General features: G+C 60.5%; 53 protein-coding genes (2 of these 53 only partly in view). 35 read left to right on the top strand and 18 right to left on the bottom strand.

The window, feature by feature from the left end; genetic code table 11:
• On the top strand, nt 1-438 hold the 3' portion of the coding sequence (locus KY494_RS17765) for an Lrp/AsnC family transcriptional regulator (RefSeq protein ID WP_219887703.1). It extends 36 nt beyond the left edge of the window; 438 of the gene's 474 nt are visible here — the last part of the coding sequence; its start codon lies beyond the left edge, outside the window; its stop codon occupies nt 436-438.
• A 651-nt stretch (nt 439-1,089) separates the two neighbouring features.
• Here the strand turns inward: KY494_RS17765 and glmU are convergent.
• Nucleotides 1,090-2,466: a bifunctional UDP-N-acetylglucosamine diphosphorylase/glucosamine-1-phosphate N-acetyltransferase GlmU gene (gene glmU / locus KY494_RS17760; protein ID WP_219134130.1), complete on the bottom strand. Its 1,377-nt coding sequence runs from the start codon at nt 2,464-2,466 to the stop codon at nt 1,090-1,092.
• A 26-nt stretch (nt 2,467-2,492) separates the two neighbouring features.
• Between glmU and KY494_RS17755 the strand changes: the two genes are divergently transcribed.
• The 5 genes from KY494_RS17755 to KY494_RS17735 all read left to right on the top strand — a co-directional run bounded on the left by KY494_RS17755 (nt 2,493) and on the right by KY494_RS17735 (nt 5,716).
• On the top strand, nt 2,493-3,398 hold the full coding sequence (locus tag KY494_RS17755) for a DUF6279 family lipoprotein (protein ID WP_219887702.1): 906 nt from the start codon (nt 2,493-2,495) through the stop codon (nt 3,396-3,398).
• Between the two features lie 69 nt (nt 3,399-3,467).
• Complete coding sequence (gene rsmD, locus KY494_RS17750) at nt 3,468-4,127, top strand: 16S rRNA (guanine(966)-N(2))-methyltransferase RsmD (protein ID WP_219887701.1); 660 nt, start codon at nt 3,468-3,470, stop codon at nt 4,125-4,127.
• A gap of 112 nt (nt 4,128-4,239) precedes the next feature.
• A complete protein-coding gene (gene coaD, locus KY494_RS17745; RefSeq protein ID WP_034752633.1) occupies nt 4,240-4,737 on the top strand; it encodes a pantetheine-phosphate adenylyltransferase in 498 nt (165 codons plus the stop codon).
• Nucleotides 4,738-4,751: 14 nt separating this feature from the next.
• Nucleotides 4,752-5,018, top strand: a complete 267-nt coding sequence (locus KY494_RS17740) for a YfhL family 4Fe-4S dicluster ferredoxin (RefSeq protein ID WP_034752637.1) — start codon at nt 4,752-4,754, stop codon at nt 5,016-5,018.
• Between the two features lie 101 nt (nt 5,019-5,119).
• On the top strand, nt 5,120-5,716 hold the full coding sequence (locus KY494_RS17735; protein ID WP_219887700.1) for a chalcone isomerase family protein: 597 nt from the start codon (nt 5,120-5,122) through the stop codon (nt 5,714-5,716).
• 64 nt (nt 5,717-5,780) lie between these two features.
• Here KY494_RS17735 and KY494_RS17730 read toward each other — a convergent pair whose 3' ends face one another.
• Nucleotides 5,781-6,086: a hypothetical protein gene (locus tag KY494_RS17730; protein WP_070218913.1), complete on the bottom strand. Its 306-nt coding sequence runs from the start codon at nt 6,084-6,086 to the stop codon at nt 5,781-5,783.
• A 192-nt stretch (nt 6,087-6,278) separates the two neighbouring features.
• Between KY494_RS17730 and KY494_RS17725 the strand changes: the two genes are divergently transcribed.
• On the top strand, nt 6,279-7,259 hold the full coding sequence (locus KY494_RS17725) for a LysR family transcriptional regulator (protein WP_034752642.1): 981 nt from the start codon (nt 6,279-6,281) through the stop codon (nt 7,257-7,259).
• 51 nt (nt 7,260-7,310) lie between these two features.
• Here the strand turns inward: KY494_RS17725 and KY494_RS17720 are convergent, their stop codons facing one another.
• Nucleotides 7,311-8,870 carry a methyl-accepting chemotaxis protein gene (locus KY494_RS17720; RefSeq protein WP_219887699.1) on the bottom strand — a complete coding sequence of 520 codons (1,560 nt, stop codon included), beginning with the start codon at nt 8,868-8,870 and terminating at the stop codon, nt 7,311-7,313.
• A 204-nt stretch (nt 8,871-9,074) separates the two neighbouring features.
• Nucleotides 9,075-9,530, bottom strand: coding sequence for an Lrp/AsnC ligand binding domain-containing protein (locus KY494_RS17715; RefSeq protein ID WP_010393827.1), 456 nt, complete (start codon nt 9,528-9,530; stop codon nt 9,075-9,077).
• Nucleotides 9,531-9,736: 206 nt separating this feature from the next.
• Between KY494_RS17715 and putA the strand changes: the two genes are divergently transcribed.
• Nucleotides 9,737-13,390 carry a trifunctional transcriptional regulator/proline dehydrogenase/L-glutamate gamma-semialdehyde dehydrogenase gene (putA, locus tag KY494_RS17710; protein WP_219887698.1) on the top strand — a complete coding sequence of 1,218 codons (3,654 nt, stop codon included), beginning with the start codon at nt 9,737-9,739 and terminating at the stop codon, nt 13,388-13,390.
• A gap of 76 nt (nt 13,391-13,466) precedes the next feature.
• Here putA and KY494_RS17705 read toward each other — a convergent pair whose 3' ends face one another.
• The gene (locus tag KY494_RS17705; RefSeq protein ID WP_258194299.1) at nt 13,467-14,243 is read right to left on the bottom strand and encodes a 5'-methylthioadenosine/adenosylhomocysteine nucleosidase; all 777 of its coding nucleotides are present in this window, start codon (nt 14,241-14,243) and stop codon (nt 13,467-13,469) included.
• A 1,452-nt stretch (nt 14,244-15,695) separates the two neighbouring features.
• On the opposite strand from KY494_RS17705, the gene KY494_RS17700 reads away from it, so the two are divergent.
• The 7 genes from KY494_RS17700 (at nt 15,696) to KY494_RS17670 (ending at nt 24,426) form a co-directional block, all read left to right on the top strand.
• Nucleotides 15,696-17,321, top strand: coding sequence for a GMC family oxidoreductase (locus tag KY494_RS17700; RefSeq protein ID WP_219887697.1), 1,626 nt, complete (start codon nt 15,696-15,698; stop codon nt 17,319-17,321).
• Nucleotides 17,322-17,454: 133 nt separating this feature from the next.
• Nucleotides 17,455-18,225: an ABC transporter ATP-binding protein gene (locus KY494_RS17695; protein ID WP_100875064.1), complete on the top strand. Its 771-nt coding sequence runs from the start codon at nt 17,455-17,457 to the stop codon at nt 18,223-18,225.
• The gene (locus KY494_RS17690) at nt 18,225-18,947 is read left to right on the top strand and encodes an ABC transporter ATP-binding protein (RefSeq protein WP_219134121.1); all 723 of its coding nucleotides are present in this window, start codon (nt 18,225-18,227) and stop codon (nt 18,945-18,947) included. Before KY494_RS17695 ends, KY494_RS17690 begins: the two co-directional genes overlap by 1 nt.
• Before the next feature lie 70 nt (nt 18,948-19,017).
• Nucleotides 19,018-20,226, top strand: coding sequence for an ABC transporter substrate-binding protein (locus KY494_RS17685; RefSeq protein WP_219887696.1), 1,209 nt, complete (start codon nt 19,018-19,020; stop codon nt 20,224-20,226).
• Nucleotides 20,227-20,383: 157 nt separating this feature from the next.
• On the top strand, nt 20,384-21,268 hold the full coding sequence (locus tag KY494_RS17680) for a branched-chain amino acid ABC transporter permease (RefSeq protein ID WP_219134119.1): 885 nt from the start codon (nt 20,384-20,386) through the stop codon (nt 21,266-21,268).
• A gap of 31 nt (nt 21,269-21,299) precedes the next feature.
• A complete protein-coding gene (locus tag KY494_RS17675; protein WP_219887695.1) occupies nt 21,300-22,280 on the top strand; it encodes a branched-chain amino acid ABC transporter permease in 981 nt (326 codons plus the stop codon).
• Nucleotides 22,281-22,362: 82 nt separating this feature from the next.
• Nucleotides 22,363-24,426 carry a 3-hydroxybutyrate oligomer hydrolase family protein gene (locus tag KY494_RS17670; RefSeq protein WP_375143488.1) on the top strand — a complete coding sequence of 688 codons (2,064 nt, stop codon included), beginning with the start codon at nt 22,363-22,365 and terminating at the stop codon, nt 24,424-24,426.
• 3 nt (nt 24,427-24,429) lie between these two features.
• Here KY494_RS17670 and KY494_RS17665 read toward each other — a convergent pair whose 3' ends face one another.
• The 3 genes from KY494_RS17665 to sugE form a co-directional block, all read right to left on the bottom strand.
• A complete protein-coding gene (locus KY494_RS17665; protein WP_219887693.1) occupies nt 24,430-25,587 on the bottom strand; it encodes an iron-containing alcohol dehydrogenase in 1,158 nt (385 codons plus the stop codon).
• An 84-nt stretch (nt 25,588-25,671) separates the two neighbouring features.
• On the bottom strand, nt 25,672-26,031 hold the full coding sequence (locus KY494_RS17660) for an NADH-quinone oxidoreductase subunit A (RefSeq protein WP_219887692.1): 360 nt from the start codon (nt 26,029-26,031) through the stop codon (nt 25,672-25,674).
• Between the two features lie 11 nt (nt 26,032-26,042).
• Complete coding sequence (gene sugE, locus KY494_RS17655) at nt 26,043-26,363, bottom strand: quaternary ammonium compound efflux SMR transporter SugE (protein WP_219887691.1); 321 nt, start codon at nt 26,361-26,363, stop codon at nt 26,043-26,045.
• Between the two features lie 317 nt (nt 26,364-26,680).
• Between sugE and mnmG the strand changes: the two genes are divergently transcribed.
• The 13 genes from mnmG to KY494_RS17590 all read left to right on the top strand — a co-directional run bounded on the left by mnmG (nt 26,681) and on the right by KY494_RS17590 (nt 38,516).
• Nucleotides 26,681-28,618, top strand: a complete 1,938-nt coding sequence (gene mnmG, locus KY494_RS17650) for a tRNA uridine-5-carboxymethylaminomethyl(34) synthesis enzyme MnmG (RefSeq protein WP_219887690.1) — start codon at nt 26,681-26,683, stop codon at nt 28,616-28,618.
• Entirely contained in the window at nt 28,615-29,259 is a 645-nt protein-coding gene (rsmG, locus tag KY494_RS17645; RefSeq protein ID WP_219887689.1) for a 16S rRNA (guanine(527)-N(7))-methyltransferase RsmG, read from the top strand. The genes mnmG and rsmG overlap by 4 nt, the downstream gene beginning before the upstream one ends.
• A 168-nt stretch (nt 29,260-29,427) precedes the next feature.
• Nucleotides 29,428-30,198 (top strand): ParA family protein, encoded by a 771-nt coding sequence (locus tag KY494_RS17640; protein ID WP_034752687.1) that lies wholly within the window; start codon nt 29,428-29,430, stop codon nt 30,196-30,198.
• A gap of 64 nt (nt 30,199-30,262) precedes the next feature.
• Nucleotides 30,263-31,147, top strand: a complete 885-nt coding sequence (locus KY494_RS17635) for a ParB/RepB/Spo0J family partition protein (protein ID WP_219887688.1) — start codon at nt 30,263-30,265, stop codon at nt 31,145-31,147.
• A 269-nt stretch (nt 31,148-31,416) separates the two neighbouring features.
• Nucleotides 31,417-31,785: an ATP synthase subunit I gene (locus tag KY494_RS17630; RefSeq protein WP_219887687.1), complete on the top strand. Its 369-nt coding sequence runs from the start codon at nt 31,417-31,419 to the stop codon at nt 31,783-31,785.
• A gap of 51 nt (nt 31,786-31,836) precedes the next feature.
• Nucleotides 31,837-32,646, top strand: a complete 810-nt coding sequence (atpB, locus tag KY494_RS17625) for a F0F1 ATP synthase subunit A (RefSeq protein WP_219887686.1) — start codon at nt 31,837-31,839, stop codon at nt 32,644-32,646.
• A gap of 59 nt (nt 32,647-32,705) precedes the next feature.
• Nucleotides 32,706-32,984 (top strand): F0F1 ATP synthase subunit C, encoded by a 279-nt coding sequence (gene atpE / locus KY494_RS17620; protein ID WP_034752695.1) that lies wholly within the window; start codon nt 32,706-32,708, stop codon nt 32,982-32,984.
• A gap of 43 nt (nt 32,985-33,027) precedes the next feature.
• The gene (locus tag KY494_RS17615; protein WP_034752697.1) at nt 33,028-33,498 is read left to right on the top strand and encodes a F0F1 ATP synthase subunit B; all 471 of its coding nucleotides are present in this window, start codon (nt 33,028-33,030) and stop codon (nt 33,496-33,498) included.
• A gap of 2 nt (nt 33,499-33,500) precedes the next feature.
• The gene (locus KY494_RS17610) at nt 33,501-34,046 is read left to right on the top strand and encodes a F0F1 ATP synthase subunit delta (protein ID WP_010393786.1); all 546 of its coding nucleotides are present in this window, start codon (nt 33,501-33,503) and stop codon (nt 34,044-34,046) included.
• Nucleotides 34,047-34,124: 78 nt separating this feature from the next.
• Nucleotides 34,125-35,666 (top strand): F0F1 ATP synthase subunit alpha, encoded by a 1,542-nt coding sequence (gene atpA, locus KY494_RS17605; protein ID WP_096232956.1) that lies wholly within the window; start codon nt 34,125-34,127, stop codon nt 35,664-35,666.
• A 62-nt stretch (nt 35,667-35,728) separates the two neighbouring features.
• Nucleotides 35,729-36,604, top strand: a complete 876-nt coding sequence (atpG, locus tag KY494_RS17600) for a F0F1 ATP synthase subunit gamma (protein ID WP_219887685.1) — start codon at nt 35,729-35,731, stop codon at nt 36,602-36,604.
• Nucleotides 36,605-36,633: 29 nt separating this feature from the next.
• Nucleotides 36,634-38,034: a F0F1 ATP synthase subunit beta gene (atpD, locus tag KY494_RS17595; protein ID WP_071080005.1), complete on the top strand. Its 1,401-nt coding sequence runs from the start codon at nt 36,634-36,636 to the stop codon at nt 38,032-38,034.
• 62 nt (nt 38,035-38,096) lie between these two features.
• Nucleotides 38,097-38,516, top strand: a complete 420-nt coding sequence (locus KY494_RS17590; RefSeq protein WP_065307860.1) for a F0F1 ATP synthase subunit epsilon — start codon at nt 38,097-38,099, stop codon at nt 38,514-38,516.
• Nucleotides 38,517-38,606: 90 nt separating this feature from the next.
• Here the strand turns inward: KY494_RS17590 and rsgA are convergent, their stop codons facing one another.
• The 7 genes from rsgA to KY494_RS17555 form a co-directional block, all read right to left on the bottom strand.
• Nucleotides 38,607-39,671, bottom strand: coding sequence for a ribosome small subunit-dependent GTPase A (gene rsgA, locus KY494_RS17585; RefSeq protein WP_219887684.1), 1,065 nt, complete (start codon nt 39,669-39,671; stop codon nt 38,607-38,609).
• A 264-nt stretch (nt 39,672-39,935) separates the two neighbouring features.
• Complete coding sequence (locus KY494_RS17580; protein ID WP_219887683.1) at nt 39,936-40,490, bottom strand: hypothetical protein; 555 nt, start codon at nt 40,488-40,490, stop codon at nt 39,936-39,938.
• A gap of 69 nt (nt 40,491-40,559) precedes the next feature.
• Nucleotides 40,560-40,925: an adenosylmethionine decarboxylase gene (speD, locus tag KY494_RS17575; RefSeq protein WP_219887682.1), complete on the bottom strand. Its 366-nt coding sequence runs from the start codon at nt 40,923-40,925 to the stop codon at nt 40,560-40,562.
• 2 nt (nt 40,926-40,927) lie between these two features.
• Entirely contained in the window at nt 40,928-41,098 is a 171-nt protein-coding gene (locus KY494_RS17570) for a hypothetical protein (protein WP_219134107.1), read from the bottom strand.
• Nucleotides 41,095-42,558: a DUF4178 domain-containing protein gene (locus KY494_RS17565; protein ID WP_219887681.1), complete on the bottom strand. Its 1,464-nt coding sequence runs from the start codon at nt 42,556-42,558 to the stop codon at nt 41,095-41,097. The genes KY494_RS17570 and KY494_RS17565 overlap by 4 nt, the downstream gene beginning before the upstream one ends.
• Before the next feature lie 20 nt (nt 42,559-42,578).
• Entirely contained in the window at nt 42,579-43,619 is a 1,041-nt protein-coding gene (locus tag KY494_RS17560) for an SPFH domain-containing protein (RefSeq protein WP_219887680.1), read from the bottom strand.
• Between the two features lie 31 nt (nt 43,620-43,650).
• Entirely contained in the window at nt 43,651-44,037 is a 387-nt protein-coding gene (locus KY494_RS17555) for a DUF350 domain-containing protein (RefSeq protein ID WP_219887679.1), read from the bottom strand.
• Nucleotides 44,038-44,096: 59 nt separating this feature from the next.
• Here KY494_RS17555 and KY494_RS17550 point away from each other — a divergent pair, with 59 nt between their 5' ends.
• Nucleotides 44,097-45,608: a polyamine aminopropyltransferase gene (locus KY494_RS17550; RefSeq protein WP_219887678.1), complete on the top strand. Its 1,512-nt coding sequence runs from the start codon at nt 44,097-44,099 to the stop codon at nt 45,606-45,608.
• A complete protein-coding gene (locus KY494_RS17545) occupies nt 45,608-47,239 on the top strand; it encodes an FAD-dependent oxidoreductase (RefSeq protein ID WP_219887677.1) in 1,632 nt (543 codons plus the stop codon). Before KY494_RS17550 ends, KY494_RS17545 begins: the two co-directional genes overlap by 1 nt.
• A 68-nt stretch (nt 47,240-47,307) precedes the next feature.
• Here the strand turns inward: KY494_RS17545 and mmsB are convergent, their stop codons facing one another.
• The 3 genes from mmsB to chvE form a co-directional block, all read right to left on the bottom strand.
• The gene (mmsB, locus tag KY494_RS17540) at nt 47,308-48,522 is read right to left on the bottom strand and encodes a multiple monosaccharide ABC transporter permease (RefSeq protein WP_219887676.1); all 1,215 of its coding nucleotides are present in this window, start codon (nt 48,520-48,522) and stop codon (nt 47,308-47,310) included.
• Nucleotides 48,512-50,053, bottom strand: coding sequence for a multiple monosaccharide ABC transporter ATP-binding protein (gene mmsA, locus KY494_RS17535; protein WP_219887675.1), 1,542 nt, complete (start codon nt 50,051-50,053; stop codon nt 48,512-48,514). Before mmsA ends, mmsB begins: the two co-directional genes overlap by 11 nt.
• Nucleotides 50,054-50,166: 113 nt before the next feature.
• On the bottom strand, nt 50,167-51,189 hold the full coding sequence (gene chvE / locus KY494_RS17530; RefSeq protein ID WP_223278970.1) for a multiple monosaccharide ABC transporter substrate-binding protein: 1,023 nt from the start codon (nt 51,187-51,189) through the stop codon (nt 50,167-50,169).
• A gap of 430 nt (nt 51,190-51,619) precedes the next feature.
• Here chvE and KY494_RS17525 point away from each other — a divergent pair, with 430 nt between their 5' ends.
• The 5 genes from KY494_RS17525 to xylG form a co-directional block, all read left to right on the top strand.
• Nucleotides 51,620-52,780 (top strand): fumarylacetoacetate hydrolase family protein, encoded by a 1,161-nt coding sequence (locus KY494_RS17525; RefSeq protein ID WP_219887674.1) that lies wholly within the window; start codon nt 51,620-51,622, stop codon nt 52,778-52,780.
• 26 nt (nt 52,781-52,806) lie between these two features.
• Entirely contained in the window at nt 52,807-53,574 is a 768-nt protein-coding gene (locus KY494_RS17520; protein WP_219887673.1) for an SDR family NAD(P)-dependent oxidoreductase, read from the top strand.
• Nucleotides 53,571-55,358 carry an IlvD/Edd family dehydratase gene (locus KY494_RS17515; RefSeq protein ID WP_219887672.1) on the top strand — a complete coding sequence of 596 codons (1,788 nt, stop codon included), beginning with the start codon at nt 53,571-53,573 and terminating at the stop codon, nt 55,356-55,358. The genes KY494_RS17520 and KY494_RS17515 overlap by 4 nt, the downstream gene beginning before the upstream one ends.
• Before the next feature lie 152 nt (nt 55,359-55,510).
• The gene (xylF, locus tag KY494_RS17510) at nt 55,511-56,485 is read left to right on the top strand and encodes a D-xylose ABC transporter substrate-binding protein (RefSeq protein WP_375143487.1); all 975 of its coding nucleotides are present in this window, start codon (nt 55,511-55,513) and stop codon (nt 56,483-56,485) included.
• Between the two features lie 120 nt (nt 56,486-56,605).
• Nucleotides 56,606-56,787: the 5' portion of a D-xylose ABC transporter ATP-binding protein gene (gene xylG, locus KY494_RS17505; RefSeq protein ID WP_219887670.1), read on the top strand. 1,396 nt of this gene lie beyond the right edge of the window; the window shows 182 of its 1,578 coding nt (coding positions 1-182); it begins with the start codon at nt 56,606-56,608; its stop codon lies beyond the right edge, outside the window.

The raw sequence follows: 56,787 nt of genomic DNA, 5'->3' as shown, positions 1-56,787 counted from the left end.
CGTCGCATCCTGAATGCCTTGCAAATTGATGCGTCGCAAACCAACAGCGAGCTGGCGCAAGCGGTGCACGTCTCGGCGCCCACATGTTTGCGCAGGGTCAAGCATTTACGGGAAAGCGGCGTCATCGAGCGGCAAGTGGCCATCGTCGCGCCGCAGCTGGTGGGCGCGCGCCTGACGGCCATCGTGGAAATCACGCTCGACGTGCAGGCGTTTGAACGCATGGCGGAATTCGAGCAGCTCGTGGCGGACGAGCCCGCCGTACTGCAATGCTACCGCGTCTCGCCCGGGCCCGACTTCGTGCTGATGGTGCAGGTGGCCGACATGCCCGCGTATCACGCGCTGGCGCATCGCCTGTTTGCCGTGCATGCGAATGTACGCAACGTGAAAAGCTATTTTTCCACGTTTCGCAGCAAGTTCGAGACGCGCATCGCTGTGTAAACCCTGCTGGCAGAGAAGTTATCCCCGCTTATCCCGGCCTTTCTTCCCGCTTATGCACAAGTTTATCCACAGTATGAAAATCACGGATTTCCACGGCCGCCACATCCAGCCTCGTGCGAGCCTTCTCAATAATTGTGCATCGCTTCCCGGATAAAACTTATCCCGGCTTATCCATCGCTTGCCCACCTTTTAATCACAGGCTTTTGCACAGCTTTACCCACAGCCAGGCTTTACAAAAATTCCTTAAATATCCTTTTAATACAGGGACTTATAAGTTATTCATGGCTTATCCGCAAACTATGCACAAGCTTATCCACAATCCGGACAGACAAAAATATGACGATACTTTCATAGTCTGCGAGACTGGCTTGCCTCCTGGAGCGCCAAGCTGGGCCGGATAACTTATCCCGTCTTTTCCACAGGTTTTTTACAGTTTATACGCAGCTTATACCGGGCTTATCCATCACTTGTCCGCATGCTTGTTCACATGTTTATCCACACTCCAAAATATAGTGGAAATACCTGATGGAAATAAGGTGGTGACTTATCCCAGGTTGCCAGCCAACTTTCCACAGGATTATCCACAGGCATAAAAAAACGCCGCCAGCCCGGACAGGCTGGCGGCGTCATGCCGGATGAGGGCGGTATCGCTTACTTGGGGATTTTTACGGGACGCGTCCAGCCGTCGATGGTCACTTGCCGCGCGCGCGAGACCGTCAGCTTGCCGGCCGGCGCATCTTTCGACAAGGTCGTACCGGCGCCCAAGGTGGCGCCCTTGCCGACGGTGACGGGTGCGATCAGCTGGCTGTCGCTGCCGATAAACACGTCGTCTTCAATCACCGTGCGGAACTTGTTTACACCATCGTAGTTGCAAGTGATCGTGCCGGCGCCGATGTTGACCTTCGAGCCGATGGTGGCGTCGCCGATGTAGGCCAGGTGATTGGCCTTGCTGTGCGCGGCGATCTGGCTGTTTTTCACTTCAACGAAGTTACCGATATGCACGTCTTCCGCCAAGACCGTGCCGGGGCGCAGGCGCGCGTAGGGGCCGATGATGGAAGCGGCGCCGACGACGGCGTCCTCGATATGGCAGAACGGCTTGATGTGCGCGCCAGCGGCCACCGTGGCGTTGATGATGACGTTGTTGGCGCCCACGCGCACGCCGTCGCCCAGTTCCACGCGGCCTTCAAACACGCAGCCGACGTCGATGGTGACATCGCGGCCGCAAATGAGTTCGCCGCGCACGTCGATGCGGGCCGGGTCCAGCAGGGTCACGCCCCGTTCCAGCAAGGCTTGCGCGATATTGTTCTGGTGAATGCGTTCCAGCTGCGCCAGTTGCACCTTGCTGTTGACGCCCGCCACTTCCCACACGGCAGCCGGGTGGGCCGAGGTGACGGCCACGCCATCGGCGACGGCTTGCGCGACGATATCGGTCAGATAGTATTCCCCCTGGGCATTGTCATTCGACAAGGCCGACAGCCATTGCTTGAGCTGCACGGTGGGCGCGACCATGATGCCGCTGTTGATTTCGCGGATGGCGCGCTCTGCTGGCGTGGCATCCTTTTCCTCGACGATGCGCACGATGGCGCCGTGCTCGCGCACGATGCGGCCCAGGCCAAACGGATCGTCCTGTTCCACGGTCAGGATGGCCAGCTTGTCCTTGCCGGCCGCCTGCACCAGTTGCTGCAGGGAGGCGGCGCTGGTCAGCGGCACGTCGCCGTACAGGATCAGGGTCGGCACGCTGTCATCGAGCAAGGACACGGCTTGCTGCACCGCATGGCCGGTGCCCAACTGCTGCGTTTGCTCGGCGGCGTCGATCGTCAGAGCATGGCTGGTCTTGTAGCCGTCGAGCAACTTCAGCACCGCTGCGCCCCCATGCCCGTAAATCACGCATAATCGGGACGGCGCCAGGCCGCGCGCCGTGTCGATGACGTGCGACAACAGCGGCTTGCCGGCCAACGGGTGCAATACCTTGGGCAGTGCCGACTGCATGCGTTTGCCCATACCGGCAGCGAGAATGACAACGTTCATAGACCGTAATTTTATAAGTTAAGAATATGAAAAAGTTTAACACGCAGGTCCCGTCTTCCACGCCCTTTGGGCGTTTTACTTATGCCGTGCTGGCCCTCATGCTCGTCGTCATGGCCGGCTGCAGCGGCTTGCGCCTGGCCTACAACAATGGCGATACCGTGCTGTACTGGTGGCTGAACGCATATGTCGACCTGGACCGCGACCAGAAGGGCTGGGTGCGCGACGACATCGACAAGCTGTTCGACTGGCACCGCAAGACGCAATTGAAGGATTACGTGGACATCCTGCGCACGGGCCAGAAGCAGCTGCAAGGCAATATCACGCAGGCTGACCTGATGAGCGACTACAGCGAGATCAAGCAGCGCACCCAGGCGCTGCTGCTGAAGGCGGCGCCCGAACTGGCCGACCTGGCGCGCTCGCTCAAGCCCGAGCAAATCGCGCAGATGGAAAAGAAGTTCAAGTCGAACAATGATGATTACCGCAAGAAATACCTGAGCGGCGACCAGGAGAAGCGCCAGAAACTGCGCTACAAGAAAGCCATGGAGCAATTCGAACTGTGGTTCGGCAGCTTCAGCAGCGAGCAGGAAGCGATCATCCGCAAGGCCTCGGACGCGCGTCCGCTGAACAATGAGATCTGGCTCGACGAACGCATGCGGCGCCAACAGAACGTCTTGAACCTGGTCAAGAAAGTCAACCAGGAAAAACTCGGCAAGGAAGCGGCCGCTACCTTGATCACGACGTTGATCAAGGACAGTTTCGAGCGCCTGGAACATTCCGAGCGCAAGGCCTTTTTTGACGCTTACGAAAGCAGCACGGCGCAGATGGTCTTGACGGTCATCAAGATCGCCACGCTGGCGCAAAAAGCCCACGCCGTCAAGCGCATGCAGGGCTGGATCGACGATTTCAATTCCCTGGTCACGCAAGCCAAATAGACAGGCAGCGCCAGCAGGGGGGAGGGGGCCATATGCTATAGTGGCCGCCACCGAATTGAAGAAATACCCATGCAAAAGAAAATTAAAAAACCCGCCAAAGTCCCCGTCCACCACGCGCCGCCACCGAACCAGGTGCGCATCATCGGCGGCCAGTGGAAGCGTTCCGTGCTGCCTGTCTTGCAGGCACTGGGCCTGCGCCCGACACCGGACCGCGTGCGCGAAACCGTGTTCAACTGGATCAACCACTTGCGCGACGGCGACTGGTCCAACGCCCAGGTGCTGGACCTGTTCGCCGGCAGCGGCGCACTGGGTTTTGAAGCGGCCAGCCGCGGCGCGGCATCCGTCACCATGGTCGATACGCACACGCCCGTGATCCGCCAGCTGGAAGAAAACAAGGCGAAATTGCGCGCCGAGAATGTGCAACTGCTGCGCGGCGACGCCCTGCTGACGGCGCAAGGCCTGGCAGCGCGCGGCCAGCGTTTCGACCTGATCTTCCTCGACCCGCCGTACCAGCAGGATTTCCTGGCGAAAGTGCTGCCCCTGTGCGCCAACCTGCTCAAGGAAGGCGGCATGGTCTACGCGGAATCGGGCTTGCCGCTGGTCTTCGACGAGAGCAGCGAACTGGACAAACCCGAGTGGATGGCGCCGTGGGAAGTCATCCGTGCCGACAAGGCGGGCACCGTTTATTATCATTTGCTAACTTACAACAAAGTGACGCCAACTGCCTGAATCTGCCTATAAATGAGGCAAAAAAGCTCCCTGGCCCGAGGCGCAGCACCAAGGTGGTCACCAATTTCAGGCATAATGCGCGTCTATATTGGTGCATCATCAGGGAGCCGCAATGGTTGTAGCCGTTTATCCAGGAACATTCGATCCGCTCACGCGCGGTCATGAAGATTTGGTGCGCCGCGCATCGGGTCTGTTTGACAAGCTGATCGTCGGTGTGGCCGACAGCAAGAACAAGCAACCGTTTTTCTCGCTCGACGAACGCCTGGAAATCGCCAACGAAGTCCTCGGTCACTATCCGAATGTACAAGTGGAAAGCTTTTCCGGCTTGCTCAAGGATTTCGTGCGCAAACATGAAGCGCGCGTCATCGTGCGCGGCTTGCGCGCCGTTTCCGACTTCGAATACGAATTCCAGATGGCGGGCATGAACCGCTACCTGCTGCCCGATGTCGAAACCATGTTCCTGACACCGTCCGACCAGTACCAGTTCATTTCGGGCACCATCGTGCGCGAAATCGCGGCACTGGGCGGCGACGTCTCCAAGTTTGTCTTCCCCTCGGTGAACCGCTGGCTGCAAAACAAGATTGCCGCCAACGCTGCCTCATCGCAATAAGTAAGAGTGAAATCATGGCATTACTGATCACCGACGAATGCATCAATTGCGACATTTGCGAGCCCGAATGCCCGAATGACGCGATCTACATGGGCGCGGAAATCTATGAAATCGATCCCAACAAGTGCACCGAATGCGTGGGTCACTTTGACGAGCCGCAATGCCAGCAAGTGTGCCCCGTCAGTTGCATCCCCTTCAATCCCGCCTGGCGCGAAAGCCCGGAGCAATTGATGGCCAAGTACGAACGCCTGCAGGCCGAGCTGCCCGCCGCCAAAACCTAAGCCTTTCTCCCGCGCCACTTCTGCGTGGCGCCAGCTTCTGCCAACTGTTCTACACTGTGTGCTGACTTATCCACAGCCCATGGTTTCCACGGAGGTAGAAGATGCAAATAAGCACATCCCGTTTGGGCCGCTCCCTGGCTTGTGCCTGCCTGTGCGCCGCCCTGGCGCAAGCAGCGCTGGCCGTCGAGGTAGGCGGCGTCAAACTGGACGAGACCGTGCAACTGGCCAGCCGCGAATTGAAACTCAACGGCGCCGGCGTGCGCTACAAGGTCATCTTCAAGGTCTACACGATTGCGCTGTACCTGCCGGAAAAGAAAACCCAGCTGGCCGACATCCTGGCGCTGCCCGGGCCGCGCCGTCTGGAAATCGTCATGCTGCGCGACATCACTTCCGACGAGCTGGGTCACGCCTTCATGCAGGGCTTGAAGCGCAGTTCCGAGCAGGCCGACCGCACGCGCCTGCTGAGCCAGACGATGCAGTTCGGCGCCATGTTCGCCATGGTGCCCGGCCTGAAAAAGGGCGACATTCTCACCGTGGACTGGCTGCCGGAAGAGGGGACGTTGTGCAAGCTGAACGGCAAACAGGTGGGCGACACGGTGCCGGACCTGGCCTTTTACAATGCGCTGCTGAAAATCTGGATCGGCGCCCATCCGGCCGACACGGTGTTGCGCGCACATTTGCTGGGCGACGTGGCGTAATCGGCTGGCGACTGGCGTAAAAAAAGCCGGCGCAGGCCGGCTTGTCATTGCAACAGTTGATCGCTCAGGCGCGCGTCGACAGGGCGCGCAATTCGGCGGCATTGCTTGGCGACACGCCATCCATCTTGCCCAAGGTACGTTGCAAGGCTTGCGCTTCGCGCATCTGCTGGCGCGCCAGGCGCTCCTCGCGGCTCAGCTTGGGACGCACCACCAGCACCATGGCACGGGCAATGCCCACCAGCAAAGGCTTGAACAGCAGGGCGAAGGCGCCGACGGCGACGATCACCAGCACGAGTTGCAGGGCGTTCAGCAGGGAAATTTCCAGCACGGGTGCGGATACTGCGTACAGGGCGGAGGCGAAGGTAGACATACTGTTCCAGTGCATTATAGAATTTGCCAGTACTATAGTGCAGTGCAACATATAAATCTAATTCCATTTCTTGATACCAATTATATGAATCGTGAATGGAAAACGGTAATATTTTTTGACGAGTGAAAATATTCGCGCCCGGCGCGGTTTACACTCTCAAGTAATCAATTCAACTTTTATCTTGGGCTTTCCATGAGTTTTCTGACGCTGGATCTGAACTTGCTGCGTGTTTTCGACGCCGTCATGACGGAACAAAACCTGACGCGCGCAGCCGGCCACCTGGCGATGACGCAGCCGGCGGTATCGAACGCCATCAAACGCCTGCGCGAGAGCCTCGGTGACGAATTGCTGATCCGCACGGCATATGGCGTCAAACCCACGCCCCGCGCCGAAGCGCTGTGGCCGTCCGTGCGCTCGGCCCTGGCCAGCCTGGAAGCGGCCGTCACGCCGGAAACCTTCGACGTGTCGAAGACCCACGCCACGTTCCGCATGGCCATGGCCGATGCGACGGCCGCCTTCTGGCTGCCCTCGCTGATGCGCTCGATCGAACGCGAAGCGCCGGGCGTCAACGTGCGCATGATGCCGCTGACCACGCGCGAACCGCGTCCCATGTTGCTGCGCGGCGATATCGACCTGGCCGTGGGCTTCTTTCCCGGCGTGGCGGCGCAATTGTCGAGCGAAACGGGTTCGCCCATCCGTCACGAGCGCCTATATTCCGGCAAGTATGTGTGCGTGATGCGGCGTGGCCATCCGCTGGCCGACAAGGAATTGACCCTGGATAACTATTGCGCGGCCAACCATTTATTGGTGAGCTTTTCCGGCCGCGCACATGGCTTGATCGACGAAGCGCTGTCGCAGATCCACCGCGAACGGCGCATCTTGCTGACGGTCAACCAGTTCTTCACGGCAGGGCGCGTGGTGGCCAATTCCGACCTGATCACCGTCTTGCCACGTCATCTGATCGCCTCGACGGGCATGACGGAGTCCTTGCTGTACAAGGATTTGCCATTGACCCTGCCGGCCGTCCACCTGGACATGCTGTGGCACGAGCGCGACGCCCGCAGCCCCGCCCACAAGTGGCTGCGCAACCACCTGGAAAGCATGAACACGCCCACTTTACGGACGGCGACGGCGGCCGGCGGCGGCGTGGCACCCAAGCCGCATATTGAGTAACCGTAACCGGCCCAAGAAAAAACGCCTGATGATCTCTCATCAGGCGTTTTGCTATGCGTGATTGCTGGACCTGTACCCAATTCTGAAACCGCCCCAGTGCTTGCCATCGACGTGGATGGGCACGGATAAATCGTGCATGACCTCGCCCGTGTCGCGCTTATAGGTCTGCAACAGGAAGGCCTTGGTGTTACTGCCGCAGCGCTTGCCCGTACGGTCGCTGAAGATGCGCTTGGTGCGGTTATTCACGATGTCGGTGGCGTAATCGCCCGTCAGCGGCTGGGAAAACTTCTTGTTGTGCGTTGGAAAGTATCCATTGTTGTCGACGGCGCCCGCATACGCCAGATGGGGCAATGCCGCCAGCACGCCTTCCTGCAGCTCCGGCAGCACCTTGTCCGTAAACGCATCGAACTTCGTGTTGTGCTTGGGCGGATTGGTGTTCGGGATGGGCCGGTAGTGGCGGTCGAACAGGGCTTCGCGCGTGATGCGCCCCGAAGCGATCGCCTGCTCGAACAGTTTGCCCACCTCGCGCGCCGCGTGCTGGGCCGTCTCACGGATCTCGTCGTGCGGCGTGGCCACACTCGATTCGCCCAAAGCGCCGGCGATCGCCTCGGCCCGCTCTGCCAGCGCCATGGCCGACTGCGTGGCACGCGGCAATTCGACATTCGTCGACAGCATGCTGTCGCGGATTTGCAGGATGGCGTCGGCGATCAGCTGCGTCGTCTCGACGTGTTCGCGCGAGGCGCGGGCGATTTGCCCGATCTCTTCCTCGGATTCGCCCGACGATTCCTCGATATGGCTCAATGAGGCATGCACGCTTTCCACATTGCGCGCCGCTTCCGTCACGCCGGCCGCGAGCGAACTCATGCCACGCGCGGCTTTTTCCGCTTGTTCATTGATTTCGCGCACCATCACGCTGATTTCATCGGAGGCTTCCTTGGTGCGCTGCGCCAATTGCCGCACTTCGCCGGCCACCACGGCAAAACCGCGCCCATGTTCGCCGGCGCGCGCCGCTTCGATGGCGGCGTTCAGCGCCAGCAAGTTGGTGCGCGCGGAAATATCGGAAATGGCTTCCGTAAAGCCCGTGATGCGTTTGGATTTGTCCTGCAAGCTCAGCATGGTGCTGGAGGCGCCTTGCGCTTCCTCGCGGGCCTTATTGATGCGGCGCAAGCCCTGATCCACTTCGGCGCGCGCCGCCACGCTTTCCACGCGCACGCCGGCGGCCACCTTGGCGGCCCGTTCCGCATTGGCGGCGATCTTTTCCGTCATCACGGCATTTTGTGCGGAACTGTCGGCGATGTCGCTGGCCGTGCGGACATCGAGTTCCACCTTCTGTTTGACGGAATCGACAAAATACGAGGTTTCCGCCGCGCCGATCATGATGGCGTCGATGGCGTTGCCCACCGTGTCGGCGAACTGGTGCAAGCCCGGCTCGCCGCGCGCACGGCCGGCGAACGCCAGCAGCGCAGCGCCGATGGCGGCAGCCACGCAGGCAATCAGATACGGATGGTCGCCGCCCGACAGCAGCAGCATATAGGCCAGGCAACAGGCGACGGCCATGGCCAGGATCGTGAATACAAAGAAACGCACCAGCTGATGCTGCAACTGCTTCATTTGTCCCCCGCTGCGCGAACCCGTCACGTCCCGTTGAGGGGACGTGCTGTAACCGTATGCGGGTGGGCACGATTGCCCACCTTGCACCCTGAACGTCACGTCTGCGCGGCGTTTCAGGCGGCTACCGGATAGCAGAATTGTAGTTCTACCCTACAACATTTGTTCCGATAGCTCAATCAGAAAAGTGGGGCGGCTACACCGAGGTCACTTAATTGGCAATTTGGTGGTGTTTTTGACCTCTTCCATGACGGCATAAGTGTGGGTTTCCCGCACACCTTTCTGCAACAGCGTCTTGCCCAGGAATTCGCGGTAGGCGGCCATGTCCTTGACGCGCGCCTTGACCAGGTAATCGAAACCGCCAGCGACCATATGACATTCCAATACCTCTGGGATGATTTGTACGCTATGCTTGAAGGCGTCGAACACTTCCGGTGTCGTGCGATCGAGCACCACTTCGATGAACACCAGCAGCGACACGTCGAGCAACTGCGGGTTCAACTGGGCCGTATAGCCCATGATGTAACCGGATTCGTGCAATTTGCGCACGCGCTCCAGGCAGGCGGCCGGCGACAGGTTCACGCGCGCGGCCAGCTCCACATTGCTGATGCGTCCATCGCTCTGCAATTCCATCAAGATTTTCTTACTGATCTTGTCCAGCATTCCTATCACCCCCAAATTAATATTATTTGGTTAAATTGTCGCATCAAAAACTATCTATTGCTAGTCCCCTGTATTACCAGAATTAATCCATAAGAATCCCCTTTACAATCGAATCATCTTAACGTCCGACTTTCTGTATTTTTTTGCACCAAAAAAGAGCAAGAATTACGTCCGTTTTCGTCCCCTTTTCCTTGTAAAGAGCACTTATGCACCCTGCAGGCCCCTCGGCTTTTACCCCGATTCCTTTTGCTGCGTTCCAGGCAGAAATCCTGCCCGAAGCGACACCACAACGCGCCGCCATCACCACCGCCTATAGGCGCGATGAGGTTTCCGCCGTGCAGTGGCTGTTGCAACAGGTGCGCCCCAGCAGTACCGAAACGACGGCCGAGGGACAAGCGCTGGCACACCGCCTCGTCTCGAACGTGCGCCACAAACGCACACGCGCCTCCGGCGTCGATGCGCTGATGCACGAGTTCTCGCTGTCGTCGGAAGAGGGTGTTGCATTGATGTGTCTGGCTGAAGCGCTGTTGCGTATACCCGACAGTCAAACGGCCGATCGCCTGATCGCCGACAAAATCAGCAAGGGCGACTGGAAGAAGCATCTGGGCGAATCGCCGTCGCTGTTCGTCAATGCCGCCACCTGGGGCTTGCTGATTACGGGCAAACTGGTCAGTACCAGCAGCGAATCGGGTCTCGGCTCGGCCATGACCAAGCTCATCGCCAAAGGCGGCGAACCGCTGATCCGCAAGGGCGTCGACCTGGCCATGCGCATGCTGGGCAACCAGTTCGTGACAGGGCAAACCATCGAGGAAGCGTTGAAGAACAGCCGCGAGAATGAAACGCGCGGCTACCGTTACTCGTACGACATGCTGGGCGAAGCGGCCCTGACGCAAGCCGACGCGGCCAACTACTACGCTTCGTACGAAACGGCGATCCACGCCATCGGCAAGGCGTCGAACGGCCGCGGCATCCGCAACGGCCCCGGCATTTCCGTGAAACTGTCGGCCCTGCACGCGCGCTATAGCCGCGCCCAGCGCGCCCGCGTCATGGAAGAATTGCTGCCGAAGGTCAAAGCGCTGCTGTTGCTGGCCAAACAGTACAACATCGGCTTCAACATCGATGCGGAAGAAACGGATCGCCTGGAACTGTCGCTCGACCTGATGGAAGCACTGGCTTTCGATGCGGACCTGGCCGGTTTCGACGGCATCGGCTATGTGGTGCAGGCGTATCAAAAACGCTGCCCCTACGCCATCGATTTCCTGGTCGACCTGGCGCACCGCAGCGGCCGCAAGTTCATGGTGCGCCTGGTCAAGGGCGCGTATTGGGATGCGGAAGTCAAACGCGCGCAAGTCGATGGCCAGGAAGGCTATCCCGTCTACACGCGCAAGGTCTACACGGACGTCTCTTACCTCGTGTGCGCGCAAAAACTGCTGGCCGCCAGCAGCCTGATCTATCCACAATTTGCCACGCACAACGCGCAAACCCTGGCGACCATCTATACCTGGGCAAAGCGCGACGGCATCACCGACTACGAATTCCAGTGCCTGCACGGCATGGGCGAGACGCTGTACGACCAGGTCGTCGGCCCCGACAATCTCGACAAGCCGTGCCGCATCTACGCGCCCGTCGGCTCGCATGAAACCCTGCTGGCCTACCTGGTGCGCCGCCTGCTGGAAAACGGCGCCAACTCGTCGTTCGTCAATCAGATCGTCGACGAAAGCGTGGCCATCGATAGCCTGATCCGCGATCCGCTGGAACAGGCGCGCCTGCAGGGCGGCTTGCCGCACCCGTCGATCCCGTTGCCGCTGGACATGTTTGGCAGCGAACGCAGGAACTCGGCCGGCCTGGACCTGTCGAATGAAGACACCTTGCGCACCTTGGCCACCGGCCTGGCGCAGCAGCAAACATGGCAGGCAGCGCCGCTGATTGATGGCGCCGTCAGCCTGAATGGCCCCACGCACATGCTGCACAACCCGGCCCAGCACGACGATGTCGTGGGCAAGGTCATGGAAGCCGGTCCGGCCGACGTGGAAACGGCGCTGGCCAGCGCCAGCGCGTATGCCATCGAGTGGCAAACAACAGAACCGTCGCTGCGCGCACAAGCGTTACAACGCGCGGCCGACCTGTTCGAAGAGCACCATATCGAGCTGATGGCCCTGGCCGTGCGCGAAGCGGGCAAGTCGCTGCCGAACGCGATCGCGGAAATCCGCGAAGCCGTCGACTTCCTGCGCTATTACGCGGCGCAGGTGGAACACGCGCCGGCGACCCTGGCGCTCGGTCCCGTCACCTGTATCAGCCCGTGGAATTTTCCATTGGCCATCTTCACGGGTCAACTGGCCGCCGCCCTGGCCGCCGGCAACGTGGTGCTGGCCAAGCCGGCCGAGCAAACGCCGCTGATCGCCCACCGCGCCGTGCAATTGCTGCATGCGGCCGGCGTGCCGCGCGGTGCGCTGCAATTTTTGCCCGGCAGCGGCGAGATCGTCGGTGCCGGCCTGTGCAATGACGCGCGCGTCAAAGGCGTGATTTTCACGGGCTCGACGGAAGTGGCGCAATTGATCAACCGCAATCTGGCCGCGCGTGCCGTGGCCGAAGGCATCGACATTCCCCTGATCGCCGAAACGGGTGGCCAGAATGCCCTGATCGTCGATTCGTCCGCCTTGCCGGAGCAAGTGGTGCAAGACGTGATGTCGTCCGCTTTCGACAGCGCCGGCCAGCGCTGCTCGGCCTTGCGCGTGCTGTTCCTGCAAACGGAAATCGCCGACAAGACCATCCACATGCTGAAAGGCGCCATGCAGGAATTGCGCGTTGGCAATCCTGACCGTCTGGCCACCGATATCGGTCCCGTCATCGATGCGGAAGCGCAAAGCAATCTGCTGGCGCACATCAACAAGATGAAAACCATGGCCATCGACCATTATTCGCTCGATTTACCGACCGTCAAAGGCACGTTCGTCGCCCCGACCGTGCTGGAAATCAAGTCGCTGGCGCAATTGACGCAGGAAGTCTTCGGCCCCGTACTGCACGTGATCCGCTACAAGCGGGCTGAACTGCCGCAACTGGTGCAATCGATCAACGACAGCGGTTACGGTTTGACCCTGGGCATCCATACGCGCATCGATGAAACCATCGATTTCATCACCAAACGCGCGCACGTGGGCAATATTTATGTGAACCGCAACATCGTCGGTGCCGTCGTCGGCGTGCAGCCGTTCGGCGGCGAAGGCAAATCGGGCACCGGTCCGAAGGCGGGCGGCCCCCTGTACCTGAAACGCCTGCAGCGCAATGCGCCGGCCGGTGTGCAGCACCAGCGCCAGGCACCGCCCGCGCTCGACGCGCTGACCGTCTGGGCCAAGATGCATGGCCACGACAAGGTCGAGCAATTGGCGCAGGAATACGCGCGCACGACCTTGCTGGGCAGCACCACCGTCTTGCCAGGCCCGACGGGCGAGCGCAATACCCTGAGCTTTGCCGCGCGGGGCACGATTCTGTGCGCGGCAGCCACCTCCGGCACCTTGATGAACCAGCTGGCGGCCGTGCTGGCCACCGGAAACCAGGCCCTGGTGCTGGCGCAGGCGCCGGAGTTGATCCCGGGCGACTTGCCGGCGGCGCTGAAGGACCGCATCCAGGTCGTCAGCAACCTGGAGTCGGTCAAGCATGATTTCCAGATCGCCATGATCGAGCCGAGTCTCGATGACCAGCTCAAACCGCTGCTGGCGGCACGGGAAGGGGCCCTGGTGGGCACCATCGCCACCACGCAGGAGGGTGTCATCCCCCTGTGGCGCCTGGTCGCTGAGCGGGCGCTGTGCGTGAATACGACAGCGGCGGGCGGTAATGCGAGTTTAATGATGCTCAGCGTCTAATATTTAAGCAGGTCATCAACGCAAAAAGGGCAGAACCAGTGGTTCTGCCCTTTTTTTATGCACGCTAGCTGAAAAATCACCCGGCCAGGCGCTGGCATAGCTGCTGAATCACCGTGAACGCGTACGGCGAAGCAACCGTTTGCACGAAACGCATGAAGTCGACGGCCGCCTCTTCGTTCGCGTTGTCGGAAATGGTGCGCATGACGGTAAACGGCACACCGAGTTCAAAACAGACTTGCGCCACGGCGGCGCCTTCCATTTCGACGGCCAGCAGGTCGGGGATATCCACTTTGAGCTGGTGCAGATGCGCGGCGCTGCTGATGAACTGGTCGCCGCTGGCGATCAGGCCCCGGTGGACTTGCGCGTGCTGCAAGCCAAATGCCACGATATCGGCCGCCTTGAGCACGCTGGAAACATCGTCACGCAAAAAATCTTCCGCGGCGGCGGCCAGTTGCGTGCTCAGTTCCAGATCCGTAGCGAAGCGCTGCAGTCCCGTCAGCGGTACTTCGAAGCGGGGAAATAAAGGTCGGGCGTCCATATCGTGCTGCAGCAGCGATTCCGCCACCACGATGTCGCCGACTTTCACGTGTTTATCGCCACTGCCGGCCACGCCGGTGAAGACGATGTGGGTAACTTCGTACTTTTCCACAAGGATAGAAGCTGTCATGGCAGCGGCAACCTTGCCCAGACGCGACAGGACGCACACAGCGTCGATATTCCACAAGGTCCCAAGGGTGTAGTCGCGCATGCCGTGCGAACGCCTCTGGGGGCCTTGCATGGCCTCTACCAGCCCCTGCTGTTCTTCGTGCAAGGCACTGATGATGCCTAAACGCATTTTTTTGTGTGAATTCATGCTGTTTTTACAGGTTTTTTGCATTGCAAGACGGTTTACAGGGTGAAAACAGCCGTTTGGGCGACTTTTCCACCGTTCGCGTTTGTCTCTGTGTTTTAAATAAAGATGTATACATAAAAATAGTAGTGATAGTAAACGGCCATTTTTTTGTGGATAAGTCGGTATACCGTCTAAAAATCATCGACTTAGCGCACAAAAAAGTAGGCGCACAAGCATTGTATCCAGCGAGGACTTGTTTGGGATAAAAATTGAGCTGTGGACAAAGAACGACTTTTCCCACATCTCATCCTGTGGATATGCAGACACTTATCCACAGTGGCAAGCAAAAATCACGGGTTTTCTTGCTGTAGTGGCATGTTTAATGTGCTTCATACGTTCAGATCCCTGTTTGGCAATCAACCTTAAGCGTTCACGAACGTTGTTCTTTCACGGACCTTGGCATCGAGGTGATTCCTGGAAGACGGTTTGGCAGTGGGTCGCGCTGTTGCCGTTGGCTTTTTTCTTTGACGTTTTTTGCATGCTTTTTGGAAATATCCCCGGACTTCCGCTTTTTTTGTCGGTTTACAATAGATCTATATATAAAAATAGTAGTAATAGTAAACGCGGTTTTTTCTGTGGATAAGTCACTTTTTTTCAACAGGATCAAGCGTTTACGCGCAAAATAAAGCGTGCATAATCGCTGTATCACGCGAGGAGCAAAATTGTATAAAATGCGGGCCTGCGCAAATGTTCGTGTTTACTCACAAGTCATCCTGTGGATATCAAGTGACTTATCCACAATCGCTTCAAATCCCCCCTCTTTTCGACATCGAACCGCTTGCTGGCCCTGTGCCTGCTCAAGCCGGTTGACGTTTCCATTTTGCAAAACGGTTTGGCAGTGCAGTGCGCGTGATGCCGGCGTGCCGGTTTTCGTCGCTCAGTTGTTGGCACGATTTTTTTTGTCAGCCAAAGCAGCTCGTCGGCTTTTTTTGAGGACAGGCTTGCGAACCTTTCCGAAGGTCAAGCACAGGCAAAGCGCGCGTTGTCGGGTTTACCTTAATAAGATCGTATACAAGAATAGTAATAGTAGTTAACGGCGGCATCTTCTGTGGATAAGTCCCGATTTATCCTTGTAAACAATCGCTTGGCGTGCGGATAAGCGCTGAGTAAGGGTTGTATCTGCGTGGGACGGTTTCTGGACAAAAAAACGCCGCCGAAAAAATTTTTCGTTTACGCACATATCGTCCCTGTGGATATCCATACGGTTATCCACAGCTTGCGACCCCTGTTTTGCCCGGCTTTTTAGCTTGTCGCGAGGCTCGCCACGATTAATGTCGCCCTGGCCCGGCACTGGTGGTAATCTCAATCTGGCTCAACAGCCATGCATGCATGAAGAAAGACAGACTCTGGTAACGGGACGCGGTGGGGAGACACGCCGCGCGACAGCTTGATGGCATACCGAAAGGAGCTTCATTGGAATCGGCAGGCGAATACGACTACATCATCGTGGGCGGCGGTACGGCAGGTTGCGTGCTGGCCAATCGGCTCACACGCGACAAGGATGCCAACGTTTTACTCGTGGAAGCGGGCGGCAAGGACGATTACGTGTGGATCCACATCCCCGTCGGCTATCTGCATTGCATCGGTAATCCCCGCACGGACTGGCTGTATTCCACGCAGGCGGACGCGGGCCTGGGCGGGCGCAGCCTGATGTATCCGCGCGGAAAAGTGCTCGGGGGCAGCTCTTCCATCAACGGCATGATCTATATGCGCGGCCAGGCCGGCGATTACGACCACTGGGCCGACCTGACGGACGACGCCTCCTGGCGCTGGGACAAAGTCTTGCCGCTATTTAAACAAAGCGAGGATTATTACGGCGGCGCGTCGGAAAACCATGGTGCGGGCGGCGAATGGCGCGTGGAAAAACAGCGGCTGTCGTGGGATATTTTGAATGCTTTCCGCGATGCGGCGCAGCAAGTCGGCATTCCGAAAACCAGCGATTTCAATGGCGGAGATAATAGCGGCAGCGCCTATTTCGACGTCAACCAGCGCCGCGGCATCCGCTGGAATACCTCGAAAGCGTTCCTGAAACCGGCGTCGCGCCGGTCGAATCTGACCATCATGACGGGTTGCCACGTGGAACGTCTGCTGCTGGAGACCACCGAATCGGGGCCGCGCTGCACGGGCATCGTGTTTACGGGCGGCGGCACGCAGTGGCAGGCGACGGCCAAACGGGAAACCTTGCTGACGGCGGGGGCCATCGGATCGCCCCAATTGCTGCAACTGTCCGGTATCGGCCCGGCCGCCTTGCTGCGCGAACACGGCATCACGCCCGTGCTGGACTCTCCTGGCGTAGGCGGCAATTTGCAGGATCACTTGCAGCTGCGCATGGTCTTTAAAGTGCAGGGCGTCAAGACTTTGAACGTGATGGCCAGCAATATTGTCGGCAAGATGCAGATCGGCTTGCAATATGCGCTATTTCAGAGCGGGCCCATGTCGATGGCGCCGTCGCAGCTGGGCGCGTTCGCCAAGTCCGATCCGCAGCAAGCCACGCCGAACCTGCAATATCACGTGCAGCCGCTCTCCCTGGATAAATTCGGCGAACCGCTGCATGCGTTTCCCGCGTTTACGGCCAGTGTCTGCAATTTGCGCCCCACCTCGCGTGGTCATGTGCACATCGGGTCGGCCGACAGCTATGTGGCGCCGAAGATTGTGCCCAATTACCTGAGTACCGAGCCGGACCGCAAGGTCGCTGCCGACGCCTTGCGCCTGACGCGCGCCATCGCCGCCGCGCCGGCCCTGAAAAAATTTGCGCCGCAGGAATACAAGCCTGGCGTGCAATTCCAGAGCGAGGAAGAGCTGGCGCAGGCGGCCAGCCAGATCGGCACCACCATCTTTCACCCGGTGGGTACTTGCCGCATGGGCGTGACAGGCGATGCATCGAGCGTCGTCGACAGCCAGCTACGCGTGCTCGGCGTGGCCGGTTTGCGCGTCGTCGATGCCTCCATCATGCCGTACATTACTTCTGGTAATACGAACTCGCCCACCGTGATGATTGCGGAAAAAGCGGCGCAAATGATACATGCGGCCTGGAAATGACCGCGGCAAAGCGCGGGTTTGCGCTATTCGGGCTGGCGAAAAATCCCCGTAGTTATACTGTATTGTGCGTTAAATTTAAGTTGTGTATTATAAAAATGACTAAGTAGTACAAAAAGTACAACTAGGAGACACGATGTCAAACGTAATCTTGGAAACAAGAAATTTGACCAAGGAATTCAAGGGTTTCACCGCAGTGAGCGAGGTGAACCTGAAGGTAGAGCGGGGCCATATCCACGCCTTGATCGGTCCTAACGGCGCCGGCAAGACCACGTGTTTCAACTTGCTCACCAAATTCCTGGTCCCCACCGGTGGACAGATCCTGTTCAATGGGAAAGATATTACGGCAGCCAAACCGGCGCAGATCGCCCGCATGGGCGTGATCCGTTCCTTCCAGATTTCCGCCGTCTTCCCGCATCTCTCCGTGCTGCAAAATGTGCGCATCGGCTTGCAGCGCCAGCTGGGCACCTCGTTCCACTTCTGGCAAAGCGAACGTGCCTTGAACCAGCTCAATGACCGCGCCATGGCCTTGCTGGCCGAAGTCGACCTGACGGAGTTTGCCGACACCATCACGGTTGACATGCCGTATGGACGCAAGCGGGCCCTGGAAATTGCCACCACCCTGGCGATGGAGCCGGAAATGATGCTGCTCGACGAGCCGACCCAGGGCATGGGGCATGAAGACGTGCACCGCGTCACCGAACTGATCAAGAAAGTATCGGTCGGCCGCACCATTTTGATGGTGGAACACAATATGAGCGTGGTCTCTGGCATCTGCGACAAGATTTCCGTCCTGCAGCGCGGCGCCATGCTGGCCGAAGGCAGTTACGCGGAAGTGTCGCGCAATCCGCAAGTGATGGAAGCGTACATGGGCACCACCCACGCCGAACTGGAAGGGGCACATTGATGACCGCTAGCAACAAGGCACCCGCGCTGGAAATTGCACAACTGCACACCTGGTATGGCGAATCGCACATCCTGCACGATGTGAACTTGAAAGTGGAGCAGGGCGAAGTGGTGACTTTGCTGGGCCGTAATGGCGCCGGCCGCACGACCACCTTGCGCGCCATCATGGGGCTGACGGGCGCACGCACGGGTTCCATCAAAGTCAATGGCGTCGAAGCGATAGGTTTGCCCACGCACAAAATCGCCCACCTGGGCATCGGCTATTGTCCTGAAGAGCGCGGCATTTTTTCCTCGTTGTCGACGGAGGAAAACCTGATGCTGCCGCCGACACTGGCCAGCGGAGAGAAGGGTATGTCGGTCGAGGAAATCTACGCCATGTTCCCGAATTTGCAGGAACGCCGCCACAGCCAGGGCACGCGATTGTCGGGCGGGGAACAGCAGATGCTGGCCGTGGCGCGCATCCTGCGCACGGGCGCGCGCCTGCTGCTGCTCGATGAAATTTCCGAAGGCCTGGCGCCTGTCATCGTGCAGGGCCTGGCACGCATGATTACCACCCTGAAAGCGAAGGGGTACACCATCGTCATGGTGGAACAGAATTTCCGGTTTGCCGCACCGCTGGCGGACCGGTTTTATGTGATGGAGCACGGTCAGATCGTCGAGACTTTTGCTGCATCCGAACTGGAAGCCAAGATGCCGGTATTGACCGAGCTGCTTGGCGTGTAATGCCCATGTAGTTCCGTATCGTCGTCGAGCAATCGTTTAAATAGCAAACAATAATCCCAACGGAGACACTATGAAACGTAACGCTATCGCCATTGCCACCGCCACTCTTTGCGCCCTGGGCTTTTCCGCCGCCGCGCACGCCCAGGTATCGGGCGACACCATCAAGATCGGTTTTATTTCCGACATGTCGGGCGTGTATTCCGACGTCGACGGCCTCGGTGGCGCGGAAGCCATCAAGATGGCGATCGCCGATGCCGGCGTGGTATTGGCCGGCAAGAAGGTGGAGTTTATTTCCGCCGACCATCAAAACAAGGCCGACATCGCCGCCTCGAAGGCGCGCGAATGGTTCGACCAGCAAGGTGTCGACATGCTGATCGGCGGCACCAATTCCGGCGCCAGCCTGGCCATGGCCAAGGTGGCGGCGGAAAAGAAAAAAATCTTCATTGCCATCGGTGCCGGTTCCTCGCGCCTGACGAATGAAGAATGCACGCCTTACACCGTGCATTACGCCTACGATACGGTGGCGCTGGCGCGCGGCACGGGCGGCACCATCGTCAAACAGGGCGGCAAGAGCTGGTATTTCATGACGGCCGACTATGCATTTGGCCATTCGCTGGAAAAAGACACGGCCGAGGTCGTCAAGGCGGCCGGCGGCAAGGTGCTGGGCAGCGTCAAGCATCCGCTGGGCGCCTCGGATTTCTCGTCCTTCCTGCTGCAGGCACAAGCGGCCAAGCCGCAGATCCTGGGCCTGGCCAATGCGGGCGGCGACGCCATCAACAGCATCAAGGCGGCCAACGAGTTCGGCCTGACGAAGTCGATGAAACTGGCCGGTTTGCTGATCTTCATCAACGACATCCATTCGCTGGGCCTGAACCTGACGCAAGGCATGTACCTGACCGATGGCTGGTACTGGGACTTGAATGCGGACACGCGCGCCTGGTCGAAACGCTATTTCGCCAAGATGAAGAAGGAGCCGTCGATGCTGCAGGCGGCCGACTATTCGGCCGCGGCGACCTACCTGAAAGCCGTCAAGGCGCTGGGGACGGATGACACCGAAAAAGTCATGGCGTATCTGAAGAAGACCAAGATCAACGACATGTTTACCCAGAATGGCGAAGTGCGTCCCGATGGCCGCATGGTGCACGATATGTACCTGATGGAAGTCAAGAAACCGTCCGAGTCGAAATACCCATGGGATTACTACAAGGTGGTCGCCACCGTGCCCGGTGCGCAAGCGTATGTGACCAAGGCTGAATCGAAGTGTTCGTTGTGGAAGTAAGGCTGTAGCAACCTCCACGGAGTGCCCGCCGCTGCGCGGGCGCTCTGTCCTGCACTTCGCCCGCAGGGTTCGCCTTGCGCCGCCGCAGCCGTTTGCGGTGGCGCGTTTCCCTTGATACCACACCGCTACCCGGCGGTGCTTTTTATACTGTGATGCCATGGAAATTTTCGGCGTTCCAATACAAGCGATGATGAGCCAGCTGCTGCTGGGTCTTGTCAACGGCTCGTTCTATGCCATGTTGTCCCTCGGTCTGGCCGTCATTTTCGGCTTGCTCAACGTTATTAATTTCTCGCATGGCGCCATGTACATGATGGGCGCCTTCCTGGCCTGGATGGGCCTCAGCTATTTCGACATCAATTACTGGGCCATGCTGGTCATCGCCCCGATCCTCGTCGGCCTGGTCGGCATCCTGATCGAAAAGACCATGTTGCGCTGGCTATATAAACTCGACCACCTGTATGGCTTGCTGCTGACCTTTGGCATCACCCTGATCATGGAAGGCGTGTTCCGCTCGTTCTATGGCGTCTCGGGCCAGCCGTATGCCGTGCCTGAAGCGCTGGCCGGCGCGACGGACCTGGGCTTCATGACCCTGCCGAACTACCGCGCCTGGGTGGTGATCGCCTCGCTCTCCGTCTGCCTGGCCACCTGGTTCGTCATCGAAAAAACCAAACTGGGCGCCTACCTGCGGGCCGGCACGGAAAACCCGAAACTGGTGGAAGCGTTCGGCATCAACGTGCCGCTGATGGTGACCTTGACGTTTGGCTTCGGCGTGGCCCTGGCCGGTTTCGCCGGCGTGCTGGCGGCACCGATCATCCAGGTCTCGCCGCTGATGGGCTCGAACCTGATCATCGTCGTGTTTGCCGTGGTGGTGATCGGCGGCATGGGTTCCATCATGGGTTCCATCCTGACGGGCCTGGGCCTGGGCGTGATCGAGGGCCTGACCCGCGTGTTCTACCCGGAAGGCTCGGCCACCGTGGTGTTCGTGGTGATGGTCATCGTGCTGCTGCTGCGTCCCGCCGGCCTGTTCGGCAAAGAAAAGTAATCCTCATCAGTCATGTATTGGAGCTACCACGATGAATAAGAATGTAGGCTACGCCATTGCCCTGCTGCTGGCGTTGGCGGCCCCGTTTTACGGCTATCCCGTCTTCCTGATGAAGTTGCTGTGCTTTGCCCTGTTTGCCTGCGCGTTCAATTTGCTGATCGGCTACACGGGCTTGCTGTCGTTCGGCCATGCGGCCTTTTTCGGCGGCGCTGGCTATGTCACCGGCTACGCGCTGCGCACCTGGGGCTGGCCAACGGAACTGGGCTTGCTGGCCGGCGTCGCCACGGGCGCCTTGCTGGGCCTGGTGATCGGCGGCCTGGCGATCCGCCGCCAGGGCATCTACTTTACGATGATCACCCTGGCGCTGGCGCAGATGGTGTACTTCCTCGCCTTGCGGCTGCCGTTCACGGGCGGCGAGGATGGCTTGCAGGGTGTTCCACGTGGAACCTTGCTGGGCATGATAGACCTGGGCAATGACACGGTGCTGTACTACGTCGTGCTGGCCATTTTTGTCGCCGGCTTCGCCCTGATCGTGCGCACCATCCACTCGCCGTTCGGGCAAGTGCTCAAGGCCATCAAGGAAAACGAACCGCGCGCCATCTCGCTCGGCTACGACGTCAACAAGTACAAGCTGATGGCCATCGTGCTGTCCGCTTCGCTCGCTGCCCTGGCCGGCGCCACCAAGACCCTGGTGCTGGGCTTTGAAACCCTCACCGATGTGTACTGGGGCATGTCCGGCCTGGTCGTGCTGATGACCCTGGTGGGCGGCATGGGTACCATGGCCGGTCCCATCCTCGGCGCCGTGCTGATCATCGCGCTGGAAAACAAGCTGGGCGATGTCGGCACCTATCTGGCCACGCACACGGGCATCGAGTGGTTCGGCACCCTGGGCGAATCGGTGGGCATGGTCACCGGCGTGATCTTCGTCATCTGCGTGCTGCTGTTCCGGCGCGGCATCGTCGGCGAAGCCATCGCGCGCTTCGGTGGCAGGCCAGCCAAAGCCGCTGTCTGATTTTCAAGCAACGCCGGACAAATCGTCCGGCGTTTTTCATTGTGCGTCCACTGTTACCTCAACGGAGAGAACCACCATGCAAATGACGATCACGCGCGCGGGCACGACTGGCATGCGCCTGTGCACCTTGCTGGCCTTGGCAGCCTGCGGCAGCAACCATGCGCCGGAAGAACTGAACCAGATGCCCGGCTACCTGGGCACCATCACGCGCGCCGACTACGACGGCAAGACGAACGATCTGCTGACTGCCGGCCTGGGCAAGACGGGGCTGGCGGGCGCCACGCCCTTGTATGCGAATGCCGAACAGCCGACGCCGCTCGAACTGCGCCGCAATGCGATCCACGCCAACTACCGCGCCGTGCTCGACATCGCCGCCAACAGCGGCTACGGCACCCTGTACGGACCGAACGTGGATGCGTCCGGCAATGTGGGTAGCGGTGAAGGCTTGATTCCTGGCAGCGAATACATCGCCTATGCCGATGATGGCACGGGCAAGAAGAATGTCACCTTGATGGTGCAGGTGCCGGCCAGCTTCGACCCGGACCGTGCCTGCATCGTCACGGGCACGTCGAGCGGCTCGCGCGGCATCTACGGCGCCATCGGCAGCTCCGGTGAATGGGGCTTGAAGAAGGGCTGCGCCGTGGCGTATGCGGACAAGGGTTCCGGCACGGGCCTGTATGTGTTCGAGGACGACAGCGTCAACCTGCAGAACGGCGTGCGCGCGGGCCGGGTGGCCGCCGGCAAGAGCGCGCTCTTCGCGCCCGACTTGAGCGATGCGGATCGCCTCGCCTGGGTCGGGGCCAACCCGAACCGCATCGCCTTCAAGCATGCGCACTCGCAGCAGAACCCGGAGAAGGATTGGGGCAAGGTCACCTTGCAGGCGGTCGAGATGGCGTATTACGTCTTGAACGAACGCTACGGCGTGCTGGCCCGCGACGGCAGTTCGCGCATCGTGCGGCTGACGCCGAAGAACACCATCACGATCGCCTCGAGCATTTCCAACGGTGCCGGCTCGGCCCTGCTGGCGGCGGAGCAGGATACGCAAGGCTTGATCAGCGGCGTGGCGGCCAGCGAGCCGCAGGTGCAACCGCAGCCGTCCACGGCCTACAGCGTGCGCCAGGGCGGGGTGGTAGTGAACGCACCGGGGCGCGCGCTGTTTGACTACGCCACCTATGCGGCGCTGTACCAGCCGTGCATCGCGTCCGTGGCCGGCAATGCGGGACGCTGCACGGTGCTCGTCAGCAAGGGGCTATTAAACGGCGCCGACCTGGCGGCGCAGCAGGCGGACGCGAAGCAGCGCTTGCGCGCGTATGGCTGGCTGATCGATTCCGATCCGCTGCAGGCGGCGCATGCGGGCACGAACATCCTGGTGGCCGTCACGTATGCGTATGCCTACGGGAAATTTTCCGTGACCGATAAAGTGTGCGGTTTCACGTTTGCGCAGACGGACGGCAGCGGCAATCCCATCGCGTTTACCTCGGCGCAAAAGGCGGCCAGCTTTGCCGCGCAAAACGGCATCCCCGGCAGTGTCGTGTACGAGAACAGCGTGGGCGGCGCCAAGGGCTACACGGCCGGCGTGTCACCGTCGACAAGTCTGGCGGATCAGTCGCTCGATGGCTTCCTGTGCCTGCGCAGCCTGGCGACGGGGCGCGACGCCGTCAACGGCGCCAACCTGGAAGGCACTTTGGCAGGACAGAGCGTGCGCGTGCGGGCGGGCATGGCCGAGGTAGCGGCCAGCGGCAAACTGAACGGCAAGCCGGCCATCATCGTGCACGGCCGCAGCGATACCCTGATTCCCGTCAATCACGCTGGGCGCGCCTATCTTGGCCTGAACGCCGCCGTGGAAGGAAGCAATAGCAAACTGCGCTATATCGAGGTGACCCATGCCAACCACTTCGATTCCTTCAGCAGCGCCTTGCCGACACTGATCGTGCCCTTGCACGTATACCTGAACCGGGCGCTCGATGCCATGTATGCGCATTTGTCTGTCAAGCAAGCCTTGCCGCCATCGCAGGTGGTGCGCACGGTGACGCGCGCCGATGCGTCGACCTTGATCACGACTGTCAACGTGCCGGCAATAGCGTCGACGCCGGCGGCAGGCAATGCGATCAGTGTGACGGGGACGGTGGTGGATGTGCCCGACTGAGTCTCATAGCGCTGCCACATAGATGGCGCGGGCATCCTCGCGTGTCACGACGCGCGGATTGTTGCCCAGCAATCGCGTCTGCAGCATGGCGCCGTCGGCCAGCCGATCGAGGTCGCTGGCCGCGATGCCCACCTCGCGCAGGGTACGCGCGATACCGGTGGCGCACGCCAGCGCCTGCATGGCATCGATCAGGGCTACGGCCCGCGCTTCCTCGCTGCCCACGATGCCGGGCTGCAAGACGGCCGCCAGTTGCGCATACAGCGGCGCCGCGTGGGACAAATTGAAACGCAGCACGTGCGGCAGCACCAGTGCGTTCGACAGGCCGTGTGGCACGTGAAACAGTCCCCCGATGGGATAGGCAAGCGCATGCACGGCGGCCACGGGCGCGTTGGCAAACGCCTGGCCGGCCAGCATGGCGCCGAGCAGCATGGCCTGGCGCGCCGGCAAGTTGTTGCCATCGCGGCAGGCGGTAAGCAGGTTGCTGGAGAGCAGCGACAGCGCTTGGGTGGCCAGCATATCGGACAAGGGATTTTTCAGCAGGCGGCTGGTGTACGCTTCGATCGCATGCACCATGGCGTCGATGCCGGTGGCGGCCGTCACGGCAGGAGGCAAGCCCAGGGTCAGGCTGGCGTCGAGGATGGCCAGGTCCGCATACAGTTGCGGCGCGACCACGCCCATCTTGCTGGTGGCACCCGTGGTGACGATGGCGATGTGCGTCACCTCCGAGCCCGTGCCGGCCGTGGTGGGCAATTGCACCAGAGGCAGGCGCTGGCCATGGACATTGCCGATGCCATACAGTTGCGCCAGTTCCTGGCGGCCCGGCGCCAGCACGGCGATCAGCTTGGCCACGTCCAGCGAGCTGCCGCCACCGAGGCCGATAATCAGTTCCACGTGAAACATCTGGGCCTGGGCCACACCGGCCAGCACGATGGCTTCCGAGGGATCGGCTTGCACGTCGGCAAAGACGTGTGCTTCGATTCCCGCCGCCAGCAGGCTGTGCAGGGGAGCATCGGCCAGGCCCGTGCGCAGGAAGCCTGCGTCGGTGACGAGCAGGGCGCGGCGCACGGTGGGGAAGTGATGGGCGACGTGCGCGCCCAGTTGGGTGGCGGCGCCTGGTTCAACGATCAGATGCGGCACGGTGCGGAACTGGAAGGCGGACATGCGTACTCCTGGCAGGAACGATGACAGCAAGCTTACTCCGCTTTTCCGCTGTGCGCCTGTTTCACGTGGAACCAGAAGCGGGGCTTACTCCCACTCCAGCGCGCCGCGTTTCCATTCATACGCCAGGCCGATGGCCAGCACGCCCAGAAAACCCATGACGGCCCAGAAGCCAGGCAAGCCCAGTTCGTTCACATTGGCCGCCCACGGCATCAGGAAGATCACCTCGATATCGAACAGGATGAACAGGATGGCGACCAGGTAGAAGCGGATGTCGAACTTCATGCGTGCGTCGCCGAACGCTTCGAAGCCGCATTCGTACGGGGACAGTTTTTGCGGATCGGGCTTGTGCGGACCGAGTACGCGTCCCAGCAGCATGGGCACGATGCCGACCAGGATGCCGATCAGAATGAACAGCAGGACGGGAAAATAGTTTTCGAGGAGCATGGGGATTCCTCTCAGTGGCTGGACGACAGTTTCATCAGCACGATGCCGCACACGATGAGGACGGCGGCGCACACGCGCATGGTGTTGACTTGCTCGCCCAGAAAGACGATGCCGACGATGAAGGCGCCGACGGCGCCGATGCCCGTCCAGATCGTGTAGGCCGTGCCCAGGGGCAGGGTGCGCATGGCAATCGACAGCAAGCCGAAGCTGGCGATCATCATGACGATGGTCATGATGGAAGGGGTGAGTTTGCTGAAACCCTCGGAGAGTTTCATCGAGTATGCCCACACGACTTCCAACACGCCGGCAATGAGTAAAAGTATCCAGGCCATGGCGGCTCCTTATACAGAGCGGGCCGTCCCGGTGTGTGCCCATGATGGGGGAGGCCGTCCTCCTGGATGATCGCCGCGATGGCCACTGGCGTGACCACGGTTGCGGACGATGCGGCAATTGTAGCAAACATTTCACGGTACCGCAGCCCTCTGTCTGGCCATGCTGCGTGTTCCACGTGAAACAGAAATCACCGCTTCCTTGCCACTGCTGAGTAAAAATTAAGCAAAAATTGGCCCGTGGAAGGTTGCGCTCGCAAAAAGACTCTATAATCGGAGCTCTCTTCCCGCATTTTTACTTGCACTGTTACCTATTTATCATGTTATTTCCTACAGAATTCGACGTCATCGTTGTCGGTGGTGGTCACGCCGGTACCGAGGCGGCCCTCGCTTCCGCCCGCATGGGGCAGAAGACGCTATTGCTCACGCATAATATTGAGACACTGGGCCAGATGTCGTGCAACCCCTCCATCGGCGGCATCGGCAAGGGCCACCTGGTCAAGGAGGTCGATGCCATGGGCGGCGCGATGGCGATTGCCACCGACGAGTCCGGCATCCAGTTCCGCATCCTGAACTCCTCGAAAGGCCCGGCAGTCCGCGCCACGCGCGCCCAGGCCGACCGTATTTTGTACAAGGCCGCCATCCGTACACGCCTGGAAAACCAGCCGAATCTGTGGCTGTTCCAGCAAGCGGTCGATGATCTGATCGTCGAAGGCGACCGCGTGGTCGGCGCCGTGACGCAGATCGGCCTGAAGTTTCTGGCGCGCGCCGTCGTGCTCACGGCCGGTACTTTCCTCGACGGCAAGATCCACGTGGGCCTGAATAACTACTCGGCCGGCCGCGCCGGCGACCCGCCGGCCATTTCGCTGTCGGCCCGGTTGAAGGAATTGAAACTGCCGCAGGGCCGCTTGAAAACGGGCACGCCGCCGCGCATCGACGGCCGCACGATCGACTTTTCCGTGATGCAAGAACAGCCGGGCGACCTCGATCCCGTGCCCGTGTTTTCGGTCATGGGCAACACGGCCATGCACCCGCGCCAGGTGCCGTGCTGGGTCACGCATACGAATAGCCAGACGCACGACATCATCCGCGCCGGCCTCGACCGCAGCCCCATGTACACGGGCGTCATCGAGGGCGTGGGCCCCCGCTATTGCCCGTCCATCGAAGACAAGATCCACCGTTTCGCGGGCAAGGAATCGCACCAGATCTTCCTCGAGCCGGAAGGCTTGACGACGCACGAGTTCTATCCGAACGGCATCTCTACGAGCCTGCCGTTCGACGTGCAGATCGCCCTGGTGCAATCGATGAAGGGCATGGAAAACGCACACATCCTGCGTCCCGGCTATGCCATTGAATACGACTATTTCGACCCGCGCGGCTTGAAGGCCTCGCTGGAAACGAAGGCGGTGGCCGGCCTGTTCTTCGCCGGCCAGATCAACGGCACCACCGGCTACGAGGAAGCGGCCGCGCAAGGCATGCTGGCGGGCCTGAATGCGGCTTTGCTGACGCAGGACAAGGAAGCCTGGGTACCGGGTCGCTCCGAGGCGTATCTGGGCGTGCTGGTCGACGACCTGATCACCCAGGGCGTGCAGGAACCGTACCGCATGTTCACCAGCCGCGCCGAGTATCGCCTGAGCCTGCGCGAAGACAATGCCGACATGCGCCTGACGGAAATCGGCCGCACCCTGGGCTGCGTGGGCGACGCCCAATGGCAAGCGTTCGAGACCAAGCGCGAAGCGGTGGCGCTGGAACTGCAGCGCCTGCGTTCCACGTGGGTCAATCCGCGCATCCTGGCGGCCGCCGAATCGGAACGCATCGTCGGCCAGGCCATCGAGCGCGAGTATTCGCTGGCGGACTTGTTGTGCCGCCCGAACGTCGCCTACGACACCCTGATGAGCATGACGGGCATCGCAGGGCAGGCCCTGGCCGGCCCCGGCGTGGACGATCCCGCCGTGCGCGAGCAGGTGGAAATCCAGCTCAAATATGCGGGCTACATCGAGCGCCAGAGCAAGGAAATCGAGCGTCACGAACACTATGAAAACCTGGCCTTGCCGGCTGGTTTTAATTACCTGGACATCGGCGCGCTGTCGGTCGAAGTGCGGCAAAAACTCGACAAGCAGCGCCCGGAAACCCTGGGCCAGGCCTCGCGCATTTCGGGCGTGACGCCGGCGGCGATTTCGCTGCTCTTGGTGCACTTGAAAAAGCGCGGCTTCGGTGCCGCACAGACCACCACTTTAAAGGACGAGGTTGTTGAATGAAGCAGTTTGACCGGGCCGCACTGGCCCCCATTTTGAATGAAGGCATCGTCGCGCTGGAGCTGAACCTGAGCGCGGATCAGACGGAAAAACTGCTCGATTACCTGGCCTTGCTGGCCAAATGGAATAGCGTGTACAACCTGACGTCGGTGCGCGATCCGATGCAGATGCTGACCCTGCACGTGCTCGACTCGCTGGCCGCCGTGCCCGCGTTCGCGGACGCCAAAAACGTGCTCGACGTGGGCGCCGGTGGCGGCTTGCCGGGCATGGTCCTGGCCATCGCGCGGCCCGATATCAAAGTGTCGATGATCGACACCGTGCATAAAAAGACGGCATTCCTGACGCAAGTGAAGGCGGAACTGGGGCTAGCCAACGTCACCGTGTACACGAAACGGGTGGAACAGCTGGAAGTGCCGCAGAAATTCGACGTGATCACCTCGCGCGCCTTTGCCGACCTGTCCGATTTCGTCAACTGGTCGAACCACGTACTGGCCGAGGGCGGGCAATTCATCGCTTTGAAAGGGGTGGCACCGCCAGACGAGAGAGAGAGACTGCCGGCAGACTGGAAAGTGACGCAATTACGCGCAATCCAGGTGCCAGGGCTAAATGCAGAGCGTCATCTGGTCTTTATAGCAAGAATTTAAAGGCCGTAGAATTAAACGGTATAAATCATATAAACAGTTTATACGGTATAAATGATATAAACCGTATAAACGATTTATATCGTATAAATGAAATAAATAGTATAAATCGTTTCGGCCGGATGCCGGGGCGCACGATGAAGTTTGCATCTCTTTACAACTAGAAGATACATGGCCAAAATTTTTTGTGTAGCAAATCAAAAGGGTGGTGTTGGTAAAACCACAACAAGCGTCAACCTCTCCGCCGGTCTGGCCAAGTTGAACCAGCGCGTGCTGCTGGTCGACCTCGACCCGCAAGGCAATGCGACCATGGGCGCCGGCATCAACAAGGCCGGCCTCAAGGCGTCGACCTATGAAGTCATGCTGGGCGAGTCCGATGTCAAGACGGCACGCCAGCGTTCGGAAGCGGGGCGCTTCGATGTCCTGCCGTCGAACCGCGAACTGGCCGGCGCGGAAGTGGAGATGGTCGAACTGGACAACCGCGAACGCCGCCTGAAGGATGCGCTGGCCGAAGTGGACGGCGAATACGATTTCATCCTCGTTGATTGCCCGCCGGCATTGTCGATGCTGACCCTGAACGGCCTGTGCGCCGCGCATGGCGTGATCATCCCGATGCAGTGCGAGTACTACGCGCTGGAAGGCTTGTCCGACCTGGTCAACACCATCAAGAAGGTGCACGCCAACCTGAACCCGGATTTGAAGATCATCGGTTTGCTGCGCGTGATGTTCGATCCACGCATGACATTATCGCAACAAGTGTCGGCCCAGCTGGAGCAGCACTTCGGCGACAAGGTTTTCAATACCATCATCCCGCGCAATGTCCGCCTGGCCGAAGCGCCATCGTACGGCTTGCCCGGCGTGACCTTCGACCCCAGCTCGAAAGGTGCCCAGGCGTACATCGCCTTTGGCGCCGAGATGGTCGAACGCATCAAACATATGTAAACAAGGGGCGAGCGTCTGCACACTATGATGTGAGCGCTTACTCTGAAAACACGATTAGGACAGCATGGCTACGAAAAAATTAAAAGGATTGGGTCGTGGACTCGACGCCCTGTTGGGCGGCGGCAGCGACTTCGCCAGCCCGGACACGCATCAACCGTCCAACTTGCCCGTGTCACAAATGCAAGCTGGCAAGTACCAGCCGCGCACGCGCATGGACGAGGGGGCCCTGAATGAACTGGCCGCCTCGATCAAGGCGCAAGGACTGATGCAGCCCATCCTGGTGCGCCCGATCGGGCAAGACACCCTGAGCGGCTTGATCAAATATGAAATCATCGCCGGTGAACGCCGCTTCCGCGCCTCGCAGCTGGCGGGCCTGACGGAAGTGCCGGTGCTGGTGCGCGATGTGGATGACCTGGCCGCCGCCGCCATGGCGCTGATCGAGAACATCCAGCGCGAAGACCTCAACCCGCTGGAAGAAGCGCAGGGCATCCACCGCCTGATCGCCGACTTCAATTTTACGCATGAGCAAGCGGCCACTGCGCTGGGACGCTCGCGCAGCGCGGTGTCGAACCTGCTCCGCCTGATGAACTTGGCCAGCCCCGTGCAGACCATGCTGATGGCCGGCGATATCGACATGGGCCATGCGCGCGCGCTGCTGGCAGTCGATGCGGCCAGCCAGATCAACCTGGCCAACCAGGTGGTGGCCAAGCGCCTGTCGGTGCGCGAAACGGAAAAGCTGGTCACGCGCACGGCCGAGGAAGCGGCCAACCCGGTCGAGCCGCGGCAAAAGGAAAAGTCCGGCGACATCGCCCGCCTGGAAGAAGAGTTGTCCGATGCGCTGGCCACGCCCGTGGTGTTCAAAATGGGCAACAAAGGCCGTGGCCAATTGGTGATCGATTTTGCCGATCTTGACGTGCTCGATGGATTGTTGACCCGCTTGCGTGGTTAAATAGCAAGCTGCAAAGATATGGGAGTGTGGGTGTGGACAATCCGGCCATGCTTTCCAGATGCACCACGTGATTCCTTGATAACACGGCTGGAAGCGGCCAGACAAGCGACTTTGCCATATAGTGGTGCAAATGGCGGCGAATAGTCGGTAAAGCGTCAGTTTCACGCAGCAATCGCCCTGCTGCGGTGCAGCAACGTTTGACTCTATAGATCAAAGCCAACTATAATCCCGTGTCTTTGCGTGTGTAGATTTTTCTGGGAACCTGGCAATTGAGTGATTCACAACAAAGTATTGCCAAACCCGTCTACAAAGTAGTTGCATTGCAGTTAGCAATCGCTATCAGCTTTGCCACAGTCACCCTGTTTTTCGGTGGCAGTGTCAGAGGCTGGTCCGCCGCATACGGCGGTGCTATCGCAGTCATCGGTAGCCTGGTGTATGCCATGTTGGTGGTTCGCGGTACTAGCGACGCCAATAAGGCATTCCGGGCGCATTTGCGCGCAGAAGTGATGAAAATATTTATCACAGCGGTGCTGTTTATATTGGCACTGGTGTTGTTTCAGTCGGCCGCCTGGTTATGGCTGATCTTGGGTTTCGCGGTGGCAACCTTAGCATACTGGTTTTCATTGCTCGCTGTTTAATCATTGGTTTTGGGGCCTGTTGTGCTCTGAAACGACAAATCTAAATTCATTATGACCACAGAACACGCTATTGAAGCGGGCCATGCTGCCCCGGCCAACGCCACAGAATACATCAGTCACCATCTGGCCCACCTGAGAAGTGCCGACGGCATGATCAATCTGGATACGTTCTGGATTTCGGCCATTCTGGGCTTTGTTTTCCTGGCTGTTTTCTATATGGCGTCGCGCCGCGCGACGGCTGGTGTCCCTGGCAAGTTGCAAAACTTCGTCGAAATGGTCATGGAAATCGTCAATGACACTATTAATGGGGCCTTCCACGCGAAAAGCAAGGTCATCGCACCGCTGGCCATCACTATTTTTGTGTGGGTCTGGTTGCTGAACGCGATGGACTTCCTGCCGGTTGACCTGTTGCCGAAGATTATGAGCTGGTTTGGCGTGCATAAACTGCGTGCCGTGCCGACCGCCGACGTCAACCACACGTTCGCCATGTCGCTGTCGGTGGTGCTGTGCGTGATCGCCTTCTCGATCAAGGCCAAGGGCCTGGGCGGCTGGATCAAGGAACTGTTCACGGCACCGTTCCATGCGAATGGCTTGATCGCCACGATCGCCCTGGCACCTGTCAATTTCTTGCTGCAAATGGTTGAGCTGGTTGCAAAACTGATCTCCCTGTCGCTGCGACTGTTCGGCAATATGTATGCCGGCGAACTGATTTTCATCTTGATCGCGTTGTTGCCTTGGTGGGCACAGTGGGCGTTGGGTGGTCCATGGGCAATTTTCCATATCTTGATTGTAACTTTGCAAGCTTTTGTGTTTATGGCGTTGACGGTTGTGTATCTGAGCCTTGCGGTTGAGAAACATTAATCATTAACTTTATATTTTGTTTTTTTAGTATCTTTCGTTTTTAAATTTAGGAGAATTTTATGCAAGCTCTGATCGCACAAGTACAAAGCATGACCGTTCTGGCAGCAGCAATCATCATCGGCCTGGCCGCAATCGGCACCGCTCTGGGCTTCGCTATCTTGGGTGGCAAATTCCTGGAAGCTTCGGCACGTCAACCAGAACTGATGCCACAACTGCAAACCAAACTGTTCGTTATCGCTGGTCTGCTGGATGCTATCTCGATGATCGGCGTTGGTGTTGCTCTGCTGTACACGTTCGCTAACCCGTTCCTGTCCGCTCTGACGGCTGTTGCTCAGTAATTCGCTCCAACCCTAGGAGAAACTTTTAGTTAGGAGCAAAGGTATGGACATCAATATGTCGCTCATCGGCCAGATGATCACCTTCGCGGTGTTGGTCTGGTTCTCGATGAAGTTCGTATTTCCAGCGCTGAACAATGCGCTGGATGAGCGTGCCAAACGAATCGCGGATGGATTGGCTGCGGCCGATCAAGGTCAAGCTTCGATGGCTGTCGCTGAAAAGCGTGCGCAAGAGGCATTGAACAGTGCACGTGAAGAAGCGTCGCAACGCGTTGCGGACGCTGAAAAGCGCGCGCAGCTGGTTGCTGAAGAGATCAAGCAAAATGCACAAGCTGAAGCTGCGCGTATCATTGCGCAAGCCCAGTCGGACGCCGAACAGCAACTGTCGAAAGCACGCGAACAATTGCGCGCTCAGGTGGCTGACCTGGCTGTCAAGGGTGCCGAGCAGATCTTGAAGCGTGAAGTCAACGCTACGGCTCACGCCGAAATGTTGCAGCGTCTTGCTGTCGAGCTGTAATCATGGCAGAACTCGCAACCGTCGCCCGTCCCTACGCGGAAGCTTTGTTCCGCGTAGCCCAAGCTGGTAAGGAGTCAAGCAACCTCGCGGCGTGGTCCGAACTGGTGTCCGAACTGGCACAGATCGGTAGCCACCCCGAGGTACAGGCGTACGCGCGCAATCCGAAAGTTTCGGAAAGCGACGTCGCCGCCACCATCCTGTCGTTGTTGAAATCGCCGCTCAATGAAGAAGTGAAAAACTTCGTCACGTTGTTGATCGAAAATGGCCGCATCAGCCTGCTGCCGGAAATCGGCGCGCAATTCCATACCTTGAAAAATGGTCTGGAAGGTGCGGCTGACGCCGAGATCACGAGCGCTTTCGATCTGAGCGAAGGCCAAACGGCCGAGCTGGTCGCAACGCTGGAAAAGAAATTCAGTCGTAAGCTCAACCCTGCCGTCACAGTGGATCCATCGCTGCTCGGCGGCGTGCGCGTGGTTGTTGGCGACCAAGTGCTCGATACCTCGGTGCGCGCCAAGCTGCAGCAACTGCACGCTGCATTGGTGTCGTAAGACACGCGCTTCGGCAGGCCAGCTAAGACAGACCCTTACCCCTCGCGCAAGCTGAGAGAAACACTTTTAGGAGTTAGTATGCAACTCAACCCATCTGAAATCAGCGAGTTGATCAAGAGCCGGATCCAAGGTCTTGACGGCGGCGCTGAAGTGCGTAATCAAGGCACGGTTATTTCCGTCGCCGACGGTATCTGCCGCATCCACGGTTTGTCGGACGTGATGCAAGGCGAGATGCTGGAATTCCCAGGCAACACGTTTGGCCTGGCAATGAATCTGGAACGCGACTCCGTCGGTTCCGTGATTCTGGGTGCCTACGAGCACATCTCCGAAGGCGACACGGTGAAATGCACCGGCCGCATTCTGGAAGTGCCAATTGGTCCTGAGCTGCTCGGCCGCGTTGTCAACGCGCTGGGTCAGCCAATCGACGGCAAAGGCGCCATCGACACGAAACTGACGGCCGCGATTGAAAAAATCGCTCCGGGCGTGATCGCCCGTGAGTCCGTTTCGCAACCAATGCAAACCGGCCTGAAGTCGATCGATGCGATGGTTCCAGTTGGCCGCGGCCAGCGCGAACTGATCATCGGCGACCGTCAAACCGGCAAGTCGGCTGTGGCGATTGATGCGATCATCAATCAAAAAGGCCAGGGCATGAAATGTATCTACGTCGCGATTGGCCAAAAAGCCTCGTCGATCAAGAACATCGTGCGCTCGCTGGAACAGCACGGCGCGATGGAATACACCATCGTTGTCGCCGCTTCCGCTTCGGAATCGGCCGCCATGCAATACATCTCGCCGTACTCCGGTTGCGCCATGGGCGAATACTTCCGTGACCGCGGTGAAGATGCACTGATCGTCTACGATGATCTGTCCAAACAAGCTGTTGCATACCGTCAAATCTCGCTGCTGCTGCGCCGTCCACCAGGTCGCGAAGCGTACCCAGGCGACGTGTTCTACCTGCACAGCCGCCTGCTGGAACGCGCAGCACGCGTGAATGCCGCCTACGTCGAGAAGTTCACCGACGGCGCCGTCAAAGGCAAGACCGGTTCCCTGACGGCACTGCCGATCATTGAAACGCAAGCTGGCGACGTGTCCGCATTCGTTCCAACCAACGTGATTTCGATTACCGACGGTCAGATCTTCCTGGAAACCTCGCTGTTCAACGCCGGTATCCGTCCAGCGATTAACGCCGGTATTTCCGTATCGCGCGTCGGTGGCGCCGCCCAGACCAAGGTCATCAAAAACCTGTCCGGTGGTATCCGTACCGACTTGGCGCAGTACCGTGAATTGGCCGCGTTTGCGCAGTTCGCATCCGACCTGGACGAGTCGACCCGCAAGCAGCTGGATCGTGGTGCCCGCGTCACGGAATTGCTCAAGCAAGCCCAGTACTCGCCACTGTCGATCTCGCTAATGGCCGTATCGCTGTTCTCGGTGAACAAAGGATTCATGGACGACGTGCCAGTCAAGCAAGTGCTGTCGTTCGAAGCTGGTGTCCACGCTTACATGAAGACCAAGCAAGCTGCTCTGCTGGCCAAGATCGAAGAAACCAAGCAACTCGACAAAGACAGCGAAGCAACTCTGTCGGCGGCCATTGCTGATTTCAAGAAATCCGGCGCATATTAAGCGGCCAGGCGGCGCCCACCTCGAGTGAGGCGCCGCCCTACGCGCAGAAGGAGTAAGGACTCATGGCATCAAGCAAAGAGATACGAGGCAAGATCAAGAGCGTAGAGAATACGAAGAAGATCACCAAGGCGATGGAAATGGTCGCCGCGTCCAAAATGCGCAAGGCGCAAGACCGGATGCGGGCCGCCCGTCCCTATAGTGACAAGATTCGGAATATCGCCGCCAATCTGGCGACCGCCAATCCGGAATACACGCACCCGTTCCTGGCAGCTGCCCAGGGTACGCAAGCGAAGGCAGTGGGTTTCATCGTTGTCACGACCGACAAGGGTCTGTGCGGCGGCATGAACACCAACATCCTGCGCCAGGTGATGTCGAAGTCGCGCGAGCTGGAAGCAGCTGGCAACCGGATTGAAGCAGTTGCCATCGGTAACAAGGGTTTGGGTTTTTTGAATCGCATCGGCGTCAAGATCATCGCGCACGCCATTCAAACCGGTGATACGCCCCACCTGGACAAATTGATCGGACCCGTCAAGGTCATGCTCGAAGAGTTCCAGGCAGGCAAGATCGATGCAGTGTACCTGTGCTACACCAAATTCATCAACACGATGAAACAGGAACCAGTCGTGGAGCAATTGCTGCCCCTGACGGCCGACAAGATGGTCGCCGACAAGGGCGCCCACACGTGGGATTACATCTACGAGCCGGATGCGCAAAGCGTGATCGACGAATTGCTGGAGCGCTATGTAGAAGCGCTGGTGTACCAGGCAGTCGCGGAGAATCTGGCGTCCGAGCAATCGGCACGGATGGTCGCGATGAAAGCTGCAAGCGACAACGCGGGTAGTGTGATCGGCGAACTGAAGCTGATCTACAACAAGACCCGCCAAGCTGCGATTACCAAAGAACTCTCCGAAATCGTCGCCGGTGCGGCTGCGGTTTAAACGAATTTAACTATATTGAAGGAACGAACATGGCTGATGGCAAAATCGTTCAGTGTATCGGCGCTGTGGTGGACGTTGAGTTTCCCCGCAACGCGATGCCTAAGGTATTTGATGCCTTGAAGATGGCAGGCTCGGAACTGACCCTGGAAGTACAACAGCAGTTGGGCGACGGCATTGTCCGTACCATTGCACTCGGCACGTCCGATGGCTTGCGTCGCGGCATGATGATCCAGAACACCGGCAAACCTATCATGGTGCCAGTCGGTAAAGCAACCCTGGGTCGCATCATGGATGTGCTGGGCAACCCGATCGACGAATGCGGCCCAGTGTCGCACGAGCAAGTCGCGTCGATCCACCGCACCGCTCCTGCATACGACGAACTGTCGCCATCGCAAGAACTGCTGGAAACCGGCATCAAGGTGATCGACCTGGTGTGCCCGTTTGCAAAAGGCGGTAAAGTCGGTCTGTTCGGCGGCGCTGGCGTAGGCAAGACCGTCAACATGATGGAATTGATTAACAACATCGCCAAAGCGCACAGCGGCGTGTCCGTGTTCGCCGGTGTGGGTGAGCGTACGCGTGAAGGTAACGACTTCTACCACGAGATGGCTGACGCGAAAGTGGTCGATCTGGAAAATCCAGAGAACTCCAAAGTCGCGATGGTCTACGGTCAGATGAATGAACCGCCAGGTAACCGTCTGCGCGTCGCGCTGACCGGCCTGACGATCGCTGAATCGTTCCGTGATGAAGGCAAGGACGTTCTGTTCTTCGTCGACAACATCTACCGCTTTACGCTGGCCGGTACCGAAGTATCGGCACTGCTGGGTCGTATGCCGTCGGCTGTGGGTTACCAACCAACCCTGGCTGAAGAAATGGGCCGTCTGCAAGAGCGTATCACGTCGACTAAGACCGGTTCGATCACCTCGATCCAGGCCGTCTACGTTCCAGCCGATGATTACACCGATCCATCGCCTGCTACCACGTTTGCTCACTTGGATTCGACCGTTGCGCTGTCGCGTGACATCGCTTCCCTGGGTATCTACCCAGCCGTGGACCCACTCGATTCGACCTCGCGTCAGCTCGATCCGTTGATCGTTGGTCAAGAGCACTATGACACCGCGCGTGCCGTGCAAACGACCCTGCAACGCTACAAGGAATTGCGCGACATTATCGCGATTCTGGGTATGGACGAGCTGGCACCGGAAGACAAACTGCTGGTCGCCCGTGCACGTAAGATGCAGCGTTTCCTGTCGCAGCCTTTCCACGTCGCTGAAGTCTTTACCGGCGCGCCTGGTAAATACGTTTCGCTCAAAGACACGATCAAGGGCTTCAAAATGATCGCTTCGGGCGAACTCGATCACCTGCCGGAACAAGCGTTCTACATGGTCGGCACGATCGAAGAAGCAATCGAAAAAGCCAAGAAACTTAACTAAGTTAAGTCTGGGCCTAACCCCGCCCCTTACCAGGCGGGGTTCTTCAACCCGATAGGACACACATGGCACACACAATTCACGTTGACGTGGTTTCCGCTGAAGAACTGATTTTTTCAGGCGAAGCAGAATTCGTCGCGTTGCCGGGTGAGCAGGGCGAGCTGGGTATCTACCCACGCCACACGCCTTTGATTACCCGCATCCGTCCGGGCGCGGTCCGCATCAAGGTAGTCGGCCAGGCTGAAGAAGAATTCGTCTTCGTTGCTGGCGGCCTGCTGGAAGTGCAACCGGACACCGTGACCGTCCTGGCCGATACCGCGATCCGCGGTCACGACCTGGACGAAGCGAAAGCGCTGGAAGCGAAGAAGTTGGCGGAAGAAAATATCCACAACAAGGATTCGGGCATCGACTACGCGCAAGCGCAAGCCGAGCTGGCCAGCGCGATTGCGCAGCTGGCAGCGATCCAGAAGCTGCGCAAGCATTAATTTGCGCGCAGGCAGTAATACAAAAGGCAGCCTGCGGGCTGCCTTTTTTTTCAGCAAAATTAACTTCAGTAAAACTAATTTCAGTAAAAATTAACGGCGCTTGTCTTTTCCCCTTTCCAGTTCCGCCTTCAATATCGTCTTCCACTTGGCGCGCGCGCTAATGCGCTCGAGCGGCGTTGCCTCGCCACGGCGGGCGTCGCGCAGCAGCTTGTGATAATTGCGCAGGCGGTCCCCATCGACGGCGCCGCGCACGGCGCAACCGGGCTCGCTGGCGTGCTGGCAATCGCGGAACTGGTACGTCGCTGCGAGCACCGCGATATCGTCAAACGTGGCCGCCAGGGTCTGCGCATCGGCATCGGCCTGCCAGCTGCGCAAGCCCGGCGTGTCGATGATGCAGGCGCCGCTGGAGCACAGGTGCAGGGAGCGGGCCGTCGTCGTATGCGGGCCACGCCCGTCGCCGTGGCGCACGCCATTCGTTGCCTGCCCGGCCGTACACAGGGTGTTGGTCAGGCTGGACTTGCCGGCGCCCGATGAACCGAGCAGCACCAGAGTCTGGCCGGCGCCCAGCCAGGGTTCCAGAATGGCCACGTCATACGCGTGGCGCGTATCGATGGCAAACAGCGGCACGTGGGGCGGCAGGCGCAGTCTCAATTGGGCCAGCTTGCCCGGCACGTCGTCGGCCAGGTCGGCCTTGCTCAGGACCACCACGGGCGTCACTTGCGCCGCCAGCACGATGGTGAGATAACGCTCCAGGCGGCGCGGGTTGAAGTCGCCATCGAGCCCCATCACCAGCAGGGCCGTGTCGACATTGCTGGCGAGCAGTTGGCGGCGGCCGTCATTGCCGCGCCGCGCGATTTGCGTGACGGGGGATAAGTGCGCCGTTATCCACAGCGTGCCGTGAAGATCGGGTTCGGCGGTGACCCAGTCGCCGACCGTGAGGATGGTGTCCTGCGCGAGTAACTCGTGCAGCAGGCGCGGCAGGATATGCGCCGGGTGTTCCTTGCTGCCGTCGTGCACGAGCAGGCTGTCGCGGTGCACGGCGCTCACGCGCAGTAGTTGCGCGGCGGGGGACGATACGTCGAGTTGGGTGGCTGCGCTGGCGATGGCCTGCTGCAGCCCGATAAGGCGTAGTTGCGCAAAATCGAATGCGATCATGGTAGCGTGATTCCAGATTCTGTCGTCCGCGTGCGGACGTGTAGCCTGCGCGTGCAGGCACCGCCAGTCGGCATGACTGGCACGAAAGAAGGGGAAGTCGGCTACGCGATCACGCGTATGGGCAATTGCGAGCTAACAGGCTACGCAGGGGAAAACAGTGATCAGGCAGCCGACAGCACGGCAGTATCCGAATGGCGCATGTTGTCTACTCCTGTTGTGTGATGAAAAACGCCAGTGTGCCCGCGGCGTGCGCCGCCGTCAACCTCAGCTGCACATGCCGTAGGCGCTGCGCTCGGGGAAATAACGGTAGGTAAACGTGCGCACCGGGTAGCGCTTGCCGGCGACGAGCATGTCGGGCATGGATAAATCAAAGCGCTGCGGCAGCTGGCGCGGCAGTTGCAGGCGCAGCCGCCACTGGGTTTCTTTGCTGCTGCCCACGGCGGAAAACATGATGGGCAGCGTTTCGATGACGTCGACGATTTCCGCCTTGCGGTTCATGCCGCGCTGGTAGATGGTCAGCACCTTCGCCTCGGCGAACGGTTCCTTGTGCGGTTCTTCCAGCAGGAAGGACAGGCGCGTAAAACTGGCTTGCGTACCGACGGGCAAGGTGAAGATCAGCGCCAGTTCCGTACCGCCTTCCTTCAGGGTGACGGGTGGCGTGGCATACACGTTGATACCGCGCGGCAGCTCGAAGCGCGAACCTTCCGTCCACGTCTTGCACTCGGGCGTGGTGGCCTGGTACAGGCTCGGCGCCGTGTAGTCGTCACAGGCGGAAACCAGCAGTAGCAGGGGCAGGGCGAGGAGGGCGGAACGGCGCATGGGAGTCACGGTTGGGATATGAGCCGACAGTGTAAGCGATCCCCACGCGATCCACCAGCGACGCCAGGCCTACCCGGGCGGGGCGCGCCGCACGGACTGCAGCTGGCAGTGCGCCGCCTGCAGCGCGTCCTTGATGACGTCGAGCGCCAGCTGCGGCTGCGCCGCGCCGCACATGAAGATATCGACGGCGGCAAAGCTGCATTCCGGCCAGGTGTGGATGGAAATGTGCGATTCGGCCAGCAGTACCACGCCCGTGACGCCCTGGCCTGCGCCAAAGCTGTGGAAATGGCTGTGCAGCACCTGCGCGCCGGCCGTAGTGGCCGCTGCGCGCAGCAGGCGTTCGAGCGCGGCGGCGTCGCGCAGGCATTCGGGCGCGATGCCCGACAGGTCGGCCAGCAGATGGATGCCCAGGGGCAGATGCGGTGTGGCTGTCATGCTTACTTGTGGCTGCCGCCGCTGGAGCCGCCGCCATAGCTGCCGCCGCCGCTGCCCGTGCGCGAACTCCAGCTGCTTCCGCTGCCGCTGCCGGCTACCTTGAACATGCGCACCCAGTTGGCGGCCGTGACGGAAAACGTCACCATCAGGGCATAGATCACATATTTACTCATGGGGGATTCTTTGCATTCTTGTCGAGGAAAACGGCGGGCAGGAACAGCGCCAGGCAGCCCAGCAAACTCCACATCAAGGTGCTGGAGAACGAGACAAACATGGGGATCGCATTCAAGACCAGCACGATGACGATGAAGACCTTGGCGATGCCACGGTGGCTCAGTTTAATATTTTGTACCTTGGCGCCGCCGTGGAAGGCGGCGCCGAACCAGGCGGCCATCTGGTCATAGGCGACGGGTACGGAGCGCGACCACGTCATTTCCTCGCCGGTGAGCTCCGCCGCCAGCTTGGTCTGTCCCTGCTCGAATTCAAACACGCGCGTGCTGTCGCCGACGGCCACCTTCCAGTTGAAGGCACCCGCCGCATACACGACCTGCGAGCCGTAGTCATACAGTTTGCGGTAGGTGGCGCCATCGAGCGTGCAGCTGGCGGCGTCCAATGACGCCCAGTTCGGCCAGTTCGGCAGCACGTTCGAGCGCGACCAGCCGTCGTCCGTCTCCACCAGCCAGAAGAAGCCGGCGCGCGCGTTGTACAGCAGGTATTCGTTCCACTCGCTGCCTTCGTCGTCGGCGCGGCGCATCATGCCGATCACCGTAAAGTCGGCATTGCTGATCTTCGCGCTGGCGCCCAGCTCCAGCGTGATGTCGGCATTGTCGTGCACCCGCTTGCCGATGGCCAGCACCTGCGCTTCCGGGCCGCTGGCGTCGAGCTGCGCGTGGCAGGCGGGGCACACCAGCTGCGCCGCCGCGCCAGGGACGTACTTGATGCCGCTACCGCAGGACGGGCAGTCGAGCGCATCGAGCTTGCCGCGGTACTTGCCGGCGCTTTTGGCGATCGCATCGTCGTCGCGCAGCAGCTGGCACTTCAAACTGTCCAGGGTGACGGCGACACCCTGGTAGACGACCGGTTGCGGGCCATCCGTGTAATCGAGCGTGATAAAGCTCGCGTAGTTGCGGAAGTCCGCCACCTGGATGCGCCAGCCCGCGCCCACCTTGAACGGCAATTCACCCTGGCCGGCGATGCATTCGGCATTGCGGATCTCGGCCGCCGTGTACGGCTCGCCGCAAATCGTATAGCGCTTGCCTGGCGCCAGCTCACCAAAGACGGGTAAGGTGCCTTGCGTGCTGCGCTCACGCGTCAGCGTGTACAGGCCGGACGAGTCGCCCAGCCACGCCGTGCTGGCGTCGTCGAACAGCAGATACCACTCGTTCCACGTGCCGGCGCTGTAGCGCTGCTGGATGCGCCCGACGACGGTGAAGTGCAGGCTGTCGTGCACGCCGGCCGTGCCGATCTGGATCGGTGTATAGTCTTCCAGGACGGCCGACATCTTGCCCACGTCCCTGACGGAATCGGCGTCCTTGAGGATGGTGCTGTGGCAGTACTCGCACACGGCGAGCACGGAAGCGTGCGAGCGGAAACGGACTTCCGCGCCGCAGCTGGGACAGGAAACAGTTTGCATGCAGTCGTATTTCGCTCTAATCAGCCGATCAGTTTCTTCAGCAGTTCCGCTTTCGCGCCGTCATAGTCGGCCGCCGAAATCAGTCCCTTGTCCAATAAACCCTTGAGCTTTTCCAGGCGCGCCTCGATCGGTTCTTCCGCAGGAGCCGGTGGCGCCGCCGGAGCCGGCGCCGGTGCGGGCTGTTGCAACGCATTGCCCATCCCCTGCGCCATCACCTGGCCGATCGACAACCCGGCGCCGAGTCCCGCGCCGATGCCGGCCATGCCGCCTTCGTTCTGCGCCGCCAGCGGGATCGCGTTGGCGACCTGGAATTTGGTGTACCCGCTCATCTTGTCGGCGCCCAGCCCGCCCTTCATGCCGGCCGAGATGCGCTCGTCGAGCGCCGCCTGCAATTCCTCGGGCAGGCTGATGCTGGCCACGTTGAATTCATCGAGGCCCACGCCATAGCGGGCAAACGCCTGCGCCAGGCCATCCTTGACCTCTTGCGCCATCAGCGCCTGGTTGGCCGCCATGTCGAGGAAGGGGACATTCGCGCCGCCCAGCGAGCTGGCCATGCTCGACATCAGAATGCCGCGCAATTGATCTTCCACCTCGTCGCGCGTATAGACTTCGCGCGTGCCGCTGATCTCTGTGAAGAAGGTGCGGGCGTCGGCGATGCGGTATGAGTACATGCCGAAGGCGCGCACGCGGATCATGTCGAAATCATTGTCGCGGATGGTGATCGGCTGCGGCGTGCCCCACTTGCGGCCCGTCTGCACGCGGGTGCTGAAGTAATACACGTCGGACTTGAAGGGCGAGTCGAACAGCTTGTCCCAGTTTTTCAGGTTGGTCAGCAGCGGCAAGGTCTGCGTCGTCAGCTTGTGCGTGCCGGGACCGAAGACGTCGGCGATCTTGCCTTCATTGACGAAGACGGCGACCTGCGATTCGCGCACATTCAGGATGGCGCCGTTCTGGATTTCGAAGTCCTGCATGGGAAAACGCCAGGCCAGTACGCCTTCCGTTTCTTCGTTCCACTGCAGTACGTCGATAAACTGCTTCTTGATAAAGCTGCCGAGGCTCATGATGGATATCCTTGAATAAGATAAAACGGTGTCAGGAAATGCAGGCGGCGTTGATGGCGCCGATCGACAGGGAAATGGCGCCCAGCAAGCCGCCGAAGGCGCTGTTGTTCGATTCGATCTGGTCCTTCGACATGTGCAGCAGGCGCGTGGTGACCACATAGGCGAGCAATTGCACCACCATGGCGCCGAAGGCCCAGGCGAAGAACTGCTGGTAGTCGGCCGTGTGCATCAGGGACGAGGCGATGGTGGCGGAAAAGCCCAGCAGCGCGCCGCCCAGTGACAGGGCCGCCGCCTGGTTGCCCTGGCGGATCAGCAGCACTTCGTTATACGGCGTGACGCGCGTGTAGATGATAAAAAATACAATCAACAGCCCGGCGGCCAGTAAAAGATGGATCAGATAGTTTAGGATGGCGGGCACGGCTTTCCTCGCAATGAGTATTTGATAACGTCAACGCATATTAGAACAAAAAAAGTCCAATGAACAAAAAGATTCTGATCTTGTCCGTCTTCGTGGTCGCCTCCTGCGGTCTCGCGTATGAACTGATCGCTGGCGCCATGTCCAGCTACCTGCTCGGCGACTCCATCCTGCAGTTTTCCACTATTATCGGCTGTTACTTGTTCGCAATGGGTGTGGGTGCTCACTTTTCCAAGTATGTAAAGGACGACGATGTGCTCTCGCGCTTCGTCGACATCGAACTGGCCGTGGGCTTGATCGGTGGCCTCTCGGCCGCCATCCTGTTCATGACGTTTTCGTGGATGGCGGCGCCATTTCGCACCTTATTGTATGTGATGGTGTTCCTGATCGGCGCACTGGTCGGCATGGAAGTGCCGCTGGTGATGCGCGCGCTGAACACGCGGCAAACCGAATTTTCCGAACTGGTCAGCCGCGTGCTGACCTTCGATTATCTGGGCGCGCTGGCCGTCTCCCTGCTGTTTCCGCTGGTGCTGTCGCCCTACCTGGGACTGGTGCGCACGGGCTTTTTGTTCGGCATGCTGAATGTAGCCGTCGGCCTGTGGAGCATTTACGTGTTTCGCGCCGAACTGAAAAACCTGACCGGGCGCCTCCTGCGCGCCTGCGCCGTGCTGCTGCTGCTGGTGACCGGCTTTGTCATGTCCGACCGCATGGTGGAGTGGGGCGAGCACGGCCTGTTCGGCGACCAGATCGTGTATTCCACCACCACGCCCTACCAGCGCCTGGTGATCACGCGCTGGAAGGACGATACGCGGCTGTACATCAATGGCAACCTGCAGTTTTCCTCGCGCGACGAGTACCGTTACCACGAGGCGCTGGTGCACCCCGTGCTGGAAGCCTTGCCATGGGCGCGCCGTGTGCTGGTGCTGGGCGGCGGCGATGGCCTGGCGCTGCGCGAAATCCTGCGTTATCCCCATATCGAACACGTCACCGTGGTCGACCTCGATCCTGCCATGACGGCCGCGTTTACCACGCGCCCGGAACTGGCAAAGCTGAATAACCATTCGTTCTCGGACAAGCGCGTCACCGTCGTCAATGCCGATGCCGCCGTCTGGCTGCGCAACAACGGCGACATGTTCGACGCGGCCATCGTCGATTTTCCCGATCCCTCCAGCTTCGCGCTCGGCAAGCTGTATTCGGTGCCGTTCTACGACCTGGTGAAAAAGCACCTGGCGGCCAAGGGCTTGATGGTGGTGCAATCGACGTCGCCCTTCTTTGCCCCGCACGCCTACTGGACCATCAATTCGACCCTGCGCGAAGTGGGCATGCGCACCTGGCCTTACCACGCCTACGTACCCTCGTTCGGCGAATGGGGTTTTATCCTGGCCTCGCCCCAGCTCGATTACGTGCCGCCGACAAGCTACCGCCTGCCGATGCGCTACCTGAATGCGGACACCACGCGCGAGATGTTCATCTTCCCGCCCGACATGCAGCCGCTGCCGATGGCGCCGAACCGCTTGAATACCCAGTCGCTCGTGCATGAATTCGAGCAGGACTGGAACCGGGTGATCCGCTGATGCAGCGCCGCTCCTTCATGCTGTGGGCCGCCGGTGGCACGGCGGCGGCCGCCGCCGGCATCGGCAGCATCGCCGCCTACTTGCGCTGGCAGGAGATCACGCCCAAGGTGCTGTATCCGGGCCGCAGCGAGGGGCATTATTTGCGCACGCTGCTGCGCGAGCGCACGGCGCTGCCGCCGCCCTCGGCAACCATCACCACCGACGTGGCAATTTTAGGTTCCGGCATCGCCGGCCTGACGGCGGCCTGGCGCCTGAACAAGCTGGGGCACACGGATTTCCTCATGATCGACGGGCCGCAGCCGTATGGCAACGCGGCCGGCGGCCACTTCGGCGATCTGGCCTATCCGACCGGTGGCCACTACTTGCCGCTGCCTTCGCCCGAATCGACCCATGTGCGCGAGATCCTGTTCGACCTGGGGATTATCCAGCGCGATCCGCAGGCGGAAAAGCCATATTACGACGAACGCTACATCCTGCACGCGCCGGAAGAACGATTGCTGTTCAACGGCCACTGGCAGGACGGCTTCATTCCCACCGAAGGCGTGCCGCCCGAGGAACTGGCGCAGCATGCGCGCTTCTTTGCGCAGGTGGCGCAGTTGCGCCAGGCGCGCGGCAATGACGGCAAGCGCGTGTTTGTCTTTCCCACCGTGGAATCGTCGCAGGATCCGGCCTGGCAGTCACTCGACGCCATCACCTTGAAGCAGTGGATGGAGCGCGAAGGCTATACCTCGCCCACCTTGCACTGGTATCTGAATTACTGCTGCCGCGACGACTACGGCACGCGCTACGACCAGGTGTCGGCCTGGGCCGGCCTGCATTACTACTGCAGCCGCTGGGGGCAGGCGGCCAACGCGGGCAATGGCGCCTGGCTGACCTGGCCCGGCGGCATGCAACCGGTCGCCACGGCCATGGAGCAAGCATCAAAAGTGCGGCGCCATTCCGGCACGGTGGTCTCGCTCACCACGACAGCAAATGGCGTGGAAGCGCTGTGCCTGGAACTGGTCGACGGCCAGCCACGCACCTATCTGGTCCGCGCACGCAAGGCCATCTGCGCCATGCCCTTGTATGTGGCGGCGCGCGTGGTGCCGGACATTGCCAGCTACGGCTTTGATGCGAAGCTGCACACGCCCGCGTATGCGCCGTGGATGGTGGCGAATTTTTTACTGAAACGCTTTCCCCACGAACTGCCGCATGCGCCCCTGTGCTGGGACAATGTGGTGTACCAGGAGCCGGGCCTCGGCTATGTCGTCTCGACGCACCAGGACATCCGCGTGCGCCCGCCCGAGAAAACCGTCTTCAGCGCCTACGTGGCCCTGTCCGACCGCACGCCGCAGCAAGCGCGCAAATGGCTCGATACGGCCAGCCCCGAAGAACTGCTGGCGCTGGCCAGCGTCGATTTAAAGACGGCGTATGGACGCGATTTTGCCAGCTGCGTCGAGCGCGTCGACATCACCGTGCGCGGCCACGCCATGGCGGCACCGTTGCCGGGGTTTCGCAGCAATGCGGGCTTGAGGGCGCTGCGCGAGCACGATGGCGCGATCCTGTTCGCGCATGCCGATTTGTCGGGCTTTTCCGTGTTCGAAGAGGCGGCGTGGTGGGGGGACAGGGCCGCGCGCCTGGCGATCACATAAATGAAAAAGGCCGGCGCAAGCGCCGGCCAGAGCCCCCTAAGGCTCGAACCTGTACTTCCTTGTTCTTCTCATTTATTTTTATTAATGACGTCGATGAAGACGGCCGCCAGCAGCACCAGGCCCTTGATCACCTGCTGGTAATCGATGCCGATGCCCATGATGGACATGCCGTTGTTCATCACGCCCATGATGAAGGCGCCGATGACGGCCCCCATCACCTTGCCCACGCCGCCCGAGGCCGAGGCGCCGCCGATGAAGCAGGCGGCGATCACGTCCAGCTCGAAACCCGTGCCGGCTTTCGGCGTGGCCGTGTTCAGGCGCGCCGCGAAGATCAGCCCCGCCAGCGCGGCCAGCATGCCCATGTTGACGAAGGTGTAGAAGCTGACCCGTTCCGTCTTGATGCCGGACAGGCGCGCCGCCTTCTCGTTGCCGCCCACGGCATACACGCGTCGACCCAGTACGGTGCGGTTGGTGATGAAGGTGTAGGCGACGATGAGCAGCGACATCACGGCCAGCACGTTGGGAAAGCCGCGGTACGACGCCAGCAGGTAGCTGAAATACACCATCACGGCGGCGAAGATGGCGTTTTTCAGCAGGAAGAAGGCGCGCGGCTCGTTTTCCATGCCGTGTTTCAGTTGCTTGGCACGGCTGCGCAGCGAGGTGATGATCAGGGCGCAAGCGGCGATCACGCCCAGCAGCAGCGACAAGCCGCGCAGATTCTCTCCGCCGAACGGATCGGGCAAAAAGCCTGAGCTGAGCATCTGGAAGCCTTCCGGGAAAGGGCCGACCGACTGGCCTGCCAGCAGCGCCAGGGTCAGGCCCTTGAACACCAGCATGCCGGCCAGGGTGACGATGAAGGACGGGATCTTGAAGAAGGCGACGAAATAGCCTTGCGCGCCGCCGATGACGGCGCCGGCCAGCAGGCAGAGGATACTGGCGGCGACAAAGTTCATCTCGTAGTTGACGATCAATACCGCCGCCAGCGCGCCGACGAAGCCGACCACCGAGCCGACAGACAAATCGATATGGCCGGCCACGATCACCATCAGCATGCCCAGCGCCATGATGACGATGTAGCTGTTTTGCAGCACCAGGTTGGTCAGGTTCAGCGGCTGCATCAGGGTGCCGTCGGTCATGTACTGGAAAAAGCCCATGATGACGATCAGCGAGAGCAGCATGCCGTAGTCGCGCATATTGTTCTTCAAAAAGCCGGCATAGCTTTTCGCTTGCGGCGCGGCCGCTGGCGCGCCGGCCGCCGTTCCCGCTGTCAGTTTATTGTCCATTGTTTTCTCCGTGTGTAACGATCGCGCGCATGATGCGTTCCTGCGATGCTTCTGTCGCGCTCAGTTCTGCCGCGAAGCGGCCTTCGTTCATGACATAGATCCGGTCGCACATGCCCAGCAGCTCCGGCATTTCCGAGGAAATCATGATGATGCATTTGCCTTCGGCGGCCAGCTCGCTGATGATGCTGTAGATCTCGTACTTGGCGCCCACGTCGATGCCGCGGCTCGGTTCGTCGAGGATCAGGATGTCGGGGCGCGAAAACAGCCACTTCGCCAGCACCACTTTCTGCTGGTTGCCGCCGGACAGGTTGACCACCTTCTGCGCCACGCTCGAGCAACGGGTCTTGAGCTTGCGGCGGAACTCCTCGGCCACGCCGAATTCACGCTGCTCGTCGATCACCATGTGCCTGGAAATCGCGTCCAGGTTGGCCAGGCTGGTGTTCTTCTGGATGTCTTCCTCGAGTATCAGGCCCAGGCTCTTGCGGTCTTCCGTGACATACGCGAGGCCATGCGCGATCGCCTTGCCGATGGTGCTGACGTCGATCTCCTGGCCATGCTTGAGCACCGTGCCGCTGATGCGCTGACCGTAAGCGCGTCCGAAAATGCTCATCGCCAGTTCCGTGCGCCCGGAGCCCATCAAGCCGGCGATGCCGATGATCTCGCCCTTTTTGGCGTGCAGGTTGATGCCCTTGATGACGGGGCGGTCGGCATGCTCGGGATGGAAGACGCGCCAGTCGCGCACCTCGAAAATGGTCTCGCCGATGGTAGGCGTGCGCGGCGGATAGCGGTCGGCCATCTCGCGCCCGACCATTTTTTCGATGATGCGGTCTTCGCTGACGGGCTCCGTGCGGCAGTCGAAACTGTCGACCGTGTTCCCGTCGCGCAGCACCGTGATGGCATCGGCGACCCGTGAAATTTCATTGAGCTTGTGCGAAATCAGGATCGAGGCGATACCCTGGGCTTTGAGGCCCAGCAGCAGGTCGAGCAGGGCCGCGCTGTCGCTTTCGTTCAGGCTGGCCGTCGGTTCGTCGAGGATCAGCAGCTTGACGTCCTTGCACAGCGCCTTGGCGATCTCGATCAGCTGCTGCTTGCCCACGCCCAGGTTGGTGATCAGGGTGTCCGGGGATTCTTTCAGGCCGACTTTGTGCAGCAGTTCGCGCGTCTTCGTTTGCGCGTATTCCCAGTCGATGACGCCCATATGGGCCGGCTCGTTGCCGAGGAAGATATTCTCGGCGATCGACAGCTGGGGCACCAGCGCCAGTTCCTGGTGAATGATGATGATGCCGATTTCTTCGCTGTCCTTGATGCCGCGGAAGTGCCGCGTCTGGCCCAGGTAATCGATGTCGCCCGTATAGCTGCCATGGCCGTAGACACCGCTCAGCACCTTCATCAGGGTCGATTTGCCGGCGCCGTTTTCGCCGACGATGGCGTGGATCTCGCCGCTGCGTACCCGCAGGTTGACATTGTCGAGCGCCACGACGCCCGGGAATGTTTTGCGTATCCCGCGCATTTCCAGGATAGTGTTCGTCATATAACCTCTCTGGCACGGCCGCGCTGATCGGCACCGGTCGTGCGGCAGTCTTGTTCTGGATCGTGCGTGAAGCGAAAGGCCCGGCAGCGCCGGGCCTTCAGTACCTTGGATGCTTATTTCACTTGCGCTTCCGTGTAGTAGCCGCTGCCGGTGACGAGCACCTGCTTCCAGTTCGCCTTGTCGACGGTGACGGGTTTCAACAGGTAGGACGGCACGACTTTCACGCCGTTGTTATAGGTCTTGGTATCGTTGACGGTCGGCGTCTTGCCGCTCATCATGGCGTCGACCATGTTCGCCGTCACCTTGGCCAGTTCGCGCGTGTCCTTGAACACGGTCGATGCCTGTTCGCCGCGGATGATCGATTTCACCGACGGGATTTCCGCATCCTGGCCCGTCACGACGGGGAACGGCTGCTTCGGCGTGCCGTAGCCGACGCCCTTGAGCGAGGACAGGATGCCGATGCTCAAGCCGTCATACGGCGACAGCACCGCATCGACGCGCGCATTGCCGTAGTAGGCGCTGAGCAGGTTGTCCATGCGTGCCTGCGCCACGGCGCCATCCCAGCGCAGGGTGGCGACCTTTTCCATGCCCATCTGCTTCGAGCGCACCACCAGCTTGCCGCTGTCGATGTACGGTTTCAGGACCGACAGCGCGCCGTTGTAGAAGAAGTGCGCATTGTTGTCGTCGGCCGAGCCGCCGAACAGTTCGATATTGAACGGACCCTTGCCTTCCTTGAGTTTCAACGCCGATTCGATATAGCCCGCTTGCAGCACGCCGACCTGGAAGTTGTCGAAGGTGGCGTAGTAATCGATATTTTTCGTGCCGCGGATCAGACGGTCATATGAGATGACCTTGATGCCCTTGTCGGCCGCCTTTTGCAGCACGTTCGACAAGGTGGTGCCGTCGATGGCGGCAATCACCAGCACCTTGGCGCCCTTGGTGATCATGTTTTCCACCTGCGCCAGCTGGTTCGGGATATCGTCGTCGGCAAACTGCAAGTCCGTCTTGTAGCCGCGCTCCTTGAATACCTTGACCATGTTGTCGCCGTCGGCGATCCAGCGCATGGACGACTTGGTCGGCATCGAGATGCCGATGGCGCCCTTGTCAGCGGCGCTTGCCACGGGCATTACGGCCATGCCGGAGATGGCCAGCGCCAGGCTCGCGGTCAGCATTTTCATTGTTGTTTTCATTTCAGGTCTCCACCGTCTTCGATAGTTGAATGTGCCAGGGCCGTCGTCCCAGTGGGCGGGCTCCGTGCGGATGGCCGATTGCAGGCCACGGCTGATACTAGTTTGTCCATCCATCCCTCACCAATCACTTTTTTCGCATTGCTGATATCCAAAACGGTATCGATAAGCCAATTGATGCAATGCGCCATGGCGCCCCTTCCCACCTGCGGACAGGGTGGAAACGGGGGCCGGGCAGCGGCTTTTTTTGGTGCGCTGCAATACCAATAATCATCATTCAATTTGGTGATTTTCGTAATTGCGGCGACACAGGGCGGCGCGCAGAATCGGTCCGGACTTGAAGACCGGCCATCCCGTCACGACCTTTTGAAAGCTTGCCATGCAGCCGATTTCCCCCGCCTCCCTGTTGCCCGCCGACCTGGCGCAGGCCCTTCTTATCGGCCGCATCTGGCGTGATGGCCCTTGCGTCGTCGCCGTGCGCGGCGGCGAGGTGGTCGACCTCACGCAGACGGTGGCGACGGTGGCCGAGCTGTTCGAACGCAGCGATGCGCTCGATATCGCCCGCCATGCGCCCGGCATCGCGCTCGGCCCCGTGCAGGCGCTGCTGGCGCAAGCGCTGGCCGCGCCGCTGGATAGGCCGCTGCTGCTGGCGCCGTGCGACCTGCAGGCCGTCAAGGCCTGTGGCGTGACCTTCGCCGTCAGCCTGCTGGAACGGGTGATCGAGGAACAGGCGGGTGGCGACGCGGCACGCGCGGCAAGCTTGCGCACCGCCCTGCAAACGACGCTGGGCAGCGACCTGTCGGCATTACAACCCGGCTCGGAGGCGGCGCAGCGGCTGAAGCAGCAGCTGCAGCAGCGCGGCGCCTGGTCGCAGTACATGGAAGTGGGCATCGGCCCCGATGCGGAAGTGTTTACCAAGGCGCAGCCGATGTCGTCGGTGGGCTGCGGCGCGCAGGTGGGCTTGCTGCCATCGTCCGCCTGGAACAACCCCGAGCCCGAGATCGTCCTGGCCGTCAACAGCCGCGGCGAGGTGCTGGGGGCGACCCTGGGCAACGACGTCAACCTGCGTGATATCGAAGGGCGCAGCGCCCTGTTGCTGGGCAAGGCCAAGGACAACAACGGCTCCTGCGCCATCGGCCCCTTCATCCGCCTGTTTGACGAACACTACACGCTCGACACCGTGCGCCAGGCGGAAGTGTCGCTGCTGATCGAAGGCGCGGACGACGGCTTTGTGCTCGAAGGCGCCAGCTTCATGCGCGAGATCAGCCGCGACCCGCTCGACCTGGTGCGCCAGGCGGCGGGCCAGTACCACCAGTATCCGGACGGCTTCATGCTGTTCCTGGGCACCATGTTCTCGCCCGTGAAGGACCGTGGCGCGCAGGGCGGCGGCTTCACGCATCACCTGGGCGACCGCGTGACGATTGGCAGCGCCGCGCTGGGCGCGCTGGTCAACGAAGTGCAGCGCTGCGATGCGATCCCTCCCTGGACGTTCGGCGTGCGCGCGCTGTACCAGAACCTGGCCCGACGCGGTTTGCTTTGATCCGATTTTTTTAAAAGAGAGACACCATGCAGCATGCAACTTACCCCAGCCTGGCCGGCCAGCGCGTCGTCATCACGGGCGGCGGCACCGGCATCGGCGTGGCCATCGTCGAGGCGTTCGCGCGCCAGGGCGCCCACGTCACCTTTCTCGACATCGCCCGCGAGGCGTCGCTGGCGCTGCAGCAAAAGCTGGCGCACCTGCCGCAGCCGCCCGTTTTCCGCTATTGCGACCTGACGGACCTGGGCGCCCTGGCCGCCACCTTCGCCGAGATTGAACACAGCGCGGGTGCCACGGATATCCTCATCAACAACGCGGCCAATGACGACCGCCACCAGTTGCAGGACGTCACGCCCGCCTACTGGGACGAGCGCATCGCCGTCAACTTGCGGCATCAGTATTTCTGCGCCCAGGCAGTGGCGCCGGCCATGCGCGCCAAGGGCCGCGGCGTGATTCTCAACCTGGGCTCGATTTCCTGGCACCTGGCGCAAGCTAAGCTGTCGATCTACATGACGGCGAAAGCCGGCATTGAGGGCCTGACGCGCGGCCTGGCGCGCGACCTGGGCGTCGACGGCATCCGCGTCAATTGCATCATTCCCGGCGCCGTGCGCACGCCGCGCCAGGAGCGGCTGTGGCATACGCCGGAGGCGGAAGCGGTGATCCTGCAGGGACAGTGCCTGCAAACGCGCGTGGAGCCGGAAGACGTGGCGGCGCTGGCGCTGTTCCTCGCGTCCGACAACGCCGCCAAGTGCGCGGGACGCGAATACTACGTGGACGCCGGCTGGTACGGCGCATGAACATTCCCGCCCAACGCCCGTCGCGGCGTTTCCGCTCGCAGGACTGGTTCGACAATCCCGAGCACATCGACATGACGGCGCTGTACCTGGAGCGCTTCATGAACTACGGCATCACGGCCGAGGAGCTGCGTTCGGGCCGGCCCATCATCGGCATCGCGCAAAGCGGCAGCGACATCAGTCCCTGCAACCGCATCCACCTGGAACTGGCCCAGCGCGTGCGCGACGGCATCCGCGACGCGGGCGGCATCCCGATGGAATTCCCGCTGCACCCGATCTTCGAGAACTGCCGCCGTCCGACGGCCGCGCTGGACCGGAACCTCGCGTATCTGGGCCTGGTGGAGATTTTGCATGGCTACCCGATCGACGCCGTGGTGCTGACGACGGGCTGCGACAAGACCACGCCGGCGCAACTGATGGCCGCCGCCACGGTGGACATTCCCGCCATCGTGCTGTCGGGCGGTCCCATGCTCGACGGCTGGATGGACGGCGAACTGGTGGGTTCCGGCGCGGCCATCTGGAAGGGCCGCCGCCAGCTGTCCGCCGGCTTGATCGACAACGACAAATTCCTGCAGATCGCCGCCGCCTCGGCGCCGTCGGCCGGCCACTGCAACACCATGGGCACGGCATCGACCATGAATGCGCTGGCCGAGGTGCTGGGCATGTCCCTGACGGGCTGTTCGGCCATCCCCGCGCCTTACCGCGAGCGGGGCCAGATCGCCTATGCCACGGGGCGCCGCATCGTCGAGCTGGCGCATGACGACGTGCGCCCGTCGAGCATCCTCACGCGCGAGGCCTTCCTGGACGCCATCATCGTCAACGCGGCCATCGGCGGCTCCACCAACGCCCAGCCGCACCTGATGGCCATGGCCCGTCATGCGGGCGTGGAACTGCATTCGAGCGACTGGATGGAACATGGTTACGACGTGCCGCTGCTGTTGAACATGCAGCCGGCCGGGAAGTATCTGGGCGAGCGCTTTCACCGCGCCGGCGGCGTGCCTGCCGTGATGTGGGAGTTACAGCAGGCGGGCTTGCTGCACGCAGATCGCTTGACGGTCACGGGCCAGACGATGGCGGCCAACTTGCAAGGCCGTGAAAGCGCGGACCGCGAGATGATCCGCCCGTTTGCCGCGCCGCTGAAGGAAAAGGCCGGTTTCATGGCCTTGCAGGGCAATCTGTTCGACTTCGCCATCATGAAGACCAGCGTGATCTCGCCCGCTTTCCGCGAGCGCTACCTGTCGCGCCCCGGCAGCGAGGGCGTGTTCGAGGCGCGCGCCATCGTCTTTGACGGGTCAAGCGACTACCACGCGCGCATCAACGACCCGACGCTCAATATCGACGACAGCTGCATGCTGGTCATGCGCGGCGCCGGCCCCGTGGGCTGGCCCGGTTCGGCCGAAGTGGTCAACATGCAGCCGCCCGACGCCTTGCTGAAGGCGGGGATCCTGAATTTGCCAACCCTGGGCGACGGGCGCCAGTCGGGCACCTCGGACAGCCCCTCAATCCTGAATGCCTCGCCGGAAAGCGCCGTGGGCGGCGGCCTGGCGCTGCTGCGCACGGGTGACATCATCCGCGTGGACTTGAACGCGGGCCGCTGCGACATGCTGGTCGATGCGCAGGAACTGGCACGCCGCGCCAAAGAACTGCCGCCGCCCGTCAACGACAGCGCCACGCCGTGGCAGGAGCTCTACCGCGCCAGCGTGGGCCAGCTGGAAACGGGCGCCTGCATGGAGCTGGCGCTGAAATACCGCGCCGTGGGCCAGACCCTGCCACGCCACAACCATTAGCAGGCAGGTCGGGGTAGGTCGGGTTAGCGCTCCGCGCGTAACCCGACACCACCACAGACATAAAATTTTTCAGCAGCACCCGCAGTTAAAAAACGTTGTTAATAAAATCCACAAGGAGACACACAATGAACAAGATCATCAGTGCAGCCATCATGACCGCAATGCTGGCATTGAGCAGCAGCGCCGCCCTGGCCGATGCAAAAAATCCGAAGATCGGCTTTTCCATCGACGATTTGCGCGTGGAACGCTGGACGCGTGACCGCGATTTCTTCATCGCCGCCGCCGAGAAGCAGGGCGCCAAGGTCTTTGTGCAGTCGGCCGACGCCAGCGAACAGCGCCAGATTTCGCAAATCGAAAACCTGGTTTCGCGCGGCGTGGACGTGCTGGTGATCGTGCCGTTCAATGCGACAGTGTTGAACAACACCGTCAAGGAAGCGAAAAAGGCCGGCATCAAGGTGCTGTCGTATGACCGCCTGATCCTGAATGCCGATATCGACGCGTATATCTCGTTCGACAACGAGAAAGTGGGCGAGATGCAGGCCGAAGGCGTGACCAAGCTGCAGCCGAAGGGCAATTACTACCTGCTGGGCGGTTCGCCGACCGACAACAACGCCAAGATGCTGCGCGAAGGGCAGATGAAGGTGCTCAAACCGTTCATCGACAAGGGCGACATCAAGATCGTCGGCCAGCAGTGGGTGAAGGACTGGAGCGCCACCGAAGCGCTGTCCATCGTGGAAAACGCGCTGACGGCCAACGGCAACAAGATCGACGCCATCGTCGCCTCGAACGACGGCACGGCCGGCGGCGCCATCCAGGCCCTGGCCGCGCAAAAACTCGCTGGCAAGGTGCCGGTTTCGGGCCAGGATGCCGATCTGGCGGCGGTGAAACGCGTCATCGCCGGCACGCAGTCGATGACCGTCTACAAGCCGTTGAAAACCATCGCTTCGGAGGCGGCCAAGCTGGCCGTGCAACTGGCGCGCAATGAAAAGCCGGCCTACAACTCCAGCTATGACAACGGCCTGAAAAAAGTCAGCACGGTGCTGCTGAAACCAACGCCGCTGACCAAGGCGAATGTGAACATTCTCGTCGACGACGGCTTCTATACCAAGGCGCAATTGGGTAACTGATCGCCTGCTTGCTGTCGGCTTACGCGCTGCGCGCTAAGCCGACCTACCCGTTTGGACCGGTAGGTCGGATTAGCGCAGCGTAATCCGACATTCTTCTTCGTATCCGCAACGAGAGTGAGCATGTCCGACTATCTGCTTGAAATGAAAGACATCGTCAAACAGTTTGGCGACGTCCGCGCGCTTGACGGTATCGACCTGCAGGTGCGGGCCGGCGAGTGCATCGGCCTGTGCGGCGAGAATGGCGCCGGCAAGTCGACCCTGATGAAAGTGCTGTCCGGCGTGTACCCGCACGGCACCTGGGA

It is taken from the genome of Janthinobacterium sp. PAMC25594 (genome assembly GCF_019443505.1).
Taxonomy (GTDB): Bacteria; Pseudomonadota; Gammaproteobacteria; order Burkholderiales; family Burkholderiaceae_D; genus Janthinobacterium.
The sequence above is the reverse complement of the archived record's forward strand: the minus strand, read 5'-3'. Positions and strand labels throughout refer to the sequence as shown.

Excerpts from the sequence above, each read along its gene's own strand:
- atpG (WP_219887685.1), top strand. The coding sequence starts at position 35,729 with ATGGCATCAAGCAAAGAGATACGAGGCAAGATCAAGAGCGTAGAGAAT.
- speD (WP_219887682.1), bottom strand. The coding sequence starts at position 40,925 with ATGACAGCCACACCGCATCTGCCCCTGGGCATCCATCTGCTGGCCGAC.
- coaD (WP_034752633.1), top strand. The coding sequence starts at position 4,240 with ATGGTTGTAGCCGTTTATCCAGGAACATTCGATCCGCTCACGCGCGGT.
- mmsB (WP_219887676.1), bottom strand. The coding sequence starts at position 48,522 with ATGGACAATAAACTGACAGCGGGAACGGCGGCCGGCGCGCCAGCGGCC.
- KY494_RS17690 (WP_219134121.1), top strand. The coding sequence starts at position 18,225 with ATGACCGCTAGCAACAAGGCACCCGCGCTGGAAATTGCACAACTGCAC.
- KY494_RS17610 (WP_010393786.1), top strand. The coding sequence starts at position 33,501 with ATGGCAGAACTCGCAACCGTCGCCCGTCCCTACGCGGAAGCTTTGTTC.
- KY494_RS17755 (WP_219887702.1), top strand. The coding sequence starts at position 2,493 with ATGAAAAAGTTTAACACGCAGGTCCCGTCTTCCACGCCCTTTGGGCGT.
- rsmD (WP_219887701.1), top strand. The coding sequence starts at position 3,468 with ATGCAAAAGAAAATTAAAAAACCCGCCAAAGTCCCCGTCCACCACGCG.
- mnmG (WP_219887690.1), top strand. The coding sequence starts at position 26,681 with ATGTTATTTCCTACAGAATTCGACGTCATCGTTGTCGGTGGTGGTCAC.
- rsgA (WP_219887684.1), bottom strand. The coding sequence starts at position 39,671 with ATGATCGCATTCGATTTTGCGCAACTACGCCTTATCGGGCTGCAGCAG.
- KY494_RS17670 (WP_375143488.1), top strand. The coding sequence starts at position 22,363 with ATGACGATCACGCGCGCGGGCACGACTGGCATGCGCCTGTGCACCTTG.
- KY494_RS17730 (WP_070218913.1), bottom strand. The coding sequence starts at position 6,086 with ATGTCTACCTTCGCCTCCGCCCTGTACGCAGTATCCGCACCCGTGCTG.
- KY494_RS17740 (WP_034752637.1), top strand. The coding sequence starts at position 4,752 with ATGGCATTACTGATCACCGACGAATGCATCAATTGCGACATTTGCGAG.
- KY494_RS17570 (WP_219134107.1), bottom strand. The coding sequence starts at position 41,098 with ATGAGTAAATATGTGATCTATGCCCTGATGGTGACGTTTTCCGTCACG.
- KY494_RS17560 (WP_219887680.1), bottom strand. The coding sequence starts at position 43,619 with ATGAGCCTCGGCAGCTTTATCAAGAAGCAGTTTATCGACGTACTGCAG.
- mmsA (WP_219887675.1), bottom strand. The coding sequence starts at position 50,053 with ATGACGAACACTATCCTGGAAATGCGCGGGATACGCAAAACATTCCCG.
- rsmG (WP_219887689.1), top strand. The coding sequence starts at position 28,615 with ATGAAGCAGTTTGACCGGGCCGCACTGGCCCCCATTTTGAATGAAGGC.
- KY494_RS17580 (WP_219887683.1), bottom strand. The coding sequence starts at position 40,490 with ATGCGCCGTTCCGCCCTCCTCGCCCTGCCCCTGCTACTGCTGGTTTCC.
- KY494_RS17680 (WP_219134119.1), top strand. The coding sequence starts at position 20,384 with ATGGAAATTTTCGGCGTTCCAATACAAGCGATGATGAGCCAGCTGCTG.
- atpB (WP_219887686.1), top strand. The coding sequence starts at position 31,837 with ATGACCACAGAACACGCTATTGAAGCGGGCCATGCTGCCCCGGCCAAC.
- KY494_RS17725 (WP_034752642.1), top strand. The coding sequence starts at position 6,279 with ATGAGTTTTCTGACGCTGGATCTGAACTTGCTGCGTGTTTTCGACGCC.
- KY494_RS17525 (WP_219887674.1), top strand. The coding sequence starts at position 51,620 with ATGCAGCCGATTTCCCCCGCCTCCCTGTTGCCCGCCGACCTGGCGCAG.
- KY494_RS17515 (WP_219887672.1), top strand. The coding sequence starts at position 53,571 with ATGAACATTCCCGCCCAACGCCCGTCGCGGCGTTTCCGCTCGCAGGAC.
- KY494_RS17615 (WP_034752697.1), top strand. The coding sequence starts at position 33,028 with ATGGACATCAATATGTCGCTCATCGGCCAGATGATCACCTTCGCGGTG.
- KY494_RS17565 (WP_219887681.1), bottom strand. The coding sequence starts at position 42,558 with ATGCAAACTGTTTCCTGTCCCAGCTGCGGCGCGGAAGTCCGTTTCCGC.
- KY494_RS17545 (WP_219887677.1), top strand. The coding sequence starts at position 45,608 with ATGCAGCGCCGCTCCTTCATGCTGTGGGCCGCCGGTGGCACGGCGGCG.
- chvE (WP_223278970.1), bottom strand. The coding sequence starts at position 51,189 with ATGGCCGTAATGCCCGTGGCAAGCGCCGCTGACAAGGGCGCCATCGGC.
- KY494_RS17665 (WP_219887693.1), bottom strand. The coding sequence starts at position 25,587 with ATGTCCGCCTTCCAGTTCCGCACCGTGCCGCATCTGATCGTTGAACCA.
- KY494_RS17695 (WP_100875064.1), top strand. The coding sequence starts at position 17,455 with ATGTCAAACGTAATCTTGGAAACAAGAAATTTGACCAAGGAATTCAAG.
- KY494_RS17635 (WP_219887688.1), top strand. The coding sequence starts at position 30,263 with ATGGCTACGAAAAAATTAAAAGGATTGGGTCGTGGACTCGACGCCCTG.
- atpD (WP_071080005.1), top strand. The coding sequence starts at position 36,634 with ATGGCTGATGGCAAAATCGTTCAGTGTATCGGCGCTGTGGTGGACGTT.
- KY494_RS17520 (WP_219887673.1), top strand. The coding sequence starts at position 52,807 with ATGCAGCATGCAACTTACCCCAGCCTGGCCGGCCAGCGCGTCGTCATC.
- putA (WP_219887698.1), top strand. The coding sequence starts at position 9,737 with ATGCACCCTGCAGGCCCCTCGGCTTTTACCCCGATTCCTTTTGCTGCG.
- KY494_RS17685 (WP_219887696.1), top strand. The coding sequence starts at position 19,018 with ATGAAACGTAACGCTATCGCCATTGCCACCGCCACTCTTTGCGCCCTG.
- KY494_RS17550 (WP_219887678.1), top strand. The coding sequence starts at position 44,097 with ATGAACAAAAAGATTCTGATCTTGTCCGTCTTCGTGGTCGCCTCCTGC.
- KY494_RS17720 (WP_219887699.1), bottom strand. The coding sequence starts at position 8,870 with ATGAAGCAGTTGCAGCATCAGCTGGTGCGTTTCTTTGTATTCACGATC.
- KY494_RS17675 (WP_219887695.1), top strand. The coding sequence starts at position 21,300 with ATGAATAAGAATGTAGGCTACGCCATTGCCCTGCTGCTGGCGTTGGCG.
- KY494_RS17640 (WP_034752687.1), top strand. The coding sequence starts at position 29,428 with ATGGCCAAAATTTTTTGTGTAGCAAATCAAAAGGGTGGTGTTGGTAAA.
- KY494_RS17660 (WP_219887692.1), bottom strand. The coding sequence starts at position 26,031 with ATGCTCCTCGAAAACTATTTTCCCGTCCTGCTGTTCATTCTGATCGGC.
- atpE (WP_034752695.1), top strand. The coding sequence starts at position 32,706 with ATGCAAGCTCTGATCGCACAAGTACAAAGCATGACCGTTCTGGCAGCA.
- KY494_RS17715 (WP_010393827.1), bottom strand. The coding sequence starts at position 9,530 with ATGCTGGACAAGATCAGTAAGAAAATCTTGATGGAATTGCAGAGCGAT.
- xylF (WP_375143487.1), top strand. The coding sequence starts at position 55,511 with ATGACCGCAATGCTGGCATTGAGCAGCAGCGCCGCCCTGGCCGATGCA.
- KY494_RS17705 (WP_258194299.1), bottom strand. The coding sequence starts at position 14,243 with ATGAATTCACACAAAAAAATGCGTTTAGGCATCATCAGTGCCTTGCAC.
- KY494_RS17735 (WP_219887700.1), top strand. The coding sequence starts at position 5,120 with ATGCAAATAAGCACATCCCGTTTGGGCCGCTCCCTGGCTTGTGCCTGC.
- glmU (WP_219134130.1), bottom strand. The coding sequence starts at position 2,466 with ATGAACGTTGTCATTCTCGCTGCCGGTATGGGCAAACGCATGCAGTCG.
- atpA (WP_096232956.1), top strand. The coding sequence starts at position 34,125 with ATGCAACTCAACCCATCTGAAATCAGCGAGTTGATCAAGAGCCGGATC.
- sugE (WP_219887691.1), bottom strand. The coding sequence starts at position 26,363 with ATGGCCTGGATACTTTTACTCATTGCCGGCGTGTTGGAAGTCGTGTGG.
- KY494_RS17590 (WP_065307860.1), top strand. The coding sequence starts at position 38,097 with ATGGCACACACAATTCACGTTGACGTGGTTTCCGCTGAAGAACTGATT.